Source organism: Nocardiopsis sp. FR4 (assembly GCF_009830945.1).
GTDB lineage: Bacteria > Actinomycetota > Actinomycetes > Streptosporangiales > Streptosporangiaceae > Nocardiopsis.
The window spans coordinates 1-57671 of record NZ_ML776454.1 but is presented as its reverse complement, the minus strand read 5'-3'; the positions used below and the strand labels follow the sequence as shown (position 1 = coordinate 57671).

At 73.9% G+C, this 57671-nt stretch carries 43 protein-coding genes and 1 tRNA gene; 25 read left to right on the top strand and 19 right to left on the bottom strand.

All coding sequences use genetic code 11. The annotated features are described in order from the left end of the window. The first annotated feature begins 110 nt into the window (after window positions 1-110). Window positions 111-4076 carry a type VII secretion protein EccCa gene (gene eccCa, locus FYW95_RS00220; RefSeq protein WP_159940996.1) on the top strand — a complete coding sequence of 1322 codons (3966 nt, stop codon included), beginning with the start codon at window positions 111-113 and terminating at the stop codon, window positions 4074-4076. Window positions 4077-4088: 12 nt separating this feature from the next. Here the strand turns inward: eccCa and FYW95_RS00215 are convergent, their stop codons facing one another. From FYW95_RS00215 to FYW95_RS00205, 3 genes are all read right to left on the bottom strand, one after another. Next, the gene (locus FYW95_RS00215) at window positions 4089-5390 is read right to left on the bottom strand and encodes a S8 family serine peptidase (RefSeq protein ID WP_236567631.1); all 1302 of its coding nucleotides are present in this window, start codon (window positions 5388-5390) and stop codon (window positions 4089-4091) included. 230 nt (window positions 5391-5620) lie between these two features. Further along, window positions 5621-6466 carry a toxin-antitoxin system YwqK family antitoxin gene (locus FYW95_RS27505; protein ID WP_236567630.1) on the bottom strand — a complete coding sequence of 282 codons (846 nt, stop codon included), beginning with the start codon at window positions 6464-6466 and terminating at the stop codon, window positions 5621-5623. 1 nt (window position 6467) lies between these two features. Beyond that, window positions 6468-19478, bottom strand: a complete 13011-nt coding sequence (locus FYW95_RS00205; protein WP_160049866.1) for a YwqJ-related putative deaminase — start codon at window positions 19476-19478, stop codon at window positions 6468-6470. Between the two features lie 434 nt (window positions 19479-19912). On the opposite strand from FYW95_RS00205, the gene FYW95_RS00200 reads away from it, so the two are divergent. From FYW95_RS00200 to FYW95_RS00140, 13 genes are all read left to right on the top strand, one after another. Continuing rightward, on the top strand, window positions 19913-20518 hold the full coding sequence (locus tag FYW95_RS00200) for a DeoR/GlpR family DNA-binding transcription regulator (RefSeq protein WP_236572027.1): 606 nt from the start codon (window positions 19913-19915) through the stop codon (window positions 20516-20518). A gap of 408 nt (window positions 20519-20926) precedes the next feature. Next, a complete protein-coding gene (locus FYW95_RS00195; RefSeq protein WP_160049865.1) occupies window positions 20927-21406 on the top strand; it encodes a hypothetical protein in 480 nt (159 codons plus the stop codon). Then, window positions 21400-22278 carry a hypothetical protein gene (locus tag FYW95_RS00190; RefSeq protein ID WP_160049864.1) on the top strand — a complete coding sequence of 293 codons (879 nt, stop codon included), beginning with the start codon at window positions 21400-21402 and terminating at the stop codon, window positions 22276-22278. The genes FYW95_RS00195 and FYW95_RS00190 overlap by 7 nt, the downstream gene beginning before the upstream one ends. Window positions 22279-22296: 18 nt before the next feature. Continuing rightward, window positions 22297-22962, top strand: coding sequence for an SAF domain-containing protein (locus tag FYW95_RS00185; RefSeq protein WP_159940988.1), 666 nt, complete (start codon window positions 22297-22299; stop codon window positions 22960-22962). Then, complete coding sequence (locus FYW95_RS00180) at window positions 22962-23723, top strand: CpaE/TadZ family protein (protein ID WP_160049863.1); 762 nt, start codon at window positions 22962-22964, stop codon at window positions 23721-23723. Before FYW95_RS00185 ends, FYW95_RS00180 begins: the two co-directional genes overlap by 1 nt. Beyond that, window positions 23720-25075, top strand: coding sequence for a TadA family conjugal transfer-associated ATPase (locus FYW95_RS00175; RefSeq protein ID WP_159940984.1), 1356 nt, complete (start codon window positions 23720-23722; stop codon window positions 25073-25075). The genes FYW95_RS00180 and FYW95_RS00175 overlap by 4 nt, the downstream gene beginning before the upstream one ends. After that, window positions 25072-25932 carry a type II secretion system F family protein gene (locus FYW95_RS00170; protein ID WP_370462353.1) on the top strand — a complete coding sequence of 287 codons (861 nt, stop codon included), beginning with the start codon at window positions 25072-25074 and terminating at the stop codon, window positions 25930-25932. Before FYW95_RS00175 ends, FYW95_RS00170 begins: the two co-directional genes overlap by 4 nt. Then, window positions 25929-26819 (top strand): type II secretion system F family protein, encoded by an 891-nt coding sequence (locus FYW95_RS00165; RefSeq protein WP_201294569.1) that lies wholly within the window; start codon window positions 25929-25931, stop codon window positions 26817-26819. The genes FYW95_RS00170 and FYW95_RS00165 overlap by 4 nt, the downstream gene beginning before the upstream one ends. Before the next feature lie 8 nt (window positions 26820-26827). After that, window positions 26828-27013: a hypothetical protein gene (locus FYW95_RS00160; protein ID WP_159940980.1), complete on the top strand. Its 186-nt coding sequence runs from the start codon at window positions 26828-26830 to the stop codon at window positions 27011-27013. A 3-nt stretch (window positions 27014-27016) separates the two neighbouring features. Beyond that, window positions 27017-27379, top strand: coding sequence for a TadE/TadG family type IV pilus assembly protein (locus FYW95_RS00155; protein ID WP_236567628.1), 363 nt, complete (start codon window positions 27017-27019; stop codon window positions 27377-27379). Beyond that, the gene (locus tag FYW95_RS00150) at window positions 27376-27786 is read left to right on the top strand and encodes a TadE/TadG family type IV pilus assembly protein (RefSeq protein ID WP_159940978.1); all 411 of its coding nucleotides are present in this window, start codon (window positions 27376-27378) and stop codon (window positions 27784-27786) included. The genes FYW95_RS00155 and FYW95_RS00150 overlap by 4 nt, the downstream gene beginning before the upstream one ends. Further along, on the top strand, window positions 27783-28178 hold the full coding sequence (locus tag FYW95_RS00145) for a TadE/TadG family type IV pilus assembly protein (protein WP_255459304.1): 396 nt from the start codon (window positions 27783-27785) through the stop codon (window positions 28176-28178). The genes FYW95_RS00150 and FYW95_RS00145 overlap by 4 nt, the downstream gene beginning before the upstream one ends. A 17-nt stretch (window positions 28179-28195) precedes the next feature. Continuing rightward, window positions 28196-30793 (top strand): OmpA family protein, encoded by a 2598-nt coding sequence (locus FYW95_RS00140; protein ID WP_159940976.1) that lies wholly within the window; start codon window positions 28196-28198, stop codon window positions 30791-30793. Window positions 30794-30867: 74 nt separating this feature from the next. Here the strand turns inward: FYW95_RS00140 and FYW95_RS00135 are convergent, their stop codons facing one another. The 4 genes from FYW95_RS00135 to FYW95_RS00120 form a co-directional block, all read right to left on the bottom strand. Further along, window positions 30868-31125: a hypothetical protein gene (locus FYW95_RS00135; protein WP_159940974.1), complete on the bottom strand. Its 258-nt coding sequence runs from the start codon at window positions 31123-31125 to the stop codon at window positions 30868-30870. 847 nt (window positions 31126-31972) lie between these two features. Continuing rightward, window positions 31973-32365 (bottom strand): DUF2267 domain-containing protein, encoded by a 393-nt coding sequence (locus FYW95_RS00130; protein WP_159940972.1) that lies wholly within the window; start codon window positions 32363-32365, stop codon window positions 31973-31975. Window positions 32366-32463: 98 nt separating this feature from the next. Beyond that, entirely contained in the window at window positions 32464-33711 is a 1248-nt protein-coding gene (locus FYW95_RS00125; RefSeq protein ID WP_201294567.1) for an MFS transporter, read from the bottom strand. A gap of 121 nt (window positions 33712-33832) precedes the next feature. After that, entirely contained in the window at window positions 33833-34429 is a 597-nt protein-coding gene (locus FYW95_RS00120; RefSeq protein ID WP_159940970.1) for a TetR/AcrR family transcriptional regulator, read from the bottom strand. Between the two features lie 209 nt (window positions 34430-34638). On the opposite strand from FYW95_RS00120, the gene FYW95_RS00115 reads away from it, so the two are divergent. From FYW95_RS00115 to FYW95_RS00085, 7 genes are all read left to right on the top strand, one after another. Beyond that, window positions 34639-35667 carry an aldo/keto reductase gene (locus FYW95_RS00115; RefSeq protein ID WP_159940968.1) on the top strand — a complete coding sequence of 343 codons (1029 nt, stop codon included), beginning with the start codon at window positions 34639-34641 and terminating at the stop codon, window positions 35665-35667. 76 nt (window positions 35668-35743) lie between these two features. After that, window positions 35744-36109 carry a VOC family protein gene (locus FYW95_RS00110; protein ID WP_159940966.1) on the top strand — a complete coding sequence of 122 codons (366 nt, stop codon included), beginning with the start codon at window positions 35744-35746 and terminating at the stop codon, window positions 36107-36109. 251 nt (window positions 36110-36360) lie between these two features. After that, window positions 36361-37008: a phosphoribosyltransferase gene (locus tag FYW95_RS00105; protein WP_236567627.1), complete on the top strand. Its 648-nt coding sequence runs from the start codon at window positions 36361-36363 to the stop codon at window positions 37006-37008. Between the two features lie 64 nt (window positions 37009-37072). Next, window positions 37073-37732: a dienelactone hydrolase family protein gene (locus FYW95_RS00100; protein ID WP_159940962.1), complete on the top strand. Its 660-nt coding sequence runs from the start codon at window positions 37073-37075 to the stop codon at window positions 37730-37732. A 38-nt stretch (window positions 37733-37770) separates the two neighbouring features. After that, window positions 37771-39075 (top strand): erythromycin esterase family protein, encoded by a 1305-nt coding sequence (locus FYW95_RS00095; RefSeq protein WP_159940960.1) that lies wholly within the window; start codon window positions 37771-37773, stop codon window positions 39073-39075. Between the two features lie 677 nt (window positions 39076-39752). Continuing rightward, window positions 39753-40742: a coiled-coil domain-containing protein gene (locus FYW95_RS00090; protein ID WP_236567626.1), complete on the top strand. Its 990-nt coding sequence runs from the start codon at window positions 39753-39755 to the stop codon at window positions 40740-40742. 94 nt (window positions 40743-40836) lie between these two features. Further along, a tRNA-Pro gene (locus FYW95_RS00085) sits at window positions 40837-40910 on the top strand. Window positions 40911-40989: 79 nt separating this feature from the next. On the opposite strand, the gene FYW95_RS28770 is transcribed toward FYW95_RS00085, so the two are convergent. Genes FYW95_RS28770 through FYW95_RS27900 form a run of 3 tightly spaced genes read right to left on the bottom strand, consistent with a single transcriptional unit; the run spans window position 40990 to window position 42060 of the window. Beyond that, entirely contained in the window at window positions 40990-41391 is a 402-nt protein-coding gene (locus tag FYW95_RS28770) for a DUF397 domain-containing protein (RefSeq protein WP_370462352.1), read from the bottom strand. Further along, window positions 41375-41737 carry a Scr1 family TA system antitoxin-like transcriptional regulator gene (locus tag FYW95_RS27905; RefSeq protein ID WP_236567625.1) on the bottom strand — a complete coding sequence of 121 codons (363 nt, stop codon included), beginning with the start codon at window positions 41735-41737 and terminating at the stop codon, window positions 41375-41377. Before FYW95_RS27905 ends, FYW95_RS28770 begins: the two co-directional genes overlap by 17 nt. Then, window positions 41734-42060 (bottom strand): helix-turn-helix domain-containing protein, encoded by a 327-nt coding sequence (locus tag FYW95_RS27900; protein WP_236567624.1) that lies wholly within the window; start codon window positions 42058-42060, stop codon window positions 41734-41736. Before FYW95_RS27900 ends, FYW95_RS27905 begins: the two co-directional genes overlap by 4 nt. 873 nt (window positions 42061-42933) lie before the next feature. Here FYW95_RS27900 and FYW95_RS00070 point away from each other — a divergent pair. Continuing rightward, window positions 42934-44739 carry a SpoIIE family protein phosphatase gene (locus tag FYW95_RS00070; protein WP_159940958.1) on the top strand — a complete coding sequence of 602 codons (1806 nt, stop codon included), beginning with the start codon at window positions 42934-42936 and terminating at the stop codon, window positions 44737-44739. A 22-nt stretch (window positions 44740-44761) separates the two neighbouring features. Here FYW95_RS00070 and FYW95_RS00065 read toward each other — a convergent pair whose 3' ends face one another. After that, complete coding sequence (locus FYW95_RS00065) at window positions 44762-45778, bottom strand: arabinan endo-1,5-alpha-L-arabinosidase (RefSeq protein WP_160049862.1); 1017 nt, start codon at window positions 45776-45778, stop codon at window positions 44762-44764. 359 nt (window positions 45779-46137) lie between these two features. On the opposite strand from FYW95_RS00065, the gene FYW95_RS00060 reads away from it, so the two are divergent. Then, window positions 46138-46770, top strand: coding sequence for an MBL fold metallo-hydrolase (locus tag FYW95_RS00060; RefSeq protein WP_159940954.1), 633 nt, complete (start codon window positions 46138-46140; stop codon window positions 46768-46770). A gap of 682 nt (window positions 46771-47452) precedes the next feature. On the opposite strand, the gene FYW95_RS00055 is transcribed toward FYW95_RS00060, so the two are convergent. The 7 genes from FYW95_RS00055 to FYW95_RS00025 are packed head-to-tail and all read right to left on the bottom strand — an operon-like array spanning window position 47453 to window position 54289. Further along, complete coding sequence (locus FYW95_RS00055) at window positions 47453-48211, bottom strand: SDR family oxidoreductase (RefSeq protein WP_160049861.1); 759 nt, start codon at window positions 48209-48211, stop codon at window positions 47453-47455. A gap of 56 nt (window positions 48212-48267) precedes the next feature. Continuing rightward, complete coding sequence (locus FYW95_RS00050) at window positions 48268-49203, bottom strand: fumarylacetoacetate hydrolase family protein (protein ID WP_159940950.1); 936 nt, start codon at window positions 49201-49203, stop codon at window positions 48268-48270. A gap of 12 nt (window positions 49204-49215) precedes the next feature. After that, window positions 49216-50154, bottom strand: a complete 939-nt coding sequence (locus tag FYW95_RS00045; RefSeq protein WP_159940948.1) for a VOC family protein — start codon at window positions 50152-50154, stop codon at window positions 49216-49218. A 5-nt stretch (window positions 50155-50159) separates the two neighbouring features. Beyond that, window positions 50160-51164: an amidohydrolase family protein gene (locus tag FYW95_RS00040; protein ID WP_160049860.1), complete on the bottom strand. Its 1005-nt coding sequence runs from the start codon at window positions 51162-51164 to the stop codon at window positions 50160-50162. Next, the gene (locus FYW95_RS00035) at window positions 51161-52288 is read right to left on the bottom strand and encodes an FAD-dependent monooxygenase (RefSeq protein WP_159940944.1); all 1128 of its coding nucleotides are present in this window, start codon (window positions 52286-52288) and stop codon (window positions 51161-51163) included. Before FYW95_RS00035 ends, FYW95_RS00040 begins: the two co-directional genes overlap by 4 nt. Before the next feature lie 10 nt (window positions 52289-52298). After that, entirely contained in the window at window positions 52299-53297 is a 999-nt protein-coding gene (locus tag FYW95_RS00030; protein WP_159940942.1) for a cyclase family protein, read from the bottom strand. Further along, window positions 53297-54289, bottom strand: a complete 993-nt coding sequence (locus tag FYW95_RS00025) for a fumarylacetoacetate hydrolase family protein (protein ID WP_236567623.1) — start codon at window positions 54287-54289, stop codon at window positions 53297-53299. The genes FYW95_RS00030 and FYW95_RS00025 overlap by 1 nt, the downstream gene beginning before the upstream one ends. A gap of 116 nt (window positions 54290-54405) precedes the next feature. Between FYW95_RS00025 and FYW95_RS00020 the strand changes: the two genes are divergently transcribed. Further along, window positions 54406-55323: a LysR family transcriptional regulator gene (locus FYW95_RS00020; protein WP_159940938.1), complete on the top strand. Its 918-nt coding sequence runs from the start codon at window positions 54406-54408 to the stop codon at window positions 55321-55323. Between the two features lie 496 nt (window positions 55324-55819). Here the strand turns inward: FYW95_RS00020 and FYW95_RS00015 are convergent, their stop codons facing one another. Continuing rightward, window positions 55820-56893, bottom strand: a complete 1074-nt coding sequence (locus FYW95_RS00015) for an alkene reductase (RefSeq protein ID WP_159940936.1) — start codon at window positions 56891-56893, stop codon at window positions 55820-55822. A 133-nt stretch (window positions 56894-57026) separates the two neighbouring features. On the opposite strand from FYW95_RS00015, the gene FYW95_RS00010 reads away from it, so the two are divergent. After that, window positions 57027-57404 (top strand): MerR family transcriptional regulator, encoded by a 378-nt coding sequence (locus FYW95_RS00010; RefSeq protein WP_159940934.1) that lies wholly within the window; start codon window positions 57027-57029, stop codon window positions 57402-57404. Window positions 57405-57671: the final 267 nt, after the last annotated feature.

Here is a 57671-nt window from a genome sequence, read left to right as displayed (position 1 = left end):
CACAGTAGTGTTTGGTGCATTCTGGACGTCACCCGTACGCAGTTTCGTCGTCTCCGTCGCCCGGTGTCCGCCGGTGCCGCCCGCGGCCTGACAAGGAGGCCCCCGCCCCCGTGAGCACGATCCTCGTCCGCCGCCCCCCGCGGCGACCCGGCCCCGACCTGCCCTCCGGCGAGGTCACCCTGCAGGAGCCGCCGGAGCTGTCCGAGCCGCAGTCGGGCATGTCCTCCCTGTTCATGTACCTGCCGATGGCCCTGACCTCGATGGCCATGGTGATGCTGTTCATCCGCCCGGGCGGCGGCGGGAGCACGATCATGCCCTACCTGGCCGGCGGCATGATGCTCGTGGGCGCCGTGGTGATGCTCGGCGGCCAGTACGTGCGCACCCTGCTCGAACGCCGCCAGAAGCTCAACGACGACCGCCGGGACTACCTGCGCTACCTCAAGCAGATGCGCTCGCGTCTGCGCGAGGTCGTCACCGAGCAGCGCGACGCCATGCTCTGGCGGGCGCCCCACCCCGACGCCCTGTGGTCGATCGTGCGCACCTCCCGCCTGTGGGAGCGCCGGGCCGACGACGAGGACTTCGCCGAGGTGCGCGTCGCCGTGGGCGAACAGGCCCTGGCCATGGCGATCTCCCCGGTCTCCTCCAAGCCGGTGGAGGACCTCGAACCCCTCAGCGCGCACGCCCTGCGCCGCTTCATCCGGGCCTACGGCACGGTCGAGGACCAGCCCGTCCAGGTGTACCTGCGCGGATACGCCCGGATCACCATGCGCGGCGACCTGTCCGCCTCCCGGGCACTGGCCCGGGCCCTGATCGGCCAGCTGGCCGTCTTCCACGCCCACGACGAACTGCGGATCGCCGTGTGCGCCTCCCCGGAGGCGCTCGCCCACTGGGCGTGGACCAAGTGGCTGCCGCACACCCAGCACACCGCCGCCCGGGACGGCGCGGGCCACGCCCGGCTGCTGTGCTCGGACGCGGTGGAACTGGAGCAGCTCATCGGCGCCGACCTCGCCGACCGGCCCCGCTTCGACCCCACGGCGGTGCCCAACCGGGAGGAGCCCTACACCGTCGTCGTCGTGGACGGCGGCCAGATCCCCCCGGGCTCGCGCCTGCTCGGCGGCGGCTACCGCAACGCCGTCGTCCTCGACGTCGCCGACCCCATGCCGCCCGAGGACGACCCCTACACCCTGGCCCTGCGCGTGGAACCCGGGCGCCTGGTCATGCTCTCCCGGGACAACACCGGGCGCGACACCGAGGACGACCTGGGCCGCCCCGACGCCCTCAGCCCGGGCCGCGCCGCCTCGCTGGCCCGCCTGCTGGCCCCCTACCGGATCAGCATGGCCGTCGAGGTCACCGAACCCCTCACCACCGACTTCGAGCTGACCACCCTGCTGGGCATCGCCGACCTGCACCGCCACGACGTCGAGCGGATGTGGAGCGAGCTGCACCCCAAGGACCGGCTGCGCGTGCCCATCGGCATGACCTCCGAGGGCGCGCCCCTGGAACTGGACCTGAAGGAGTCCGCGCTCGGCGGCATGGGCCCGCACGGGATGCTCATCGGCGCCACCGGCTCGGGCAAGAGCGAACTGCTGCGCACCCTGGTCCTGGGGCTGGCCCTGACCCACTCCTCCGAGACCCTCAACTTCGTGCTCGTCGACTTCAAGGGCGGCGCCACCTTCATCGGGCTCGACGGCCTTCAGCACACCTCGGCGCTGATCACCAACCTGGCCGACGAGGCCACGCTGGTCGAGCGCATGCAGGACGCCCTGCACGGCGAACTGGTCCGCCGCCAGGAGCAGCTGCGCGCGGCGGGCAACTTCAGCTCGGTCCACGAGTACGAGCGGGCCCGGGAGTCGGACCCCTCCATGGAACCGATGCCCACGCTGTTCGTGGTCGTCGACGAGTTCAGCGAGCTGCTCGCCGCCCACCGCGACTTCATGGACCTGTTCGTGATGATCGGCCGCCTGGGACGCAGCCTGGGCGTGCACCTGCTGCTGGCCTCCCAGCGCCTGGACGAGGGGCGCATGCACCAGCTGGAGGGGCACCTGTCCTACCGGATCGCGCTGCGCACCTTCTCCGCCATCGAGAGCCGCGGCGTGCTCGGCGTACCCGACGCCCACCAGCTGCCCTCCGCACCCGGCAACGGCTTCCTCAAGACCGACACCGAGACCCTCACCCGCTTCAAGGCCGCCTACGTCTCCGGTCCCTACCGGATCCGCCGCCGCTCCGCGCACCGCTCCGCCGCCGGGGGCGAGGTGGTGCTCTTCCCCGACGCCTTCGTGCCCGCGGCCGAGCCCGAGCCGGAGGAGCCCGCCGAGCCGGAGCAGGAGGAGGAGACCGCGAGCCTGCTGGCCACCGCCCTGTCCCGGCTGGGCGGGCTCGGCCCGGAGGCCCGCGAGGTCTGGCTGCCCCCGCTGGGCGTGCCGCCCCTGCTCGACGAGCTGTTCGCGATGACCGGCGTCCGGGTACCCGAGGGCGGTCTGGCCTGGCAGGACCAGGCCTCCCTGACCGTGCCGGTCGGCATGATCGACCGGCCCTTCGAGCACACGCGGCTTCCCATGGTGGCCGACCTGTCCGGGGCGGGAGGCCACGTCGGCATCGCGGGCGGTCCCCAGAGCGGCAAGAGCACCCTGATGGCCTCCCTGGTCCTGGGGCTGGCGCTGCGCAACACCCCCGCCCAGGTGCAGTTCTACGGGATCGACTGCGGCGGCGGCGTGCTCCACGCGCTCAGCGGCCTGCCGCACATGGGCAGCGTCGCCGCGCGCACCGACGAGCGTCGCATCGTCCGCACGGTCATGGAGATGCACGAACTGCTCACCCGCCGCGAGACCCTCTTCGCCGAGCACGGCGTCGACTCGATGACCACCTACCGCGCCCGCCGCGCGGCGGGGGAGTTCGCCGACGAGCCGTACGGCGACGTGTTCCTGCTCATCGACGGCTGGGGCACCATCCGCCAGGAGCAGATGGACCTGGTGGCCTCCATCGTCCAGCTGGTCCAGCGCGGCCTCAACTACGGTCTGCACGTCGTGGTCGCCTCACCCCGGTGGGCCGACTTCAACACCGGCATCCGCGACCTCATGGGCACCCGCTTCGAGCTGCGCCTGGGCGACCCCGTCGACTCGATGGTGCACATGCGCGCCGCACAGGGCGTGCCGCGCGTCCCCGGGCGCGGCATCACCGAGGACAAGTACCACTTCCTCACCGGCCTGCCCCGGGCGGACGGCGACCCGGACCCGGTGACCCTGTCCGCGGGCATGGCCGAGATCGTCGAGCGGGTCCGCGCCGCCTGGACGGGCCCCGCCGCCCCGCCGGTGCGCACCCTGCCCCCCACGCTGCGCGCCGCCGAGCTGCCCGACTCCGAGCTGACCGAGGCGGGCGGGCTCAGGGTGCCCCTGGGCCTGGAGAGCCGCCGCATGCAGCCCTTCTGGCACGACTTCGGCGCCACCCCGCACCTGCTCGTGGTCGGGGACACCGAGACCGGCAAGACCACACTGGTGCGCCACATCACCAACGCGGTCCGCGACCACTACGGACCCGCCGAGGCCCGGGTCGTGCTCGCCGACCAGCGCCGCCAGCTCTACGACGCCGTGCCCAAGGAGATGCAGCTGGGCTACGCGGTCTCGGCGGACAACGTCCGGGAGATGATGGCGGCCGCGGCCGAGGCGATGAAGGTGCGCATGCCCGGACCCGAGATCACCCCCGACCGCATCCGCAGGCGGGACTGGTGGAACGGGCCCGAGCTGTTCATCATCATCGACGACTTCGAGCTGGTCAGCGGCAGCGGGCCCAACCCGATGGCCCCGCTCATGCCGATGCTCGCCCAGGGCGCGGAGATCGGCATGCACGTGATCCTCGCGCACGCCGCGGGCGGGTTCGGCCGCGCCTCCTCCGACCCGGTCATCCGCTCGCTGATCGACTTCAACACCCCGAGCATCCTGCTGTCCGCCCCGCCCTCGGAGGGCATGCTGTTCGGCAACATCCGGGCCCGGCGGATGCCGCCGGGGCGTGCCCTGTGGATCTCCCGGCGCGACCCCGTGGAGGTGCAGCTGGCCATCGCCGAGGGCGCAGGGGAGGACTGAGCGGGCGGCCCGTCACCGGGCCGCCCGCACCGGGGGAACGCCCCGCCCGGGTACGGTCGCGTCGGCGGCGGGCCCGCCGAGGGGGGCCTCCCCGGGGGCGGCGGGGCGCCAGCCCCGGGCGCGCCCGTTGCGCACCACGGCGCCGCCCAGGCCGCACAGCACGATGAGCAGCACCGACACGGCCACCACGGCCGCCGTCGGGATCTCGCTCAGCGACCCCCGGGGTGAGGGGCCGGGCACGAACCCCTCGCCCCGCACGGTGGCGGCCGGGCCGGACCCGGTGGTGGCCATCGCCCCCAGCGGGTCGACCCGCCCGCCGCCGGTGTAGGGGTCGGCCGGTCCGAACGGGGAGGCGTAGGCGGTGTCCAGGAGGCGTTCGCGCACCCGCTCCGCCGACAGGCCGGGTTCGCGGGCCATGAGCAGCGCGGCCGAACCCGCCACGAAGGCCGCGGCCACGCCGTCGCCCCCGGCCGCGACGTGCCCGCCGCCCGGGCCCAGGCCCGGCACGCGCTCGCCGGGAGCCGTCAGGTCCACCCGGGCCAGCTCCCCGCTCGGCAGGAGCAGCAGCGACTCCGCGGTCGGCGCCCCCTCCACGTCGTGCGCCGCCACGCTCAGCACCGAGGGGTCCTGCGCCGGGTAGCCCGGCATGGCGCCGCGGGCCGTGTCCACCGTCGCCGGGGCCACGACCAGGGCGCCGGCCCCGGCCGCGGCGGCCACCGCGGCGTCCAGTTCCGAAGACCCCTCCCAGGCCGCGGTGCCCACCAGCACCACCCGGGCCCCCGCGTCCACCGCCGATCCGATACCCGCGGCGACCTGTCCGGCCGTGGTCGTCCCGGTGCCGGCGTCCCCCGTGGGCACGGCCACCACCGACGCCTCCGGGGCCACGCCCACCAGGCCGCTGCCGGGAACCGGCCGGGCCGCGACCACCCCCGCGAGGAAGGTCCCGAAGCCCAGGCAGTCCCCGGAACCGCCGCCCTCCACCGCGCCGCCGAGCCCGGGCGCGTCCGCGTCCGTCCCGGTGGCCAGCACGGCCACCCGCACCCCCTGGCCGGTGCTCAGCTCGTGCGCCTTCGACAACCCGAGGAAGTGGTGGGTCCAGGGGGCCTGCCCCACCACGTCGCCGCCGGTCGCCGCGCACGGGTCGGCGGCCCCCTTGAACGGGTGCACCTGCGCCAGGGCGGGCGGATCGGCCGGGTCGGCGGCGGCGGGGGCCGGTGCGAGGCAGGAGCCGAGGGCCAGCGCCAGCGCCGCCGCCGCGCGCAGGGGTGTGTGCCTTCGGGCCGGTGCCGTCTCCTGCCGGGGGTTCTCGGTCAACGCGGGTGCGCTCCTGCCTGTTCTGTGTCGGTCCCGTGTGCCCGCGTTCGGGCGGGAGGGGTGTAAGGGGAGGGGCCGGGATGTTGCTGTGGTCCGTGGCCGTGCTGTCGGGGGAGCGGTGCGGTCCCGTGGCCCCCTCCTGGAAGCGTCCGGGGATCGCGGCCGCCGAGCGGGCCGGCTGTTCGTCCGGGGCCGGGCCTCGGCTCGGGGCGGTTCCGCCTCCGGGGCGTTCAGAGCCAGGTGGCGGGGCGCTCCTGACCGGTGCGCGGGTCGCGCGCGAGCCGCGCGGGAGGTCTGCGCTCCTCGCGGACGATGTCGCCCGCCTCGTCGAGTTCGCGGACGATGATCCGGTTGCCCAGGGCGTCGTGCACGGTCTCGCGCAGCAGCCGTCCCCGCTCGTCCCACTGGTGCCAGGGGCCCACCGGTCCGTGGGGGTAGCGGGTGATGCCCTGGGTGACGAGTGCGCCGCCGGGAGACCAGGTCAGGGTGACCCCGTCCTCGACCCCCTCCACGAAGGTGTGCATCTCGGTCCGGCCCCACGGGTCCCGGGTGACGGCCTCTCCCGTGAAGGGCCGGCCGTGCAGGAGGACGAGGGGGCCGTCCGCCCCGGTCCGGCTGACCCGGAGGTCCTCGACACGGGGCACCGGTGCGGCGCCCCCGGGTTCGGGCGGGGCGGTTCCCGCCGCGACGCGGATCCTCCGCCACGGCCTGCTCCCGTGCTCCCCGGTCGGTTGGCCGGACCCGGCGGGGGACGCTGAGTAGCGCTCCTCGTGCACGAGGCGCCCGGAGGCGTCCCAGGAGCGTGAGAGCAGGGGGTCGCCCGAGAAGTCGTTGACGTGCTCGGAAACGAGGTGGCCCTCGCCGTCCCACTGGTGGGAGGGGCCGGCCATGATCCTTCCGAGGGAGAAGAACCCGACGTAGGTCACCTGGCCGCTGGGGTCCCAGAGTATTTCGGGCCCCCGCGCCACTCCGCCCACGAAGGCCTGGGCGGACCTCTCGGCCCCCTCGGTGACCGTCGCCCACCCGGTGAAGGGCTCCCCGTCAAGGCTGGCGAAGGCGTCGGTCTCGAATTCCAACCTAGTGTGGTCGACTGCTCTCATCGGTGTTCCCCGGCTCGTTCCTGGACGGGTCCTGCGCTTCTTCCCCGGGCTGGTCTTCCCCGCCCTTCCCCGGCTCGTTCCCGGGCGGGTCCTGCGGTCGTCCTCCGGGTCGGTCATCCCGGCCCTTTCCCGACTCGTCGTCGAACAGGTCCTCGTCGTCTGAGCTGTCCGGTTCGGACTCGGTGCTCTCGTATCCGTCGTCGCTGCTCAGATGGCCCTCGTCGACCGGGTAGCCCGGAGGGTGCCGGAGTTTGCCGGCCCGCCACGCGGGTGCGCCCTTGGTGATCCTGGTGCAGTTGCCGCAGCAGGGGCAGCGCAGGGCCAGGGCACCGTTCTTGAGCGTGAAGACGGTGTCGAGCTGGAAGTCCGTGATCTTCGCGCCCGCGCGTTCGCGGAGCAGCCGGTTGAGCGCCTTGATCTCGGCGTGCCGGGTGGGTGTGTCGGGGTGCGGGTAGTGGGAGGTCTGCTGTGTGGTGCCGCCCGGTACGAGGATCGGTTTCCCGCTCCGGTCGTAGAGCCTGTAGCCGTTCTCCTTGCGCATCCTCTCGATCCGCTCCCTGATCAGGGGGTGCAGTCTGTGCTCGGGGATGAGGGAGTGCCCCGCCCGCCCGTTGAGGCCCTCGGCCACGGTCCCGGTGACGCGGTCGATGACGACGGCGTTGACCGCTCCGTTCTCCTTGCCGAGGTCCGCCGGGCTGAGGGTGACGTCGAGGAACCGGCTCTGCTTCTTCTTGCTCGGGTACAGGTGGCTGTGGAAGGTGGAGCGTTCCACCCGGACCTTCTGCTTGTTCTCGAAGATCGTCCTGATCTCGGCGGCGCGCTTGGTGAGGAGTTCGTGAAGGAAGTCCTTGAGCCTGCGGCCGTCGACCGTGGCGATGCGGCCGTTCCCGTCGCGGGTGACGCGGCTCTCGTCGACGGTGCCCAGGATGCGCCCGTCGGTCAGGTCGTGCGGGAACCGGGGGTCTCCCTCGGAGGAGCCGGTCAGTCCCAGGGCCTCGATGACCGGCCGGGTGTCGGGCTCGGGAACGGCCTCGGCGGAGGAGCCGGAGCCGTCGCCGGTCGCGGTGGCGAGGGCCAGCGGGGCGGGCGTGTTCGGACCCGGGGCCGACGCGGGGGCCAGCTCGGTGAGGGGGTTGTTCCCGCGTTCCCACAGGGGCCGGGGCAGCGGCGCGTCGGAGGGTGGTGCGTCGGCCAGAGGCGTGTTGGACGGTGCCTCGGAGGGCGGCGCCTCGGCCGAGGCCGTGTTGGCCGGTGGCGCTTCGGAGGACGACGTGTCAGCCCGTGGTGCGCTGGAGACGGGCGTGTCGGCCGGAGGTGTGGTGGACCGCGGTGCGCCGGTCGGGGCCGCGTCGGGCAGCGCCGCGTCGGACGGAGGAACGTCGGAGGACGGACCGTCGGCCCGCTCCCCTGCCGGGATGCCGGGAGGGTCGTGCGGGGACACGCCGTCACCGGAGTCCGATGAGCCCTGCCCGGCCGACTGCTCGCCCCGGCTGGTGTTCGTGCCGCTCTGGTCGCCACCGCGGGCGGAGCGACCGCCGCCCCCGTTCTCCCGGGAGCCCGGGCGGCTCTCCCCGGAACCGCGCCCGTCGTCGGAGCCTCGGTGGACACCGGACCGGTCGCCGCCTTGCTCTCCGGAGCGGCCCGCGCCGAGCCCGTCGCCGCTGCCCGGGTCGTCCCTGTCCCGGTGCCCGTTCCCGTTCGCGGGGGCGTCCTCGGTACTCTCCTCCTCGGTGTCCTTCTCCTTGGCGTCCTCCGCCACGCTGTCCTTCTGCGACGCCTCCCCGTCCCCGGAGCGTTGCCGGGACGCCCCGGACCCCCCTTCGGGCCGTTCCCGGGACGGTGCGGACTCCTCGCGAGCCTTCTCGGGGGTGGCGGCCTCCGGTGCCCTGGCGGCGTCTCCCTCCGGGACGGGCTCGCTGTTCGGCCCCTCCCCGGATGCGGTACGCGGGATGTCCGACACGGGTGCCCGGGAAGGCCCGGGGGCACCATCCGCCTCCTCTGGTCGGGGGGCGGGCGATGCTGGCCGGAGGTCGGGCGCCTCCCCGTGGGAACCTCCGGTCCCGGAGGGCGCGTCCGCCCCGTAGAACCGCTGGATCCGCTGCCGGGCCTCGGGCGCGGCGCTCGACTCTCCCAGCCGTGCGTCTCCCGACAGCACCGCCCACATGCGGAACACCATGTCCGGATCATCGTCGTCGGACGGGTCCCGGCCCTCCCCGTCGTCCGTCGGGCCCGGGGTCTTCTCCTCTCTGAGCACTTCCTTGCCCTTGCCCTTGCCCTTGTCCGGGCCCGGCCCGGAACCCTCCACAAGTCCCGGTTCCTTGTCCGGGGAGGCTTCCGGTGCGCCGCCCGGGATGGTTTGGGGCTTCCTGTCCGGGGCGGGCCCCGGTTCCTCGGTGGGGACGGCGTGGGGTTTCTTCTCCGGGAGGGGGTCCGGCCTGTCGTCCGGAGCGGCTTCGGGCCTCGGCGCGGGGCCGGTTTCCGGCGCTGTGACCGGCTCGGGGTCCTTGACGGTCTCCGGTGCCACGGGTGCGGGAGCGCTCTCCCTGGGCTTCACGTTGAGTTCGGAGCGGAACTTCTCCACCAGGCTGGACACGTTGCCCCGAGGCGGTGCCCCGGACGTGTCGGCCGTGGCCGGCTGGCCGGACGCGGCCGCGTTCCGCTGGTCCAGTTCGACGGCGTCGGGGTCCGCGGCGGGGTCGCCGGTTCCCCGCTGGACCCGGGCGGTCCGGCTACCGGGGGCGTCGCGCGTTCCCGTGCCGTTCTCGCGGTTCGGGGCGGGGGTCCCGGCGGTCGTGTCGCTCTGCGTCCGCGGCCGGGCGGACCCGCGGGAGGCGTCCAGGCCGTCGCGCAGCGCCTTCGTCTTCTCCTCCCAGGCCGCGATCGCCTCGTCGAACTTCGAGAGAGCGGCCAGGTACTGGCTCTCCAGGTCGCGGTAGCGCTGGGCGGCGCCCTGGTCCTCCGGGGCGGCCCGCCAGGCGTCGGCCGCGGGGGCCAGGTCGTAGCGGGTCTTGAGGTAGTCCTTCTCCGCGTCCTTGAAGTTCTTGTGCGCCTTGGCGTAGTCGCTGGTCAGGGAGTTGAGCTCGGGGGTTCCGTCCGGCGGGACGATGCCCAGCCGCACCGCGTCCTCGTGGGTGATCCAGACGGTCGTCTTCTCGGAGGCCTCGCCCGCCTGCCACCGGCCCGGCGGGGTCGCCGGGGATGACGGGGCCGGGCCCGGCCGGCCGAAGGCGCCGCGGACCTTGCCGACGGCGGATCTCGTTCCCTGGGAGATCGTGTGGCCCGCGGACCTGGCCTTGCGCACGAACCAGTTGGGGTCCGGACGGGAGTGGGCGGCGATGACCCAGGTGGTGTCCATCTCCACCAGGTAGCCGGGCCCGGTGCGCACCCGCTCGGAGTGCGGCGGCTCCTTGGGCTTGCTGCCGCGCGCGGTGTCCCCGCCCGAGGTCGAGGAGCCCTGGCCGTTCACTCCGCCGTAGTGCGTGCCGGTGACGGGAGGACCCGTGCCGGTGCGGCCCGAGGGGCGCGCCTCCCCGCCCGTTCCCGTCGTGAACGACTGGTCGTGGCCGGGGGAGAAGGTTCGGCCCGACTCGGAGGAGTCGACCAGGCGGATGTTCGGGTTGTAGTCCAGGATCTTGGCCGTGGTCGGGTCCGGCACGGCCCGCACGGACCAGGTGGTCCGGCCCAGGTCCAGCAGCTCGGTGCCCTCGGGGGAGTCGGATTCGAGGAAGAGCGCCTTGAGCGCGAGGCCGTTGAGGTTCTGGTCCAGCGTGTTGTTGCGGGTGTTCAGCTTCAGCTTGCCCGTCACGTGGTCGCGTGCCGCGTTGACCGCTTCGGGGGTGTAGCGCCCGTCGCGGACCGAGCCGTCGGCGGGTGCCCAGCCCAGCGACTTGGCCAGGACGATGCCGGCGGTGTCGCGGACGCTCTGACCGCCGTTCTCCAGGGCCACGGGCATCATCACGGTGTCGCTGACGTCGACCCCCTGCGGCGGGGCGTGGTCCCGGCCCCAGGTGCGCATCAGGTCCTCCAGGGAGGCGAAGGAACCGGTGAGGGGCCGCTCGGGGGATTGGCTCGCGCCGTTCGGGCGGGGGCTGCCGGTGTCGGCGGGGTTGGGGTCGCGGGCCGTATCGCCGTCCGGGCTCGCGGTGTTGACCGGCCGGTTCCCCGGGCTCCCGGCCAGCGGGCCGGAGGCCTCCCCGGTGCTCTGCGTGGGGGCGGGGCCGCCCGGGTCCGGTGTGCCGCCTTCGGTCACCGTGGTGTCCGTGCCGGGGGCCTCGCCTCGCCCGAAGTCCAGGTAGGGGGTCGGGTAGAGCCCCTCCACCCGGCCCGAGTCTCCGGTGCCGCTGAAGTCCCGCCGCCCGTTCGAACCGGGGGTCTCGCCCAGGGCGGTGTTGGCGAAACCCTGGCTCTCCGAGATGTGCAGGTCGACGCGCAGGCGCGTGTCCATCGACACCTTGGCGTAGGGCGTCTCCAGGATGGTCAGCCCGACTGACCGCTTGTCGGTGTCCCTGACGCTGTCGCTCCGGTTGTCCGAGGCCGAGGCGGAGACGCCGCCCTGCATGTCCATCCGGTAGGGGCGGCTCGACGGGTCGGGGTTGCCCGCCTGGTCCCCGCCGGAACGGGGCAGCGGCTGGAGGATGCTTCCCTGGGCGTTGGAGGAGCTGGAGCTCTCGCGCCCCTCCTGGTTCCTGTCCGAGTCCTCCCAGCCCTGTTTCTGCCGGTACTCGGTGTTGCTCAGGTACTCGATCCGGGTGCCGCTCCGGTCCAGGTTCACGGTGACCGTCGCGTCCAGGGACAGCGGCGCCGACGTCGGGGCGTTCATGTGGCCGATCGAGTGGTCGATGGCCCGCACCTTCACCGGAATCGGCGTTCCCGTGTTGGGGGTGAGCCCCAGGTGGGTGGTGAGCGCGTGCAGGAGGCTCTCGCGGGAGTCGCGGGTCAGCTCCCACCCCTGCCCCGCCAGGTCGTTGGCCAGATCCCGCAGGGCCTGGTCGGGGTTGGCGGGCTGGAGGAGCTTGCCCGAGTCCTCGAACCCCGGCCGCAGCGTGACGTCGCTCGGGTCCTTGGGGTGGGGCTGGACGGATCCGGTCAGGTCGCCGTCCGCGTCGACCGTCACCCGGTCCTCGACCAGCCCCTTCTGGTGGACGTCGCGGATGTGGATCAGGCCGGAGACGAGGTCCTTGACGTAGGCCTCCAGGCCCTCGTAGCGCGGGCTGCGGGGGAAGGTCGGCCCGAGACTCCAGCTCCTGAGGCGCTCCACGGCCTGGGTGACGTAACCCGAGGCGGAGTAGAAGTAGGACATCTCGATCTTGGGATGGAATTCCAGCGCCTCGGTGAACCTGTTCGTGAGCTTGTTGTTCGTGAAGCGGTCGAAGAGGCTCCTGCCCACCGCGGGACCGGCCTGCAGGGTGGGACGGTTGGCCGAGTTGGGCGGTTGTCCCGGCCCGGGGTCGGTGCCGTCCGTCGGGGGCTGGACCGGGTTGGGGTTGCCGCGTCCCGCGCCCGAGAGGAGGAAGTCGAGGTTCTTCCGTCGGCCCGTCTTGGCGGACACGTCGGCGGACCTCTTGTCCTTCCAGACGATCGCTCCCTTGACCCGCTCGAAGTGGTCGACGGAGTCGAGCAGGAACCTGGTGGCCGTCGTCACCCGGTGGGTGAAGGGGGAGTACCACCCGCTGTCGGTCTCGATGCGCGCGCGTACGCCCCCGGAGGAGTTCAGGGCGGGGTTGCCCGCGAGGTTCTCGGGGGAGAGGAGGTTCGGGAAGAACTGGGCGCCGCCCTGGCCGCTGGTCAGGAACGTGCGCAGGCCGCGGCTGGAGCCGGGCTGGCCGGGTTCGGCCCCGCTCAGGGCGGAGTAGACGACCTCGGTCAGTGAGGATTCCCGGCCGTCGGGGCCGGTGGGGATCCGGGTGTTGACGTTCTCGACGGTCGTGGGCAGGTCGCGGATCACCTGGTCGCGGCGCCGCTGGATCGCCGACCCGGGGCGCTCGCCTCGGCGGTCGCCGTCCGTCCCGGTCACGGGGGCGTCGTTCCCCCCGGTCGGCGCCGGGTCGGAGCCGCCCCGTTCACCGGTGGGGGCGGGGGGCGACTGGTCGCCCTGCCGCTGGCCGCCCTCCGGAACCGGGCTCGTGTGCTCCCCGGTCCGACCGTCGGTGGTGTTCCGCTGACCGGGACCGGGCGGTGCGGTGCGCTGGCCGACCGGTGCGTTCGCGGGGGGCTGGTTGTCGCGGGTGCCCCGGTCTCCTGGGGAGTCCTGGTCGTTCCGGGTGTTCTGTTCGCCCCGAGGGCCCTGGGGGGCGTTCCCGTTGCCGGAGCGGCGGAACGGGGCGCCCGGGTCGCGGGTCCTGCGCACACTCTCCGGATCAGGCCTCGTGTGGGCCTCGATGATCTCCCGGGCCCGGTCGGGAGTGATCGCCCGGATCCCGGGGGCCGGGGCGGAGGGGGCTCCGTTCGGCCGTTGGCCGCCGTCCGGCACGGCCTTGGCGGTGTCCATGGTCGCCAGGGCCTGGATCGGCTCGTTCAGCAGGTCGGTCCCGCGCTCCCTGAGGGGCGTGTCGGACGAGGTCATGCCGAGGTCGTTGCTCTCGTCGTAGAACCTCGCCGAGATGCGGACGTCGGAGTTCCACACGCTGGAGCCCTCGGGGTACTGGACGACCTCCTCGCTCGCGGTCTTGACGCCGATGCCCCGTCCGTCTCCCTTGGAGCTGTTGTACTGCAGGGTGGCCGCCACCACGCCGCCGTCCTTGGGGGCGCCGCCCGAGTCGAGCGCGTCGCTGCGCCGTGCGTAGAGACCGCTGGTGAACCGGCCCGTCTTCCGGATCTGGGAACCGGAGCCGCTGGTGCGCTCGGCCGCGCCGGTGTACTCGCCGCCGGTGCCCCGCGCGGTGTCCCCGGCGTGCCGCAGGGCCCCGAAGTCGGCGTTGACCCGTACCGTCACGAACGGCGGGCGGATCGTGTCCCGCCCGCCCTTGAAGAGGGAGGACGGGCTGAACCTGTTCGACTCGACCAGGTGGATGGTCAGCCCCAGGTGGGCCATGTCGTCCACACCGCTCTTGAAGCCCGCGGCGGAGATCGCGTCCATGACCCGGTGCGTGTTGAAGACGGCGACGTCGTGGTCGCGCCGGAAGGGGCGGAACTCGCGCGGGGAGTGGCTGAAGAGGCCCTCGTTCGGCCGGCCCGGCCGCCGCGCGTAGTCCTCCCTGCTCCTGGCCAGCTCGGGCAGCACCATTCCCGGGCGCTTGTTGGCCAGTTCCCTCAGCACCCGGTAGGCGACCTCCTGGTAGACGTTGCGCTGGTGTTCGCCGAACTGCCGGTACTGGCTGCCGTCCGGCCAGGTGAACTCGCGCGGGGTGGCCCCGTGCAGGGAGACCGGGTGGTCTCCGGTCAGGTTGGGCCGGGGAGGGCGCAGGGCGGGGCCCCCGTTCTCGGCACGGGTGCCGTTGCCGTCCCGGGGGGCGGTACCGCTCTGGGCGCCGTCTCCGTCTCCGTCGCTGTTGCGGGTGCCGTCCCCGCCGTGGGAACCGTCGCTGTCGGGGGTTGCGCCCGTGGGCGGTGCGGGGTCCGGCGAGCCGGTGGGAGTGTTCCGGTCGCCGCTCGTCGTCGTGGGGTCCGGCTGGGGCGGCGGCGCCTCCTCGGGGATGGGGGCCAGCCGCGGCGGCGTCTTGTCGGACGGGCTCTCCCCCTTCATGACGCGCACCTCCTCGTCGTTGAGGATCTCCACGCTGCTGCCGTGGAAGCGGTAGGTACCGGGGTCCCCGTCGAAGTGGACGTAGTAGTTGCGCTCGACCTCGTACGCCGAGGCGGGGGCCTTGCCGTAGTTCATCCGGTTGACGGAACCGGAGGAGGACCTGGTGCTCTCGTTCGTGGACCGGCCGCGCACCCCGCCTTCGAGCGCCGCGGCGTCCACCCGGACCTTGTGCGTCCCGCCGGCCTGCCCGGTGTCGACGCTGACGCCCGCGCCCGCGGTGAAGCCCAGGAAGTCGCTGTGCCTGAGCGACGTCCCGCTCTCCCGCTCGGTCTTGTTGGCCTTGATGTACTTGCCGGGCGGGATGCCGTGGTCCTTGGGGGTGTAGGACACCGGCACCGAGGTGATGCTCACCATCCGGACGTCGCCCCCGGGGTCGGTGACGGTGAAGACCGCGGGTCCGTTGGTCATCTTCGGCAGGTTGTTGCGCAGGGACTTGTCCCCGAACTTCTCCGTGACCTGGTCGTTGAAGGATTCCACGCGTTTGCGGTGGCGCTCCTTGGAACCGGGGACGGCCGACTCCCGGAACGACCACCATGTGCGGTGTTTCTCGGCGGGCCAGAGGTACTCGCGGATCCAGTCCGGGAGGGTTTTGTCGGCGTGTGGGCCGTTCTGGTCGCTCGGAAGGACGGGGCTCACGGAGATGGGGTGGTTGTTGCCCGCGTGCGGGCTGGGCGGAACCCGGGTCGCACCCGTGTGGTCGGAGGCCGGAGAGCCGCCGGACCGTTCGCCCTCCGCCCGGCGGTTCCCGGTCTCCCCGTCCGTCTCCCGCGTGTCGCGTGAGGCCGTGCCGTCGGCGGACCGGTCCTGTTCCGGGGCGCGGTCCTGCCGACCGTTGCCCTCCCGGCCGTTCTGCTCCGGCCCGGCGGGGGCGAAGGGGTCGGTGACCTCGAACCGCCCCGGCACGCCGTGCCCGACGACCTTGCCCGGCAGGGTCAGCACTAGGCCGTCGCCGGAGAACGCCTGTCCGCGTACGTGGTCGCCGCCGCGGACTCCCTCCGGGGCGGCGACCGGTCTCATGTCGAAGTCCAGGACCAGGTCGGAGGCGTACAGCTCCGGCTTGCCCTTGATCTCGTAACTGGTGTAACCGTCGGACAGGGTCGAGGTCGTCTGTCCGGTCGCCCGCTGGCGGGTTCCGCCGAAGCCCCTGAGGAAGAAGCGCGGTCCCACGTCGCCCGCGCCCGTGGTGCCCAGCAGCAGCGGTGAGACCTGGAAGCCGAAACCGACGTACTTGTTGCCGCCGTAGCCCCTGCTGCCCTCGGCGGGGTTGCTCTCCCCGGCCTCGTCGACCAGCTTCGTCTCCGGTGCGGCCGGGCCCCCGGCCCTGTCCGAGGGAACGTGGCGGAAGTCGTTCAGGAGGGGGCGCATCCGCAGGGTGGCCTGCCAGGTGGACCCGTCCGGGCGCGTCACCGTGGTCCGGAAGCCCTCCGGCGTGAAGAAGCCGCTCATGTCCCGGCGCGCCTGGGCCGCGATGTCCGCGTGCACCGCGTCGACCGTCTCCGCCTCGACGTTGTGCGCGTTGAGCGTGTCGTTCACGAACGGGTGCATGTGCTCGGCGTGGACCATCGACGAGGTGAGCAGGCTCGACGTCAGGAGGTAGCTCAGGTCGTAGGAGGGGCTGTCGGGGTCCGCCCGGAACGATCCCTGATAGGGGTGGGGGACAGGGGAGCCGGGGGGCGGGGCGGGCAGCGGGGGCCGGTTGTCCTGACTGCTCTCCTGGCCGTCCCGTCTGTCCGCCCCCTCCCCCGGGCCGTCTCCGTTCGGGGTCTCGCCCCGTCCGCCCTCGTCCTGGTTCCCGGCGGGCGGACGGACACCGCCGTTCTCGTCCCCGCTGCCGGTGCCGGCGCCCGTGTCTCCTTCGGTGCCGCTCCCGTCCCCGGTCCGCTGGCCCCCGGGCGGGGGCGGTGGGGACTGGTCGGACGGGGGAGGCGGTGGCGGCGGGCCGTCGTCCCCGAGAGGGGCGCTCCCCTCCTCGGAGCCGGTGCGGGTGCCGCGCTCGGCACCGCTCCCCGAGCCGTCGGAGCCCTGGTCGTCCGTCTGGTCGTCGGTGCCCTGGGAGTCGTCGCCCCGGTCGTCGGCGGACTCCTTCTGGGGCGGGTCCTCCGGAACGCGGGGGGCGTGCGTGCTCCCCGCCGGATCACCGCCCTCGTCGGACCGGGACACGTCCCCCGAGCTCTCCGTGGAGGTCCTCGGTACGTTCGGACCGTTCTCCACGCCGGCGGAGGCCGGTCCGCCGCCCGTGGCCGCGTCGTCGCCCGGAAGCGTGCCCCGGACGTCCGTGGCCGTGGACACCTCGTTCCGCGCGGGGGCGGGAGCGGGTTCGGACACCGGGGACGGGGAGCCGTCCGAGCTGGTGGAGGGGGCTGGCGCCTCCTCGCCCGGCGTGCCCGGAGCGCGCCGCTCCCCGTCGCGAGGGGGCGAGGGCTCCCGAGTGGGCCTTGCCCTGGGCTGCCCGTCGCCGGACGCCGGGTTGTCGGCGGGCGGGTGCGCCGGGGCCGCGACCGGGGGCACCGCGGTCGCGGGGGACACCACAGTCGCGGGGGGTACCGCGGGCGCGCTCGGCTGTTCCCTGTGCTCGACCGCCGGGTCCTCGGCCCGCTCCGTGACCGGGCTCGGGGCGGCCGTGCCCTCCTCCGCCTTCGTGTCGCGGTGCCCGTCGCCGGGCGGCCCCTGCCGCTCTCCCGTGTGCCCACCCGACGGTGCGTCGGTGAGGGGGGTCTCGTCCGGGGAGGGGTTCGGGTCCGCGGCGACGGGCTCGGTTCCGGGGGCGGGGGGTCCGGTCCGCTCCTCCTGGGCGGGGGTGCCGGTGAGGGGACCGCCGGGTTGGGCGTCCCCGCCGACGGTCCGCACGGGCGGCCCGGTGTACGGCGGGGGGAGGTCGTCCCCGCTCCGCTCGTCCCCTCCCGACCGGGTCGTGGTTCCCGTCGTGGGGTCCTCCCCCCGGTCGGGGGAGTCTCCCGCCTGGTCGGAAGAGCCCCCCGGCTGGCCGGGGGAGCCCCCGTTTCCGGAGGCCCCCCGGTCCGCCAGGGCCTCGGTGACGGCGGCCTGTGCGGCGGCCGGGTCGTCGAGCACGATCTCGTTGACGCTGAAGACCTGCGGGGCGGTGATCCAGTCCGGAACCGGGACGGGGGCGGCGGTGAAGGGGAAACCGCCCTTGACCCCGGGGAGCGGGAGCCCGCTCTTGCCGTCGCCCAGGCCCAGCGCGTCGAGCAGCCCGTAGGCGGAGTAGGCGGGCGGCGGGGCGTCGGCGGCGTAGGGCGGTGGTCCTGCGTCCGCGCCGGTGGGTGTGTTGAGGATGTTCCCCGACGACCAGGCGCGGTCGGCGGCCGAGCCCTCGTCCTGCTGGCCGGCGGAGCCCGGGGCGGTGCCGCCGGGGGGCGCGTCGCGGCTCGTTGCGGGCGCGGTGGTGGAGGCCGGGGCGGTGTCGGCGTTCGCCCGCGGCTCGTCGTCGCCCTCGGTGCCGTTCCGGGTGGGGTCCTGGCCGTCGCGCGGGTCCGGGGTCGCGCCGCCGACGGCGGTGGTGCTGTCGGCGCCGGTACCGGGATCGGTGCCGGGCTCGCGCCGGTCGGAGTCCCCGTCGCCCCGCGGGTCACGGTCCGCTCCGCCACCGCCGCGCGGGCCGCCGCCGTCTCCCCCGGACGGGGTGTCTCCGCCGCGGGGGTCCTGGTCGGCTTCCCGGCCCGGCGCGTTCGTCGGGACCGTGCCGTCGGAGGGGGAGGGGGGAGCGGTCTCGGTCCTGGGGAGCGGCTCCTCGGCCTCGGGCAGGACCGGCGGGTTCCTGAGCGCGTCCATGCCGCGCAGCGTCACGTCCGTGGTCACGCTCTGGGTCGTGGCCTGGCTGGCCCCGGCGGTGGCCGACCACACCGAGGCCTTCCACCCCTCACCCAGGGCCGCGTTGCCCGCGCCCTCGCCGAGGTAGCCCTCCAGCGCGCCGCTGCCCGCGCCCGCTCCCAGGCGCTGCGCGTACACGCCGCCCCTGGCGTTGTGCGAGTGCAGGGCGGAGCGCAGCCCGGCGGGCGTGTCGGCGAGGTGGTTGCGCACGTGCGCGGGCAGCGAGTCGCCCAGGGCCTTGGACAGGCTCTTCGGCAGGTCGGGGCCGCTCCAGTTCCGGATGAGGGCCTCGGCGTAGTCGTCGCCCAGCCTGCGGGCGGCCGCCGGGCCGACCAGGTGCCCGAAGTGCTTCTCGAAGAGGTCGGAGACGTCGTTGCGTAGCCCCGCCGCGCTGGCCGAGTTGCCCCAGGCCTTCGCACCGGGCGGGCTGTTGCCGCCGAAGGGGAAGAGCATCTCGTCGTTGTGGCGGCCGAACAGCTCGGCGAGGTCCTTGTTGAGGGAGGGGGCGCCGTCCCCGTCGCGTTGGCCGGGCACGTTCACGGGGTCCGGCTCGGGGGCCGCCTTGGGCGGGGGCACCGGGCCGGGGTCCGGCTTCGGGGGCGGTACCGGATCGGGCAGGGGGTCGGCCCTCGGGTCGGGACCGGCCCCGACCTTGGGGGCCGGAACCGGATCCGGGCGGGGGTCGGGGACGGCCCGCAGGTTGTCCAGATGCGTCTTGAAGACGTTCTTGAGCTGGTTGTCGAAGAGACCGCTCACACCCGCCGAGAGCCCCGCCGAGACCAGCCCCTCGAAGACCGCGCCCACGTGCGCGCCCTTGGTGAGGTCGTGGTCCCACGTGTCGCGCGTGCCGTTGGCGATCTGCATGCGCTGGATGATGCTGTCGAGGCTGGCGAAGAGCTGGCTGACGATCTGGTGTCCGGGCACGGTCAGCAGGAACCACGCCAGGATGCGGCGCATCGCCAGGCTCCGGATCGCCTTGAAGACCGGGATGAGCTTCAGGGAGGCGCCGAAGGTGAACTTGGCCGTGGCGATGGCCCAGGCGATCTCGACCAGCAGCTGGACGAGCTGGCCGATCACCATCGCGGCCATGTACTCGGCGTTGGCCGCGCCCCGACGCATCTCCCTGACCAGGGTGTAGGCCGTCTCCGCCGCGCCGCCGAGGTAGTCGTTCTCACCCTTGGTGAACTGGTCCAGGGAGCGGTCGTAGAACTCGGCGGCGCGACCGCCGAAGTTGGACCGCACCCGCTTGCGGGTCAGTTCCATGAGCTCGGTGAGCTCGCCGCGCAGGCGGTTGCCGACGACCTCGTAGATCTCGGCCGTCGCACGCATCGCCAGCGGGTCGGCGGTGGGCACCTCGATCCCGGTGAGGACCTGGATGGCCTTGCGCGACGACTCCGGCATGTTGTGGTTCAACGGCATGCGTGATGCCACCTCCCGGACCGCCGCTGAGCGCGAGCACGAACGTAGCACCGGAGCGACCGGATGTGGAAGTGGTCGCTTTCCAGTCTTTGTTTGCGCCCGTGTCTGTGCTATCAGTTGTGTGTCGGAGTCATGACTCCGCGTAGACGGGCGCCCGTCCGGTCCCGTTCCTGGTCGGAGGGGGGTTCATCCGCTGGACACAGCCCGTCCGTGCCGGTGGGCGCGCGGATCGCCTCCGTGGGCCCGGTTTCGGTCCCGGTGGCAGTTCCGCCACGCTTCTTCCGGTACTGGTTCCGCATTCAGCCGCCGTTCCCCTGCGGCCGAAAAGTTCTTCCCGCCGTGCGGAGCGGTCGTGCGGCCGGATCCGCCCTCCGGGGCGGTCCGAGCCGAGTCCCCAACGGCATTCGTGGATATCGAGGATCAGGAGGCCCCCGGTGGTCCTTTCCAGGGGTGGTTCCGTCAGTGTCGGGTACGGCGAGGCGGAGGCGCTCCGTCCGCCACCGCCGCGCCTGGCCGAGGCCCGGGAGCGCATCGCCCGGGCCGCCGCCGCGGAGGTGCCCCGCGACGGGGTGATCCTGTTGGACTCCGGGCCCGAGGCGGAGATGCTGGCGTCGCTGCTGCCCGCCGCGCCGGGGCTGACCGTGGTCACCAACTCCGTCACCGCGGCCCTGCGCCTGTCCCCGCGCGCCGACCTGGGCGTGCACCTGCTCGGCGGGCGCGTGCGCGGGCTTCCCGCCACGGTGGCCCACGTGCACCTGTTGGAGCAGCTGCACGTGGACGTGGCCTTCCTGACCACCGGGGGCGTCTCGCTCGACCGGGGGCTGACCTGCCAGGACCCGGCCGAGGTCATGGCCCGCCGGGCGATGGTGCGCGCCTCGCGCCGGGTCGTGCTGCTCGCCGACCGGGCCAGGATCGGCGACGACCAGCTCGCCCGGTTCGCGGTGGTCTCCGAGGTCGACCACCTCATCACCGAGGCCGGTCCCGACACCCGCGAGCTGAACCGGCTCCGCGGGCGCGGCCCCAGCGTCCTCGAGGTCTGAGCCGAGCCCCGTCGAGCGGGTCCGGCCCAAAGGCCGGGCCCGCTCTCCGAGGCGGTCGCGCCCCGTGCGGCCGCTGGTCCGCGCCGCCTGTTCAAATGTTGTTTCTTGTGCGTTTGCCTGTGTGGTGCGCGGGTGACGCCTTTTCTTCCGGATGGCCGAAAGTCGCCTTCATCACAAGCCTTTTGGGGTCCTGTGGGGGTTGTTGAGCGACATGCTTCTTCTTTAAGCTCACATAAAGACAACTCGAAACACACCTAAATCAACATTCAGGGGTGTGTAGTCCTCTCGAAGACGAGGTGCGTCCCCGTGTTCCCCGCTTCCTCCTCCGTCCGTGCAGGAGACCGAAGACCGACACCCGGGAGCTGGACCGACACACCCCGCCGGACCGCCGCCCTCGGCGGAGCGGGGGTGCTCCTGGCCCTGGCGGTCGGGTGCGCCGCATCCTCCGCGCCCGCCGGAACCGCGTCGGGCGCGGACCCCTCGGCCGAGCCGTCCGCCTTCGCGCCGCAGAGCGAGGAGGAGGCCGTGCTCACCGCCTACACCGGCATGTGGGACGCGGTGGTGGCCGCGTCCCACGAGGGAGCGGCCAGCTCCGACGACCTGGAACGGCACGCCGTCGGCGCGGCCCTGGTCCTCATGAACACCGCCCTGGAACAGGCCCGCACCCAGGGCGTGCTGGCCACCGGCGAACCCGTCCTGGCCCCCGAGGCGCACATCGAGGACTCCGACCGGGCCACCATCACCGACTGCCTCGACGACTCCGGCTGGAGCCTGGGCGTCGGCGCCCCCGGCCAGGCCGGCACGCGCCGCGTCGAGGCCACGCTCACCCACGACGGACTCGCCTGGCGCGTGTCCGACCTGCGCATCTGGGAGACAGGATCATGTTGAGAACCACGCCCCCCGCCGCTGCCGCGGTCGCCGTGGCGGCCCTGCTGGCGGTGGGCACCGCCGCTCCCGCCTCCGCCGACGGGGGCTCCTTCCTGGGCAGCGTCGAGTGCGGGAGCAACGGCGGCCCCGGGTGCCGGATCCTCCTGACCTGGCTGCTCAGGAACGGCGGTCTGCCCGGATCCGGCGGCGGCACCGGTACCGGCGGCGGCACCGGCGCGGACGGCTCCGCCGGGGCCCCCGCGGACGGGGGCACCGACTGGAGCCAGGTCGACTGGGACGCGGTCGACTGGGACGCGGTCGACTGGAGCCAGGTCGACTGGGACGCGGTCGACTGGGACGCCGTCTTCGGCGGTGAGGGTGCCGAGGGGACCGCGGGCACCGACCCCCTCACCGCCCTCCAGGAGTCCCTGGCCTCCTTCGAGCTGCCCCCGCCCACCATCGTCACCTCCCCGGGCGCCGACTCCCTGGTCCTGGTCAACACCCCCGTCTGGCTGTGGGTCGACACCCAGGAGTGGGGGGCCGAGAGCGCCTCCGCCGAGATCGCCGACCTGTCCCTGACGGTCACCGCGACCCCGGTCGCCACCGCCTGGACCCTGGGTGACGGCACCCGGATCGAGTGCGAGGGCCCGGGCACCCCCTACGACCCGGCCGTGCACGCCCCCGACGCGCCCTCCCCCGACTGCGGCCACGTCTACACCCGCCCCTCGCCGGCCGGCGGCGCCCACACTGTCACCGTCGAGGTCGCCTGGGACACCGGCTGGCGGTTCTCCGACGGAACGGCGGGCACCCTCAACCAGCTCGTCACGACCTCCCAGGTGGAGCTCACCGTGGTCGAGTCCCAGGGGCTCGTCACCGGCGCGGGCCCCCGCTAGCAGCGAAAGAGACATCACGTGGTGGACACGAAGACCGCACCCCCGCCCGCGGCGCCCCCGACCGTCCAGGGCGCACCGCAGGTACGGCTCACCGGCGGCGGCCGCCGCCGGTGGCGCTGGCTGGTGCTGGCGCTGGGTCTGACGACCGCGGGCGCCCTGAGCGGGGTCCTGGCCCTGGAACAGCTGGACGAGCGCAGCGGCGTCCTCGTCGCCGACACCGACCTGCCCGCGGGCCACGTGGTGACCGCCGAGGACCTCAGGATCGTCGAGGTCGCCGTCACCGAGGGCGTCTCCGCCGTCTCCGCGGACCGCCTGGAGGAGGCGGTCGGCAGCACCCTCACCATCCCGGTGGCCCGGGGCAGCCTGCTGCCGGAGACCGTCCTGGGAGCCGAGGCCGCCTTCCCCGAACAGGATCGCGCCCTGGTCGGCGCCACCCTGGGCCCCGGACGCTTCCCCGCCTCCCTGCGCCCGGGGGCCGCGGTGTCCGTCGTGGTCACCGGGGACGAGGCCGGGGGCGTGCGGGCCTACCGCGCCCTGGTCCAGAGCCTGGACACCGCCACCGCCGACGACGGTTCGGCCACGCTCGAACTGGTCGTGGACTCCGCCGACGCCGCCGACATCGCCTCGGCCGCCGCCGGCGAACAGGTCAGCGTCGTCCAGGTCAACCCCAGGGGAGGCGTCTGATGCCGCGCACCGTGGCACTGTTCTCCCTGGGCGGCGCCCCCGGCGTCACCAGCGCCGCCACCGCCCTGGCCGCGGTCTGGCCGGGGGAGCCGGGCGCGGTCCTGGTCGAGGCCGACGCCTCGGGCGGGGACCTCGCCGCCTGGCGGCGGCTGCACCCCGAACCCGGGCTGACCGGCCTGGCCGCGGCCTCACGCCACGGCGGCGTCCCCGAGCCGGGGGCGCACACCCAGACCCTTCCCGGCGGCCTGGCGGTGTGCCCCGCGCCCGTCACCGCGGGCACGGCCGAGGGCGCCGTGCGGCTGCTCTCCCGCAATCCGGCCGTCCTGGCGTGGGACCAGGTGCCCGCCGTCGTCCTGGACCTGGGCCGCCTCACCCCCGGCTCGGCGGCCACGGCCCTGGCCGCGCACGCCGACGCCGTGTTCCTGGTCGTTCCCGACGCCCTGGCCCAGCTGCGCCGGGCCAGGGAGGCCGCCCCCGACCTGGCCGCCGCCCTCCCCGGGCTGCGGGTCCTGGTCGCCGGGGGCAGGGGCGGGGTCGGCGAGATCGCCGACGCCCTGGGCCTGCCCGTGTGGGGCCGTCTGCCCGAGGACCGGCGCTCGGCGGCCTTCCTGCGCGGCGAGACCCACCTGGGGCGCCCGTACCGGCGCCCCCTGTTCCGGGCCGTCGCCCGCCTGGCCGGCGACCTCGCCGCCCCCGTCGCGGCGGCCCCGGCCCCGGCGGTGCCCGCCCCGGCGCACCAACCGACGGGAGCCCCCGCATGAGCAGCGGATACGAGGCCGGCGCCATCACCGACAACCGCTTCCTGGACGCCGACCGCGCCCGGGCCGAGGCCGACTGGGTGGCGTGGACCGCCGCCGAGACCGCGCGCAGGCTGAGCGAGGAGACCCGCGGCGGCACCGAGGACACCCCCGAGCAGTACCGCACCCGCGCCGAACGCGTCATCGCCCAGATCCTCGACGAGGAGGCGGGCCGCGCCCTGGCCCAGGGCCGGGCGGTGCTCGACCCCGCCACCGAGGCGGCCGTGGCCGCGGGCGCCCTGGCCCAGGTGTGCGGGATGGGCCCCCTCCAGCCGCTCCTGGACGACTCCGACATCGAGAACATCAACATCAACGGCGTCGACGTGTGGGTGCGCCGCGCCGACGGCAGCCGCGAACGGCACGCCTCCCTGTTCGCCGACCCCGACGAGGTCGTCGCCCTGGTGCGGCGCCTGGCCGCCGAGTCCGCCAGCGGGGAGCGGCGCTTCGACCCCGGCGCGCCCATCCTGGACATGCAGCTGCCCGGCGGAGAGCGCCTCAACGCCGTCATGGAGGTCTCCCGGCAGCCCTCCGTGTCCATCCGCCGCCACCGGTACGCGCAGACCACCCTCGAACGCCTGCGCGACCTGGGCACCCTGGACCCCGTCCTGGTCGCGCTGCTGCGGGCCGCGGTGCGCTCGCGCCGCAACATGGTCATCACCGGCGGAACCGGCGCGGGCAAGACCACCCTGCTGCGCGCGCTGGCCGCCGAGATCCCCGCCACGGAGCGCCTCGTCACCATCGAGGACGTCTTCGAGCTCGGCCTGGACCGCGACCGCGCCGCGCACCCCGACTGCGTCGCCCTGCAGGCCCGGCCCGCCAACATCGAGGGCGTCGGCGAGATCACCATCGCCGACCTCGTGCGCACCGCGCTGCGCATGTCGCCCGACCGCGTCATCGTCGGCGAGACCCGCGGCCAGGAGACCGTCCCCCTGCTCAACGCCATGAGCCAGGGCAACGACGGCAGCCTCACCACCCTGCACGCGGCCGACTCCGCGGGCGCCTTCACCAAGCTGGGCGCCTACGCCGCCCAGTCCGCCGAACGGCTGCCCCTGGAGGCCACCGCCTCCCTGGTGTCCGCCGCCGTGCACCTGGTCGTGCACGTGTCCGCCCTGCCCGCCGGCGGGCGCCGTGTCACCAGCGTCCGCGAGGTCGTGGGCGCGGAGGGGCAGAAGGTGGTCTCCAACGAGGTCTACCGGTACGGCCGCGGCGGTCCGCTCCCGGCCGCCCCGCCCAGCCCCGACACCCTCGACGCCCTGGCCGAGGCCGGGTTCGACCCCGCCCTGCTGCGCGTGGACACCGCGGGGTGGGCCCCATGAGCCCCGTCGTCCTCCTCGCCTCCCTCGGCGCGCTCACCGGCGCCGGGCTGACCCTGGTCCTGGCCTGGCTGTCCTCCGCCGCCGGGGCCGCCGTCCGTCCCCGGCGCACGGTGCCGCGCCTCGGACGGCGCCGGCTCCTCGTCCTGGGCGCGTCCGTGGCCGCCGGTGCCCTCGTCTGGGCGCTCACCGGCTGGCCGGTGGCCGGGGTGCTCGTCGCCGCCGGGTGCTGGTGGGGCCCCGCCCTGCTGGGGCCCGACCGCGGCCACCGCGAACAGGTGGCGGGGGTGGAGGCCGTGGCCGCCTGGACCGAGATGCTGCGCGACCTCATGGCCGGGGCCTCCGGCCTGCACCAGGCCATCGCCGCCACCGTGCCCACCGCGCCCGAGCCGCTGCGGGAGCCGGTCGCCCGCCTGGCCGACCGGCTGCGCTCCGGCGGTCCCGCCCAGGACGCGCTGCGGGCCTTCGCCGACGAGGTCGACAACCCCATCGCCGACCTGGTGGCCTCCGCCCTGAGCACCGCCGCCACCCGGCACGCCACCGACCTGGGCGTGCTCCTGGGCGCCCTCGCCGAGGCCGCCCGGGAACAGGCGGCGATGCTCGTGAGGGTGGCCGCCAACCGGGCGCGCCTGCGCACCTCCACCCGGATCATCGTCTCGACCACCCTGGGCATGGCCGTGTTCCTCATGCTGTTCAACCCCGACTACCTGGAGCCCTTCGACGGCGCCGTCGGCCAGCTGGCCATGGCGGGCATCGGAGCGCTGTGGGCGGTCGCACTGGTCTGGCTGGTGCGCATGTCCCGGTTCAGCCTCGGCCCCCGCGTGCTCGCCCCCGCCCCGGCCCAGGAGGTCGTGCGATGACCGCCCTGCTGCCCGCGGCCGCCGCCGGAGCCGCCGTCGGCCTCGCCCTGTGGGTTCTGCTGGCGATGCGCTGGTCCCGGCCCCCGCTCGCCGAGCGCCTGGCCGGACCGCCGCCGCCCCGGCCCGTGGTCGTTCCCCACGAGGGAGCCGGGGCCCTGACCCGCCTGGGTACGGTCGGCGTCCCGGTGCTCTCCTCCCTGGGCCTGCCCGGGGAGCGGGCCCTCCGCGACCTGTCCGTGTGCGAGCGCGAGCCCGGCGGCTACCTGGCCGAGAAGTTCTCCGGCCTCCTGCTGGGACTGCTCTTCCCGCCGCTGATCGGTGCCCTGCTCGCCCTGACGGGGTTCCTTCCCGGACCGGTCCTCTCCCTCGGCGGATGGGCGGTCTTCGCCCTGGCCACCTGGTTCGCCCCCGACCTGTCCCTGCACGACGAGGCGGACAAGCGCCGCGAGCAGATGCGGCACACCCTGGCCGGGTTCGCCGACCTGGTCGTGGTCTCCCTGGCCGGGGGAGCGGGCGTCAACGGCGCCCTGACCGACGCCTCGGCCTCGGGCGGCGGATGGGCCATGGCCAGGATCCGGGAGAGCCTGCGCGAGGCCGCGCTGCTGCGCCAACCGCCGTGGGTGGCGCTGCGCGACCTCTCCGAGCGCTTCGACACCCCCGAGTTCGCCGAGCTGGCGGCCAGCCTCCAGCTCGCCGGAGCCGACGGGGCCCGCGTGCGCAGCTCCCTGGCGGCCAAGGCCAAGACGCTGCGCACCCAGTTCCTCTCCGAGATGGACGCCCAGGCCCAGGCCGCCACCGAGCGGATGAGCCTGCCCGTCGTCCTCCTGTTCGCCGGGTTCCTGGTCCTGCTGGGCTACCCGGCGATGCATCTCATCATGTTCGCCTGAAATCCCCGATGGAGCTCCCCGTGAAGAACCTCACCGACCGCGTCTGCGCCTGGCTGGTCAGCCGGGACGACAACGGATACTCGACCGAGACGGTCGTTATCACCGCGCTGCTGGCCCTCGCCGCTGTCGCCCTGGGCGGTGCCATCAGAGCGGCCGTGAACGGCTGGATCGAGCAGATTCCCGCAGGCGGCTGACACGTGACCTCTCCCCGTGACGACCGCGGCAGCGCCGAGATGGCCGTGGCCGCCCCGGCGCTGCTGCTCCTGGTGATGCTGGTCATCCAGGCCGCCCTGTGGATGCACGGCGACCACCTCGTCGCCAACATCGCCCGAAGGACGGCCGAGCAGTCGCGCACCGCCGACGGGGGCCCGGCCGTGGCCGACGCCCTCGGCGGCGCCATGCTCACCGACCTCGACGTCTCCGTCGACCGGGGCGCGACGGAGGTGAACGTCACCGTCCAGGCCCGGGTACCCAGCCTCATCCCGGGCCTGACCTGGCCGGTGCGCCACGACTCCTCCGCCCCGGTGGAGCGGTTCGTCCCGCAGGAGGGCGCCCCGTGAGCGGTTCCGACCGCGGCTCGGCCTCGGCCGAGCTGGCCCTGCTCACCCCGGCCCTGCTGGCCCTGGCCATGCTCATGGTCCTGGCCGGAAGGGTCGTGGACGCGGGCACCACCGCCGACGAGGCGGCCCACGCCGCGGCGCGGGCCGCCTCGATGGAGCGCACCGTCGGCGCCGCCCAGACGGCGGCCGCCTCGGTGTCGTCCCAGACCCTCGCCGAACACGGCCGGGGCTGCTCCGACCACAGCGTCGCGCTGGACCACGGCGGCCTGGCCCCCGGCGGGGCGGTCACCGCCGTCGTGGAGTGCCGGGTCAGCCTGGCCGACCTGACCGGCCTGGGCGTTCCGGGGGGCTACACCGTCCGGGGCGAGTCGACCGCCGTCGTGGACACCTACCGGGGGCAACCGTGAGAGACGACCGCGGACAGACCACGGCCTTCGTCGCCGTCCTGGCGTCGGCCTTCCTGATGTGCCTGGGTCTGGTGTACGACGGCGGGGGCCTGCTGCGCAGCCGCAACGAGGCCGCGGTGCTCGCCCAGGAGGCCGCCCGGGCGGGCGCCCAGCAGATCGACTGGGCGGCCTACCGGGCGGGTTCGGACACCGTCGGCCTCGACTCCGGCGCCGCCGCCGCTGCGGCCCGGGCCTTCCTCTCCTCCTCCGGCGCCACCGGAACCGTCTCGGTCTCCGGGGACACGGTGACCGTGACCTCCTCGGTCGACTACTCCTTCGTCCTGCTGCCGATGGCCTCGACCACCGTCGGGGCCACGGCGACCGCCCGTCCCTACACACAGCCGACCCCCTAGCTCCCCGTGAGGCGGCCATGTCCTCCATCCGAAAGCTGAGCGCGGTCCTGCTCGCCGTGGCGGTGCTGACCGGCATCCCCTACCTGCTCCTGTGGCACCTGCCGTGGCCCGAACTCCCGCAGTCCTGGGAGGTGGCCGCCGCCCACCTGCGCGGCCGCAGGCTCCCGCCCGGGGTGGCCACCGCCCTGCTCATCGTCGCACTGTGGACACTGTGGGGCCTGTACGCCGCCGGACTGGCGGTGGAGGTCCGAGCGCGCCTGCGCGGCCTGCCCCGGGTACTGCGGCCCCTCGGTCCGCTCCAGGCGGTCGCCGCCACCGCGGTGGCGGCCGTGGCCGCCAACCCCGCCGCGGCCCTGGCCGACACCGTCGCCGCCCCGGACACCCAGGAGGAGGACTCCCGACGGGAGGGGGAGCCGCCGCCCGCGCCCGAGGCGGCCGACCCCGGCCAGCCCTCCGAGCGCGTGCGCACGGTCTCCGGCTTCGGGGTCGGCTCCGCCGAGCTGACCGAGCAGATGCGCGAGGACCTGGCCCCGGTGGCGGAGATGATCGCCGACTACGGTGACCCGGACTCCACCGTCCGCGTCACCGGTCACACCGACCCCAGCGGCAGCGCCTCGGCCAACCTGGAACTGTCCGAGCGGCGGGCCCAGGCGGTCGCCGACCACCTCGCCGGGCTGCTGGGGGAGGGCGCCCCCGGGTTCGAGGTGCGCGGGGCGGGCTCCGGCGAACCCCGGGACGGCGGCCCCGAAAGCCAGCGCAGGGCGGAGGTCGCCTACACCGTCGTTCCCCGGGTGCAGGCGGACACGGAGGCCGACGAGGCCGCCGCCCCCATGCCCGGCACCGAGACGCGCCGGATGGCGGCCACGGGCTCCGACGCCGCCTACGATCCCGAGGCCGACCCCGACCGGCAGGTCGTGGTGGTGGAGATCCCCGACGGGGCCGTCACCGGCGCCGTCGCCTTCGCCGGGCTGGCCGGGGGCTACCTGATCGGCAAGCGCGGCGGGCGCCTGCCGCGGATCAGCCTGAGCCTGCCCCGGCTGACCGCCTCCCCGCGTCCCCGGCGGCTGGCCCTGCCCGCTCCGCCGCCACGGCCCGTGCCGGGGGAGGAGATCGACGAGCGGGTCACCGTGGAACTCGACCACGTGCCCGGCCTGGGCATCACCGGCCCGGGCTCGGCGGGGGCCGCCCGCCGCCTGATCGTCAACGCCCTGGACCGGCTGGACGAGAACGCCGTGCGCGTGCTGATCACCGACGCCGACGCGGTACGGCTGCTGGGGGAGCGGGGGCGCGACCTGCTGCGCTCGCACCCCTGCGCACCCGTGACGATGGTCGGCACCATGGAGGCGGCCCTGGCCGCCCTCCAGCGCGAGCTGCACCGGGACTCCGACGAGCCGCGTCCGCCCCTGGCCCTGGTGACCTCGCCCAGCCCCCGGCACGAGACCGCGCTCTCCGGGCTGCTCCTGCACGGTCAGCGCCAGGGCGTCACGGCGGTGGTCCTGGGCCGCTGGCCGCTCGGCGGCAGCTGCGACATCGCCGAGGACGGGCTCATCACCGAGACCAGCCCGCCGCTCAACCTCCTCTTCCACTGCTCATGGCCCGCCGCCACCGCCGACGAGGTGATGCGCGCGATCCGCGCCTACCGGCACTCCTCACCCGCAGCCGAGCGGAGCGTGTCCGCGTCCCGCGACTCCGCGCCCGCCGGGCGGCGCCCCCGGCCGCTGGCCGACCCGGAGCGGGCCGAGGCGGTGCCGGAGGCGTCCGCCTTCGCTGAGGCCCTCGTACCCGTGGCGCCGGAGGAGCGTCAGGAGGCCGCGGCCGAGCAGGGCCGTGCGGAGGGAACGCCGGGGGAATACGCCCGGCCCTCCGGGCGGCCCGCGGTTCCGGTCGCGGAACCGGAGACCGAGGCCGCCGGGTCTGCGTGGTCCGAGCCGGTTCCCGTCGGGCCCCCAGGGTCCGAACCCGCTCCCGCCGAGGTCGCGGCGGATGCGGCGGCCGGTGCCTCCGAGGCGGCGGAACGGCCTGTTCTGCCGCCCGGTCGCGGTCCACGCCCGCGCCCCGCGACCGAGGAGACCCGGCGCGCGTCCCAGCCGGAGCCCCGTCGGGAGGAGGGCGCGGAGCCGCGTTCCGAACCGCCGCTCAAGGCCGGGAAGGCGCGCCGCGCCGCCCCCCGGCCGCAGGTGCGGGAGGAGGAGCCCGCGCGGCCGCGTCCCGGAACCCCGGCGGGGGCCGCTCGGGCACAACGCCCGGAAAACCGTCCGGAGCCCCGCGCCGAGGTCCCCGGAGAGTCCGGTCCCGGTCCCTGGAAGGAGCCCGTCTCCGGGAATCCGCCCGAGGAGGGGAGGGAGCGCCGTCCCTGGCCGCGCCCCCGGCCCGAGCCCGGCGGCCAGCCGGCCGAGAAGACCGCACGGCCCGCCCTGACGGCGCGGATGGAGCGGCTGGAGACGGTGGAGAGGTCGCTGCGCCGCAACGCCGCCAGGAACGGGGCGGCGCGTCAGCAGGCGGCGGAGGTGGAGGAGGGCGGTGACACGGACGGGGCGCAGGCCTCCCGGCCCGTGCCCCGCAAGCCCAAGAAGGCGGGCCGGGGGAGGACGTGGCGTCCCCGGGAGGGTGCCTGAGGCCCCGCCGGTCATCGGCCGGTCCGACACGCGGACCCGCCCGCCGACGGGGCCTCCGTCGGCGGGCGTTGCCGTCAGTACCCCGTGGGTACCCGTCGCGCCGACCGGTGTACGTCGATCGCGGTGAACACTTCCGTCTCCTCGCCGTCCTCGGCGACCGTGCGGCCGGTGGGGGCGAAGTCGTACGAGGAGTCCGCTGCCCGGAACCGGTAACTGTTCCTGGGGGCGGCCACTTGGGTGAAGGTTCCGTCGAGGTCACGGATCGCGGCGAACTCGGGGGTGTCGGGGACGACCAGCTTGATGCGCTTCATCCTCGGTCGCAGGATCGCCAAGACACTGCTCCCCTTTCCTTCGTCGGGCGGACGTCCGGCCGGGCCGGTTGCCGTCCTTGGTGACTACAGTGATTCCCCATTACGAAAAGATAAATCTCGGCGTTGTGACTGGCGTTGGCGGCAAAGGCCCTACCCGGATCCGGTCATGAGCCGTTGGTGCTGGTCGTGCCCGGTGGCGCGGACGTGGCCGGCCGGTGAACTTCTCTGCAGAACCGGGTGTTTCGCCCTTGCGGGGCGGGCCGTTCGGTCGACCCCGCAACGGTTCGCGGACCGTACGGACCGGGCCGCGCCCGCCGGGATCGCCGTCCCCGGGGCCCGTGCGTCGGCGGGTGGTCGAACGGTCATGGTCCCCCGTCGTCGGTCGTGCGGTGGGCCGGGGGAGAGCGTATCCGTGGTGTCGGGGGTGAAGGCGGCGCGACACGGGCGCCCGCCCGTGCGGGCACCCGTTTCCCCGTCCCGCGGGACGGTTCGACCGGGGCGGCCGACGGTGCCGGACGGGTGGGAGCACGCACCCCGCGCCGCCCCCTCTCGGGGCCGGCGCGGGTCCTCACCGTTCCGGCGGGAGACCGGGAGTGTGCGGCGGGGCGGATCCGGTGACCGGCGCGGCCTGCGCCCCCGTCCGGGAGGGCGGGGGCGGCTGGCGGCGGGTGAGGTGCGGTGCGGGTGCGTCCGGGGGCTTGTGTCGGCGGGGACTCCGGCGGTTATGACCGCGGTCCCCGTGCGAGCGGGCGGAGTCCGGGCCGCCAGTCCGGAACCCCCGGTGGGGGCGCGGCCGGTCGTCCGCGTCCCGCGGGGGTCCTGCGCGGAGGACCGCCCCGCCGACCGGGTCGGCGGGGCGTGTGACCGGTCAGTCGCTCAGTTCCGGCTTGCCGAACAGGGCGGCGTAGCCGGAGGGCAGCTGGCTCAGGATGTGGTTGAGCTGGCCGCCGGTGATCCGGTGGGCCACCGTGGTGAGCACCGCGCTGGCGTCCCACTCGGCCGTCTTGGGCCGGGCGCCGGTGGCCGCCGCCACCCGGTTGAGGAACTCCTCCACCCCGAAGGACTCCGCCTCGAGCAGCTCACCCTGGCGGATCGCGTCGCCCAGCGGCTCGGGCAGCTGCGCCACCAGGTGTTCGGCCCCGTTGGCCTGGAGCCGCGGCGCCAGCACGCCCAGGACCGCGTGGCTCACCTGCTCAGCCTCCTCGCGGGTCTCGTACTCGCCCAGCTCGCGGACCTCTTTCAGGAACTCGTCGTAGTGCATCTCGACCTCCTCGCCGCGTGACGGCCGGTCCCTTCGTCCACGTCCCCTGCCCGTTCGCCGGGCGGGGCAATCCCACGGAACCGCCGCCTCCGGACAGGTCAGGGCGTCACCCTCTCCGCCGCGGGTCCCCCTGCGCCGGGCCGCCCGGCTCCGTCCTCCGGCCGGTCGGACGAGGGCGGGACGAAGGCGTCGGCGGCCTCGTGGCCCGCCTCGCGGGCGGCCAGGGCGGCGGGCACCATGGCCGCCAGCGCCAGCACGGCCAGGGCCGCCCCCACCCACAGGGGTGCGCGCAGCCCGAAGGCGTCGATGCCCGCGCCGCCGGCCCAGGACCCGATCACCACACCCAGGGTGATGAACGAGGCGTGCGCGGTGTTGACCAGGGCTCGGGCGTTCCCGGCGCGCTGGACCCGGGTGACCATCGCCGGATTCAGGGTGATACCGACCAGGCCGATGCCCGCCATCGCAGCCAGCGCCGGGACCGGCAGGTCGGCGAACAGCGCGAAGACGGTCAGGAAGACCGTGTTCAGGGCCAGCCCGGTGACGATGACGGTGATGGTGTGGGACACGGCCAGGCGGCTGACCACGAGGTTGCCGACCACCGTCGCCCCTCCGTAGCCGAGGAGCAGCAGCGGCACGGCGTCGCGGGAGAACCCGGTCACCTCGGTCAGGATCGGCGTGAAGTAGGAGAAGGCCGCGAAGGTGGCGCCGATGATGAGCGTGGAGGTGGCCATGGCGGCCCACAGGCGCGGACGGCGGAACACCGCCGTCTCGGCGCGCAGGGCCCCGGCCTCCCCGGACCGCTCCAGCCGGGGCAGGGCCAGCGCGGTGGCCACGGCCGCGACCACGGTCAGCGCGCCGACGGCGGCGAAGGCCGCGCGCCAGCCGAACTGGCCTCCGATGAGCGTGGACAGCGGCAGCCCGAGCAGGGTGCCCACCATGAGGCCTTGGAGGGCCACGCCGGTCGCGCGCCCGCGCAGGTGAGGAGCGGTGACCTGGGCGACGGCGGACAGGGCGACACCGAAGAAGGCTCCGGAGGCGGCCCCGGTGACGACGCGGGCCACGAGCATGGGCCAGTACGAGCCGGAGAGCGCGGCCAGGGTGTTGCCGACGAAGAAGAGGGCGAACAGCGCCAGCAGCGCGTGGTGGGTGCGCAGACGCAGCACGGCGAGGGTCGCCAGCGGGCCGCCGAGCGCCATGGCCAGTGCGAACGCGGTGATGAGGTAGCCGATCCGCGTGACGCTGACCCCCAGGTCCTCCGCCATCTGCGGCATGAGTCCGCCGACGAGCAGTTCGCTGGTGACCATGGTGAAGATGCCGAGCGCCATGAGGTACACGGACTTGGGCATGGGGGTGTCCTTCTCTTTTTTGGATTGATCAGATCAAAACAAAGGCGCGCGAAGCGCCTCAGGGGAGGTATGGGCTGATGGCGGGGGATCCGGGGTCCGCCGCCCGGCGGCGGGCCCCGGATCAGGGGGTGAGCGCCCCGATCCCGGTCGAGGCGATGGCCGTCAGTGTCGCGCGTCCGGCGCCCGACTGGGCCGCGACCCGCATTCCGGAGATGAGGGAGACCAGGTACCAGGCCAGCTCCCCCGGATCCCGCCCGCCGGCCACGGAGCCGTCGAGTTGGCCGTCGATGAGGGTCAGCCGCAGGGAGGACAGGCGCTTGTGCAGATCGGCCTCCACCATCTGGGCGATGCCCGGATTGCGTGCGGCGATCGCGGTGATGGTGTTGACGGTGAAGCAGCCGGGCCCCAGGCCGCTGTCCCGGTTCGCCATCTCGTCGTCCACGATCACGGCGAGCAGGGTGCGGATCCGGTCCAGTCCGCTGCCCTCCCCGGAGTCCAGGACGGTGTTCTGGCGTGCGGTCCTGGTGGTGACGTAGTGGGACAGCGCCCGGCGGAACAGGTGCTCCTTGGAGTGGAAGGTGTTGTAGAGGCTGCTGCGGGTCAGTCCCGTGGCCTCGCACAGGTCGGCCGTGGAGGTCCCGTCGAAACCCTTGGCCCAGAACTCGCGGCAGGCCGCCTGGACCGCCGTCTCCTCGTCGAACTGGCGTGGTCGTCCCATGGGGCAGACAGTACCATTTTATGGATGGATCGTTCCATAAAAATCGGGAAATGACCGCGGCGTGCCCGGGTGTACCCCGCCGGGCGGGGCGGCCCGCGGGGTTTCGGCCTCCGGGCGGGGGCCTTCCCGGTAGGCGCCCGGGGTGGTAGGCAGGTCCCGGCGGGCGGCGCGGGCCGGACCGGCAGACCTCCTCGGGAAGGGACGGCGTCATGACGCACCACGGCGGCGGAGGGACAGGCCGCGGGCGCCCGCCCTTCGACCTCGGCCCTCTGGGCCTGGGCACCGCACCGATCGGCAACGGCGTGAACCGGGTCATGGACGAGGAAGCGGCCCTGGCCACCGTCCACGCCGCCTGGGAGGCGGGCGTGCGCTACTTCGACACCGCGCCGCACTACGGCCTCGGCCTGGCCGAGCGCCGTCTGGGCCGTGCCCTGGCCGGCCTGCCCCGGGACCGGTACGTGGTCTCGACCAAGGTCGGCCGGCTCCTGGAACCCACCCCGCACCGGGCCGGACAGCCCGACGACGAGGGCTTCGCCGTCCCCGCCGACTACGCGCGACGGTGGGACTTCAGCGCCGACGGGGTGCGGCGCTCCCTGGAGCAGAGCCTGGAGCGGCTGGGACTGGACCGCGTCGACGCCGTGCTCCTGCACGACCCCGACCACCACTGGCGGCAGGCCGTGGGCGAGGCCTACCCGGCCCTGCACGAACTGCGCGCGCAGGGCGTGGTCGGCGCGATCGGCGCGGGCATGAACCAGGCCGCCATGCTCGAGCGCTTCGCCTTGGAGACCGACATCGACATCGTGCTGCTCGCGGGCCGCTACACCCTGCTCGACCAGACGGCGGCGGCCACCATGCTGCCCGCGTGCCTGCGCCGGGGGGTGGCGGTCGTCGCGGCCGGGGTCTTCAACAGCGGCATCCTGGCCGTGGACGAGCCCGCCGCCGACGCCACCTACGACTACGCTCCGGCGCCCGGACCGCTGCGCGGGCGCGCACGGCGCCTCGCGGCGGCGGCCCGCCGCCGCGGCGTGTCCCTGCCCCGGGCCGCGATGGCCTTCGCCGCCCGCCACCCCGCCGTTTCCTCGGTGCTGGTGGGAGCCGGATCCGCCGACGAGATCCGGCGCGACGCCGCCCTCCTGGCCGACCCCGTGCCCGAGGCGCTGTGGTCGGACCTGGAGGCCGAGGGGCTCCCCGCCCCCGGGACCGCCTTCCCGGACGGTGCTCCGGGCCGGAAGGGGTAGGGGCCGGGGACGGGGGAGCGGATCGCCCCGCGACCGGCGGGCCCGGGCCCGCGGAACGAACACCCGAGGAGGACCCGTGCGCCTGGTCTGCGTACTCGACACCAACGACCCGCGGGCGGCGGCCGACTTCTGGTCGGCGGCGCTCGGCTTCGAACCGGTGGAGGACGGCCACCCCGTCTACCGCGCTCTGAGGGACCCGGGCGGGCGCTGGCCCGACCTCCTGTTGCAGAAGGTGCCCGAGCCCCGGCCGGGCAAGAACCGGATGCACCTGGACCTGGTCGTGTACGACCTGGCGGCCGAGGTCGACCGGGTGTGCGCGCTGGGCGCCCGGGTCCTGCGCCCGGCCTACGAGGAGGACGGCCACCTGCTGGCGGTCATGGCCGACCCCGAGGGCAACGAGTTCTGCGTGGTGCAGCGGCTCGACGGCACCCTGGGGGACTGACCGGGACCCCGTCCGCGCATGTGTGCGTCCGGGGTCCCCGGGTAACGCTCACCACAGGGCCCGCACGCACCGGTGACCTGCATCCGAAACACGGGAAACCCACCCGGTCCAGGGAGCGCACGGCCGCCGCGGAGCGGGCACGGCACGCCGTCCGCGGCCGCCTCCGGGCCCGCCGCGGACCCCGCGAGAACGCGACTGGGGTGAGGAACGTGTTCCGAGACCGGCGAGACGCGGGCGAACGGCTATCCCGCGTGGTACAGGGGCAGGACCGGCCGCGTCCGCTCGTGCTGGCGCTGCCGCGCGGCGGCGTCCCCGTGGCCGAGCGCGTGGCCGACGCACTCGACGTGCCGCTGGACGTGGTGGTCGTACGCAAGATCCCGGCCCCCGGCAACCCCGAACTGGCCATCGGGGCGACCACGGCCGAGGGCCCGCCCCTGTTCGACTCCCGGGCACTCGGCCTCCTGGGCATCCCCCGGGAGCGCCTGGCGTCGATGGTGGAGGTCGCGCAGTCCGAGGCGCGCCGCCGGGTCCGGGCCTACCGCGGTGACGACCCCGCGCCGCCGGTGCACGGCCGCGACGTCTTCCTGGTCGACGACGGGCTGGCCACCGGTATGAGCGCGCGGGCCGCGCTGACCGCGCTGGGCGAGCGGGCTCCCGCCTCGCTGACCCTGGCCGTCCCGGTGGGCGCCCCCTCGGCCGTACACGCGCTCTCCGAGGCGTGCGACCAGGTCATCTGCCTGGAGACGCCGTCGGACTTCGGCGCGGTCAGCCTGTGGTACGAGGAGTTCTCCCAGGTCAGCGACGAGGAGGTGCTGGCCCTCCTGAAGAGCCGTCCCCGCCGGGCCCCGGACGGGAGCCCCTCCGGCCGCGACCGCCCCGGGGACCCGGGGCCGCCGTGACCCGCAGGACGCAACGGCGCCCGTGCGCCGCACGGGCGCACCGCCCCGACGAAGGGAGAGCACCATGACCGCCCGCGACGTGACGGTACGTACCCCGGACGCGGAACTGGAGGGCCAGCTGACCGTGTTCCCGGGAGCGACCGCGGTCGTGGCCTTCGCGCACGGCAGCGGGAGCTCACGGCACAGTCCGCGCAACCAGGCGGTGGCCCGCGGACTCCAGCGTTCCGGGATCGCCACGCTGCTCCTCGACCTGTTGACCTTCGACGAGGAGCGGGTCGACAACGTGACCGGGCAGCAGCGCTTCGACATCGACCTGCTCACGCGCAGGCTCACGGGGGCCGTGGACTGGCTGACCGCCCAGGACGAGACCGCGGGCGTGCCCGTCGCCCTGTTCGGCGCCAGCACCGGGGCCGCCGCCGCGCTGCGCACCGCCGCCGAGCGCCCGGACACGGTCCAGGCGGTCGTCTCCCGGGGCGGCCGCCCCGACCTGGCGGGCACGGCGGCGCTGCAGGTGGTGCGCGCGCCCACCCTGCTCATCGTCGGCGGCGCCGACACCGACGTGCTCAAGCTCAACGAGGAGGCGGCCGACTGGATCGGCGGGCCGAGCCGGATCCACGTCGTCCCGCGCGCCACGCACCTGTTCGAGGAGGAGGGGGCGCTGGAGGAGGTCACCGACGCCGCCTCCGACTGGTTCACCACCATCCTGGGCGAGGCGGAACGGTGAGTACGCATCCCCTGCATCCACGAACCGGGAGGACCGAGATGAGCACGGACGGCACGGACGGCCGGGAGGCGGTGCGGCCGCTGACCGGGCCGCGGGCCCTGGACCCGCTCATGGAGCGGATCGGCGACGCGCGGTACGTACTGCTGGGCGAGGCCTCGCACGGCACGGCCGAGTTCTACGGCTGGCGCGCGATGCTGACCCGGCGGCTGATCGAGGAGGCGGGGTTCTCCTTCGTCGCGGTGGAGGGCGACTGGCCGGACTGCCAGGACCTGCACTGCTCCGTCGTGGGCGCTCCCGGGGCCGCGGCGGACCCGCGCGCGGCCCTGGAGGGCTTCGGCCGGTGGCCGCGCTGGATGTGGGCCAACACCGAGGTGCTGGACTTCGCCCGGTGGCTGCGGGAGCACAACCTGGCGCTGCCTCGGGAACGGCGCGCGGGGTTCTTCGGCCTGGACGTGTACTCCCTGTGGGAGTCGCTGCACGCGGTCCTGGACTGGCTGCACGAGAACCTGCCCGAGCAGGTCGAACCCGCGCTGCGGGCCTACCGGTGCTTCGAGCCCTACCGGGAGGACCCCCGGTCCTACGCCCGCGCCAGCCGGCTGGTGCCCGAGAGCTGCGAGGCCGAGGTGGTCGGCCTGCTGTCCGGGCTGCGCGGCCGGGAGCGGAGGTCGGTGGACGGGGGCCTGGCCGACCTGGCCGTGCGCCAGAACGCCGAGGTGGTCGCGGGGGCCGAGCAGTACTACCGGGCGGTGGTGCGCGGCGGGCCGGAGTCGTGGAACGTGCGCGACCGCCACATGGCCGACACCCTCGACCGCCTGATGGAGCACCACGGCCCGGAGGCCAAGGCCGTGGTGTGGGAGCACAACACCCACATCGGCGACGCGCGGGCCACCGACATGGCCGACGCGGGCATGGTCAACGTGGGGCAGTTGGTGCGCGAGCGGCACGGGGACGAGGGAGTGGTCCTCGTGGGCTTCGGCACCTACGAGGGCCGGGTGGTCGCGGCCCGGTCCTGGGGCGGGGACCCGGAGCCGATGCCGGTGCCCGCGGCGCCCGAGGGGAGCGTGGAGGCGATCCTGCACCGGGAGACCGGCGGCGACGCCGGCCTGGTGCTCCTGTTCGACGGCGCGGGCGACCTCCCCTTCGCGCGGGGGGAGGTACTGCCGCACCGCGCCGTCGGCGTGGTCTACCACCCCGGGCGCGACCAGTGGGGGAACTACGTGCCGACCGTCATGGACGAGCGCTACGACGCCTTCGTGTTCGTCGACCGCACCCACGCGCTCACGCCGCTGCACCCGTTCGAGTCCGACTCGGGTGAGAAGGAGAGCTGGCCCAGCGGCCACTGACCCCGGCCGGGATCCGCTGTGAGGTTGCCGCCGGTGCGGACGGTGCGGCGGTAGGAGGCGGCCCGGGCGGCATCCACCTGGCCGCACGGAGACGCGCGGCGTCGTCGCCCCGGCGGACGCGGTGCTCCTCTCCCAGGAGCGGAACCCCCGTCACGGGCGAGGAGTGGCTGGGTGCGGCCGTCGCGCCCTTCGGGGTGTCGGTCTCCTGGGGCCCGGCGCACCGGATCCGGGCGCGCGGTATGCGGCGGACCGAGATGCTCGCGGTCCCCGGAGCGGTCGTCCTCCACGCGGACGACGACTACGCGGGCTCCCCGCTGGAGGGGCTGGTGCCCTGGGCCGCACCGCTCCCGGGCCGGGGCGGGTGGCGCGGGAGGGTACGGCCTCCGGCCGCGGCGCCCACGGCGCGGAGTCGGGTCCGGGCGCGTGGCGGGTGCTCACCGGCCGGGTCTGAACGCGGGTGCGCCGGGGCTCGGGAGCGGTAGATCACCTACCGGATAAGTCCTGACTGAAACGACATGCGGTATATGACGGTAAGGTCTCGTATTGTCTCCTGAGCCCCAACGGCACCGCTGCGCCGTTGCCGTGAGGAGTGCGACCCGGCGCTGGGCCTTCCCCCGCTCCGCCTCTCCAGCTCCCTCGCCTCCCGGGCTCGCCCTCGGTAGACCCATGGAGCCCCTATGAAGCGCACCCCTGTTCCCTTCCGTGCCGACGCCCCGCGCCGCAGGGAGGGGCGCTCGGGCGCCGCGATCCTCGCGACGGTGCTGGCCGCCGTCCTCGTCGTCCCCTCGGCCGCGCACGCGGACCCGGACGAGGTGGACATCGACGAGCTCAACCAGCGCGCGGAGGAGCTGGAGGAGAGCTACCAGGGCGAACTGCTCCAGTACAACGAGATCAAGGAACGCGCGGAACAGGCCGAGGAGGACCTGGCCGAGATCGAGGAGCGGCTGGAGGGCTCGCGCGACAGCGTCGTGGCCATCGCGGTCAGCCAGTACAAGGGTTCGGGGATGGACCCCGCCCTGGAGGTGTTCTTCAACGCCTCTCCCGAGCAGATGTTCCAGGACACCGCCACCGTGGAACAGCTGGGCCGCCAGCAGGCCGGGAGGATCTCCGAGCTGGTCGACCTCCAGGCCGAGTACGAGGAGACCGCGGAGGAGTCCGCCGCGGAGCTCGCCGAGGCCGAGGAGCTGATCGAGTCCCTGGAGGAGGAGCGCGAGGAGGTCGAGGAGGCCATCGAGCGCTACGAGGCCGAGCAGGTCCCCGAGGAGCCGGCCGCCGGCGTGGCCTCGGGTTCCATCCCCGCGAGCGTCAGGGGCTGGGGCTTCGACGGCGCGACGCCGCGCATGGCCGCGATCCGGGACGAGGTCATCCTGAACGTCGGCGTCCCCTACGAGGTGGGTTGCGCGCGCAACAGCGCCGACGACCACGGCACCGGGCAGGCCTGCGACTTCATGGTGGCGGTGATCGGCACGCACCCCAGCGGGGGCAACCGGGCCACCGGGAACGCGATCGCCCAGTACGCCATCGACAACGTGGACCGGCTCGGCGTCAAGTACGTGATCTGGGAGCAGCGGATCTGGCACGCCACCAACCGCCAGTGGGTGGCCATGAACGACCGCGGCAGCGTGACCGAGAACCACTACGACCACGTGCACATCTCGTCGTACTGACCCGCCCGGGCCCCTCCGGGGCGGTTCGAGCGCCCCGCCGGATGCGCTACAGTTTTACCTGTTGGCGACGCCCCGGGGGCGCTCGCCCAGCGACCGGGACGTAGCGCAGTTTGGCAGCGCACTTGACTGGGGGTCAAGGGGTCGTGGGTTCAAATCCCGCCGTCCCGACAGAGAAGTAGCAGTTCGGAGAGGGGTCCACCATCGGGTGGGCCCCTCTCCGCGTTCCGGGTGGGGCTCGGGTGGGCCGTCAGCCCGCGTCGTGGAGTACGGGGCCCATGGTTTTGGCGGTTGACCGGCGTACCGGCCGCGATGGTCGGCGGTCCCGTCGTGGCCGACCCGGGGTGAGATCGCCTCGGTGCTCACGCCACCGGTGACGGTGCGGCGTGGTTGTGCGTCTCTCTCTGGCCGCACCCTTGACGGCGGAGAGGAGCGCTCCCCACTCCAGCCGGGATGTCTCTACCTGGCCCAGGGCACGGTTCTGAGTGTCCCGGAGGGCGGCCCACTCGGCGGAGGGGGCTTCCAGAAGTGCCAGCTCACGGTTCTGGGTGTCTCGGACAGCGGCTCCGGAAGACGTGCGCCTGGCCTCCACACACTGCCCGCCATTGCCGTGGGAGTAGGTTGACGTCCCCCGCTCAGTCTTGAGACTCATCTTCGTGCTTCCTTCGATGGAGGTTGAGGAGCTTGAGGGATTCCTCCGGCGACAGAGCGACTGCCAGGAGATCGCTGAAAATCCTATCCATCCTGCTGGCCTCTGGCTCTTCGTTCACCCTCCTGCCAGTCACTCCGTCCTCCACGTACAGGGCGTCGGCCTCACCGGTGAAGCTGAGAAGCGTGAAACTCATAGTGAAGGGTGGCCGCCTGGTTTTCATGGAAATGGTGTGAACTCTGATGAGATCGATTTCCACCATTTCCATCAGATGGATGAGTTGAGCTGACATTACGTGAGGTCCACCGGTGCAGTACATCAACACCGCTTCGTTGAGGATGAGGATCATCCTGGGGGAGCCTCGCGGTTCCAGACCTCCTGCCGAGCCATCCGGCCGGATACCAGTTCGTCGACGTCCCTGGCGGAACCCAGTGAGTTGTTGGCCTTGACCAGATCCGATGCCCAGTCGGGATAGGACCTCTTGGAGTTGAGCCTGTCCCAGAGGGTGACCAGGGACGTTCCCCTTGGGAGGACCTTGGCCAGCTTGGCCGCCATGTCGCGGCCCGGCCAGTGCGTTCCCTGCTCGGACCCGCAGATCAGCGTGTCCGAGCACCGCACGGCCGCGGCGACGGACTTCTGCGTCCTGTTGGCCTTGGTCCGGAGAACCTCCAACTCGGTTCCCCACTCCTTTTCGTTCGGCCTGAGCTTGCGCTTCGCCATGACGCCACTGAATTCCACGAAGCATCAACAACGGCCAACCGGACTTATCCGATGTTCTCGCCTGTCCAGGCGCCCTAGGTTGCCTTTCCTTCCTCTCGGAAGATCTTCCTGTAGCCCCTCGGAGTTCGGTCCGTTGAACGAGGGAATTAGATATCTTTTCGGGAGATAAGGGGCATGCGTGAAATCAGGGAGGCCGCGAAGCGTCTGTGCCGCTGGGCGGATGAGAACGGCCCGAAGGCGCTGCCTCGCCCCGGCCAGGTGGTCGAGCTGAGGAAGGGGAAGCAGAGTCAGCACGTCCGCCTGGCCCGGGCGGAGGGCGGTTGGTTCTGGTTATGGCTCTGGGAGCCGTTCCGTGGGGTTTTCCCTGTGGGCACTTACCGTTCTGGCCCTTATGGGCGTCTAGGGGGTGTGTCGACTGCGTTCTTTCCCGAAGGACCGCTCAAGCGTCTCCGTCTCGGACCCGGCCGGTCGTGGTAGCGGCTGGCTGAGGCGCTGTGCGGGGCCCCGGGTAGGGCCACGATCACCGGGAGGAGGTCCGTCGGTGGAACCAGGGCACAGGGAACGGTCACGGCCCACCACCGCCCGGGGGACGCCCGTCCCCTGCGCGCCCGCGGACGGCACGCCCCCGGCCGCGCTGGTGTACGGAAGCCGCTGACACGCGGGGCCCCGGGCCGCGTTTCCGGCGGGGGCGCGGCGGGCAGGTGTTGGGCACCGTTCACCGCATGATCATGCCACGAGAGGTGCTCTGCCGGAACCGGGAAGGTGGGTCAGACTGGACGGCACTGGTCATGGTCGTCTCAGGAGGACTGTGGGTGTGGAGACCGCATGAATGCCCGATCCCCGGAGGCCGAATTGCTGCGCGCGGTGTTCGACAGCGTGGGCGCGGGGATGTTCGTCATCGACACGGAGGGCTGCCTCAGCGCCGTCAACCCCTGGGCGGAGCGGATCGTCGGCCGCCCCGCGGAGCGGATGCTGGGGCGCGACCTGCACGACCTCCTGCACCGCGGCCCGGACGGCGCCGAGGTCCCCCGGGAGAAGTGCCGCGTCCTGACCGTCCTCGACAGAGGCCAGCCGACCGAGGGCAGCAGTGAGTTCTACCTGCGGGGTGACGGCGGTTTGGTGCCCATCATCTGGGCGGCCACCCCGCTCCAGTGCGAGGGGCGCATGGAGGGCGCGGTCGTCGTCTTCCACAACTTCAAGAAGCACCGCGACGCCGCCGAGCAGACCGCGGCGCACCTGGCGGCCCTGGAGGAGCTCACCGCCCGGCTGAGCATGGTGGCGGAGGTCTCCGTACTGCTCACCTCCACCGTGGACATGCCCGAGATGCTCGGCAGGCTGGTCCGACTGCTGGTGCCGGAACTGGGCGACTGGGCGGTGATCGACCTGGTCGCCGACGACCGGGCGCGGGAGGTGCGGCGCGTCGCCGCGCACGCCGTCCACGACCCCGGGGCGGACGCGTCCCTGACGGGACCGCTGCCGCCGCTGCCCGAGGACTCACGCGCGGCGCTGGTCCGCGCCCTGCACGGTGCCCGGCCGGTGCCGCTCGACGCGCGGGACCCGGACGAGCCGCTCGTCCGGGCGCAGCGGCCGCTGTTCGACCGCCTGGGCGGGGACTCCGCGGTGGTGGTGCCGTTGCATACCCGAAGGCAGCTCTTCGGCGCGCTGACCGTGGCCCGGGGCGGGGAGCGGTCCGCCTACAGAGACGCCGAGGTCCTCGTGCTGGGCGACATCGCCCGCCGCGCCGGACTGGTGATGGAGAGCCTCCAGCTCTTCGAGCGGCAGCGCCACGTCGCCGAGACCCTGCAACGCCAGCTCCTGACCCCGCTGCCGCGGGTCGACCACATCCGGCTGGCCGCCCGCTACCGGCCCGCGCAGCAGGCGGCCGAGGTCGGCGGGGACTGGTACGACGCCTTCCTCCTGGGCGACGGGGTCATGGCCATGGTCATCGGGGACGTCGTCGGCCACGACCTCCAGGCCGCCGCGCACATGGCCGAGGTCCGCAACATGCTGCGCGCCCTGGCCTGGGACCGCCAGGAACCGCCCAGCCTCATCATGCGGAGGCTCGACGAGGCCGTGACCCACACCAGCGACGCACCCATGGCCACCGCCGTCTTCGCCCGGCTGGAGGGACCCGAGGGCGGCCCCTGGCACCTGCACTGGGTCAACGCCGGGCACCCGCCGCCGCTGCTCGTCACCTCCGACGGCCAGGCCCGTTACCTCGAAGACGGCCACGGCCCCCTGCTGGGGCTGAGCGGCACCCTGGGGGCGGAGCTGGACTGGCCCGACGTCCGGGAGGAGATACCCGCGGAGTCCACGCTGCTGATGTACACCGACGGCCTGGTCGAGAGCCGCGACCACTCCCTCGACGCGGGCCTGGCCAACCTGCGCCGCCACGCCGCGGCCCTGGCCGACCGCGACGTGGAGGGCTTCCTCGACGGGCTCCTCGCGCGCATCGGCCCCGCCGGTGACGACGTCGCCCTGCTGGCCCTGCGCCTCCCCCGGGCGGGCACGGGCGCGGAGGACGGCCCCCCGCCGCCGGGGCGGGCGCACAACCCGGCCGCCGCCGGCCGGGGGGCGCCCGGTTCGCGGGTGGAGGGCACGCCGGTCGAGGACGCCTCCGAACCGGGGTAGCGGCCCCGACCGGCGCGCGTTCCTAGTGCACGTAGGGCCAGCCGGCGGAGTCCCAGCCCAGCCAGTTGACGCCCAGCAGCGCCGTGCCGTTGTTGTCGTAGTAGTGGTAGGCCAGGATGTCGTTGTCGCTGTCGGCGAAGACGTCCTGGTGGCCGGGGCCGTGGACGCTTCCGTGCCCGGCCAGGATCTCGGTGCCGCCGCCCGAGGTCATCAGGGTTCCGGCCCGGTCGCGGTAGGGGCCGGTGATGCTGGTGGAGCGGCCGACCATGATGCGGTAGGTGCTGTCCGCGCCGCGGCAGCACAGGTCGAAGGACACGAACAGGTAGTACCAGTTGCCGCGCTGGAAGAGGGTGGGGGCCTCGATGGCGCCGCCGCCGCGGCCCGCGAGCGAGTGCACGGCGCCGTCGTAGCGCTTGCCGGTGGCGGGGTCGATGCGCACCATCTTGATCCCCGACCAGAACGAGCCGAACGCCAGCCACCAGCGGCCCTGGCCGTCCACCTGCAGGTGGGGGTCGATGGCGTTGTAGTCGTTGGAGGGGAAGGACTCGATGACCAGGCCCTCGTTGTTCCAGGTGCCGGAGTTTCCGCTGGTGCTGGTGGCCAGGAAGATGGCCGAGCGGTTGGAGCCGAAGGTCGAGGCGGAGTAGTACAGGTAGTACCGGCCTTTGTGGTGGGACAGGTGCGGGGCCCACAGGTTGCGCGCGCCGCCGGTGTAGGGGCTGGTCCACGGGGCGCCGCCGGGGAAGGCCACGCCCGCGTTGCGGAAGGTGGTCCGGTCGGTCGAGGTCTTCAGGCCCACCTCGTTCGCGGTGTGGGCGACCAGGTAGCCGCCCTCGGGCCGCTTGACGAAGGACGGGTCGTGCAGCCGGATGTCCCCGGTCACGTGGCCGGGGCCGGGGTAGGCGGCGGCCGCGGCCACGCGCGGGGCTGCCGCGTCGGCGGCGGTCGCGGTGGCGGCCAGCGCCCCGGTGGCCAGGGCGGCGCCCAGCCACGTGCGGCGGGACAGGCGCGGGGCGGGGGTGTGGTGGTGTTCGGTCATGGGGAGCCTCCTCGGGCTCGGGGGGTGGGAGGAGGGGCGGAGTTCCCGGCCCGAGAGATTGTTAGCGTTAACATTCCGGGCCGGAAGGGGGTGGCTCCGCAACGGGTGTGGAGCCCTGCCGGCAGGGTGGTGTGCGTGTCGCCGCCCGATCCCGTCCGTCCCGGCCCGGTGGTTCGCCGGGGGTGCGGGCGGGCACGGGGGTCGTGTGCCGTGGGATGGGCGTGACGCCAGGGGTTGTCGTTCACCGCGACGAAAGCGTCCCGTCACGGTGCATGCATCGTAGGATCGCGGTTGCACAGCGTCAACCCTCCCTCGCGCCCCGTCCGCTCGACCGTCCGACCGACCCAGGAGAGAGCCCGATGAAGCTGACCAAGAACACCCACTCCTGCGTGCGCCTGGAGAGGGACGGCCGCTCCCTGGTACTGGACCCCGGGGCGTTCGGCGATCCGGCCGAACTCGCCGGCGCCGAGGCCGTCCTCATCACCCACGAGCACCCCGACCACTTCGACGAGGCCCGGCTCCGGGAGGCGCTGGAGGTCGACCCCGCCCTCCAGGTGTGGACGCTCCGGGCGGTCGCCGAGCGGATCTCGGCCGCCTTCCCGGGCCGTGTGCACGTCGTGGGGCACGGCGACGCCTTCACCGCGGCCGGGTTCGAGGTGCGGGTCCACGGCGAGCACCACGCCGTCATCCACCCCGACCTGCCGCGGGTCGGCAACATCGGCTTCCTGGTCGAAGGGTCCCTGTTCCACCCCGGCGACGCCCTGACCGTGCCCGACGCGCCGGTGGACACCCTGCTGCTGCCGCTGGTGGCGCCCTGGAGCAAGACCCGGGAGGTCGTGGACTACGTCCGCGAGGTCAACCCCCGGCGGACCATCGACGTGCACGACGCCCTGCTCAGCCCGGTCGGCACCACGATCTTCGACAGGATGGTCACCAACCTGACCGAGCCGGAGAACACCCGCCTGGAGGTCGGGGACTCCACCGACGCCTGACCTGCGCACGCCCGCCGTAGGGCGGGGCCTCGGGCCGCCTCGCCCTACCGGGCGGGTCAGGTCCCGAAACGGCTGGTCGGGTTCCGGCGCGAGACGGAGCACGTCGGGGAAGCGTCCGTACCGGTCGAACCGGACGGGAAAGCCGGGATGCGAGCCGATCGCCGGGCCGAGTCCCGTGACGACCGCCGTGGCGCACGGCGTCCGTGAGGGGCGCGGTCACCGTCACGCGCGCGGGCATTCCGAGTGCGGCGGAGGCGCCGAACCGCGTCCGCCACCGCCCCACCACGGGCTCGGTCTCGCTGATTTCCGCGACCAGGGCGGTCTGTCCGGCCCCGGGGCCGACCGAAGCCTCTCCCGCCATGGTCGGACCCTGACGAGGACGGTGCGGACGCTCCACCGCGTTGACGCCGGGATCGAATCCGACGGCTCTTCTGGAATTCCACCGGAAGCCGCTTCGCGCTTCCGATTCCGTGGTATGCGTTCGAGGCCGGGTTTCCTCCGAGCCGCGGAAATTACAGGAATTCGCTGGGAAAATCAGGGGCGGGCCGAGGAAACACATGGCTTCACCTGCTCTGTTTGGCTTGCACGTTACCGCGAGGGGGTCTGGCGGTTCTGTGGTGCCTCGTTCCCTGGGGCATGGCGTTTCCGGGAGCGCTGTGGCGTCTGGGACCGCCGGCACGGGTCAGAGGGCGGCCCCGCGCAGCGCGTCGGACACCGCTTTGGCCCCGCCGTGGCCGCTGTAACCGCCGTCCACCGCGATCTCCGCCCCCGTGACGAAGGAGGACTCGTCGGAGAGGAGGAACGCGACCGCGGCGGCGATGTCCGCCCCGGTTCCGGTCCGTCCCAACGGGGTCTGCGCGAGGCTGGCCCGCCGCATGGTCTCGGGTGCGGAGGCCGTCATCGGGGTCTCGACGAACCCCGGGTGCACGGTGTTGACCCGGATCCCGCGTGGGCCGAGCTCCAGGCTGGCCGCCGCCGACAGTCCGCGCAGCGCCCACTTGCTCGCCGTGTAGGCCACCGGGTAGTGGCCGGTCACCGCGGCCACGGAGCCGATGTTGACGATGGAGGCCCCCTCGCCCATCAGCGGCAGCAGGCTCTGCGTGCCCAGGAGCGGCCCGGTGACGTTGACCGCGTACACGCGCGCGAAGCCGACCGGATCCACCTCGGGCAGACGGTCGCGCAGGGTGGTGCCCGCGTTGTTGACCAGCCCGTCCACCCGGCCGTGCGCCCGGCGCAGCCACGCGGCCAGCGCCGCCCAGCCCGCCGCGTCGGTGACGTCCAGGCGGCGGTGGACCAGTCCCGCGCGCGGCGGCTGTCCGGGTTCCGACACGTCGAGGCCCACCACCCGGGCACCCCGCGCCGCCAGGGCGGCGGCGATGGCCGCGCCCTGGCCGCGCGCGGCACCGGTGACCACGACGACCTTGTCTCGCAGGGATTCCACGGGATTCCTTCCGGGAGGCCCCGGGCGAAGGTTGCCCGGGGCCCGGTGAGAGGGGGTCAGGGCCGGGTGCGCGGGCGCCTGCGGGCCCCGGGCAGCGGGAGGGGGTCGGTGCCGGGCACGACGGTGTTGGCGACGGTGCCGATGCCCTCCACGGTCAGGGCCACCGTGTCGCCCGGCCGGAGCGGGGGCGGGTCCTGGCGCCCGCGCCGCCCCCACAGCTCGGCCAGGCAGCCGCCGTTGCCGCAGGTACCCGAACCCAGCACGTCGCCCGGCCGCAGCACCGTTCCCCGCGAGGCGTGGGCGAGCATCTCCTCGAAGGTCCAGCTCATGTTGGACAGCAGGTCGCTGCCCACCACCTCGCCGTTGACCTCGGCGGTCAGCGCCAGTCGCAGGAACCCCTCGTCGTCGCGGTGGGGCTCCAGCTCGTCGGCGGTGACCAGCCAGGGCCCCAGGGTGGCGGCCGCGTCCTTGCCCTTGCAGGGGCCCAGTCCGACCCGCATCTCCCGTGACTGGAGGTCGCGCGCGGACCAGTCGTTGAACACCGTGTACCCGAAGACGTGGTCGCGCGCCCGCTCGGGGGACAGGTCGCGGCCCGGGCGGCCGACCACCGCGGCCACCTCCAACTCGAAGTCCAGGGCCGTGCAGCCGGGCGGGACCGGGACGTCGTCGTGCGCCCCCACCAGGGACGCCGGGTTGGTGAAGTAGAAGGTGGGAGCGTCGTACCAGGCCTCCGGCACCCCCTCGGCGCCGCTGACGCTGCGCCGCACCCCCTCCACGTGCTCCTCGAAGGTGACGAAGTCGCGGACCGAGGGCGGTTCCAGCGGCGGGAGCAGCCGCACCTCGGCCAGGGGCACGGGCGTCCCCGCGGCCGGGACGGGGGCGCCGCGCACGAGGTCGAGCAGGTCGGTGCCCTCGGGGAGGGGGCGGACCTCCCCGCCCTCCACGATGCCGCACCGGCGCCGTCCGCCGTGTTCGTAGGTGGCGAGTCGCATGGGTGCCCCCGCCTACATCGGAGGGGCGACGAAGCAGCCGCGGTCGGGGTCGTTGAAGGACTCCCTGGCCACGAACTCGTCCATCGGGTTGGCGGTACCCCACTGGTCGGTGACCTCGGGGTCGGAGAAGTCGTACATGTGCGGGTGCCAGGTGTCCTCGTCGAGCATCTCCAGCTCGGTGGTGTACTCCAGCGTGTTGCCGTGCGGGTCCAGGAAGTAGGAGAAGGTGTTGTTGCCCGCCATGTGGCGGCCCGGGCCCCAGATCTTGCGCACGCCCGCGCGCAGCAGGCGGCCGGTGCCGCGCATGTACTCGTCCAGGCCGCGCATCTCGAAGGAGACGTGGTGCAGCGAGGTGTGCGGCCCCTTGGCCAGCGCGATGCTGTGGTGGGCGGGGTTGCACCGCATGAAGTGCATGACCTCGCCCATCCTGGGGTGCGTGAGGGTGTCGGAGAGCGCGAAGTCCAGGTGCCTCTCGTACCAGGCGCGGGTGCGGTCCAGGTCCGGGGTGTTGAGCACCACGTGGGACAGGCGGACCGGGACCGACTCCTTCTCCTCCACCCTGCGGTGCGCGCGCACGGCCACGTCGGCGGAGACCTCGATGGTGCGCCCGTCCACGTCGAAGAAGCGCACGCCGTAGCCGCCGCCGGGGGTGTCCATCGCCCGGGGCTCGCTGATCATCCGCACACCCGCGCGGATCAGCCGGTCGGCCAGGGCGTCGACGTCGGCGGGCGAGGCGGCGCCGAAGGCCACCAGGTCGATCCGCTTCTCCTCGGCCCGGCGCAGCCGGACCACGTAGTTCTCCGGGGAGCCCTCCGCCGCCAGGAAGGACACCCCCGAGTCGGTCTCGGCCTCGGTCAGCTTCCACATGTCGGTGAAGAACTTCTGCTGCTTGTCGAAGTCGGGCACCGCCAGGGCGATGTGCCGGACGTGGGTGATGAGGCGTTCGGGCATCGGTGTCACTCCTTGGAAGCGTGGTTGGTCAGGTCGAACAGGGCCGCGGCGTTCCCGCCGCCGATCGCGGCCAGGGCGTCCGGGGCCAGCCCGGCGGCGCGCAGGGCGTCCACCGGGTCCTCCGAGCCCATGTCGAAGGGGTGGTCCGAACCCAGCAGGACGCGGTCGGCGCCCACCGCCCCGACAAGGTGGCGCAGGACGGCGGGGTCGTGGACGAGGGAGTCGAACCACAGGCGCCGCAGGTAGGAGCTGGGCGGTTCGGCGCAGCCCCGGGCCTCGGGGCGCACCCGCCAGCCGTGGTCGGCGCGGCCCAGGTGGGTGGGCAGGTAGCCGCCGCCGTGGGCCGCCACGACCCGCAGGCCCGGGTGGCGGTCCAGGACTCCGGAGAAGACCAGGTGGGACAGGGCCACGGCGTTCTCCGTCGGCTGCCCGACGATGTTGGACAGGTACCAGCGGTCCAGCCGCTCGTCGAGGGTGCAGCCGAAGGGGTGCAGGAACAGCACGGCGCCGGTGGCGGCGGCCCGCTCCCACAGCGGTTCGTAGGCGGGGTCGGACAGCTCGCGCCCCGGGGCGTGGGAGGAGATCTCCGCCCCGAGCAGGCCCAGGGACAGGGCGTGGTCGAGCAGCTCCACGGCCAGCTCCGGGTGCTGGAGCGGGACCAGGCCCAGGCCCCGCAGCCGGTCGGGGGCGCGCGAGCAGTGCGCGGCCACCCCCTCGTTGGCCAGCCGGTGCGCGTAGGCGGCCAGCCCGGGCCCGGCCCAGTAGTGGTAGTGCGACGGTGAGGGGCTCACGACCTGTACGTCGACCCCCGCCGCGTCCATGTCGGCCAGCCGCGCCCCGACCTCGGTCAGGCGGTCCAGCCGTTCGGCGACCATGCGCCCGCTGACCCGCAGGGACTCCTCGCCGTTGCGCCTGGCGTCCAGGGCCCGGTGCCCGGCGTGCCCGGGCTGCCCGGAGACCGCCTGCTCCACCTCGGGCAGCAGGACGTGCGTGTGGACGTCGATGATCACGGCAGCTCCGAGACCAGCGCGGAGACCGTGCGCATCATGCCGGGGACGTCGGCGTCGCGGACCCCGTCCAGCTGCCACCGGGCCAGGGTCATCGAGGACTCCACCACGGTGCGGGCCCGGTCGAAGCGCCGGTCCATGAAGGCGTCGAACAGGTCCTGGTCGGGGGAGTCGGCCCTCAGCAGCAGCTCGGCCAGTACCAGGGCGTCCTCCAGCCCCTGCGCCGCGCCCTGGGCGAGGGTGGGCGGGCAGGCGTGCGCGGCGTCGCCGATGAGGACCACCCGGCCCCGGTTCCAGGGCCGCTCCACGAGCAGGGACTCGAACCAGGTGTAGTTGACCCGGTCGGAGGCGGCGATGTCGGGGCGGATCTCGTCCCAGACCCCGCCGTAGCCCCGGGACAGCCCGGTCATGTGCGCGGCCCGGTCGCGTCCGGTGAGGCCGTCGTGGACCCGGGCCCGCTCCACCAGGTAGGCGTACATGGTGTCGGGGCCGGTGGGGCAGTAGCCCGCGATGAAGCACGGTCCCCCGTAGACCAGGTCGGTGCGCTCCACGCTGGCCGGACGGCGGGTGTGGATGCGCCAGATGCCCATGCCGGTGGGCTCCGGGTCGGCGTCGATCCCGATCATGCGGCGCGTCGCCGAGCGGATGCCGTCGGCGCCCACCACCGCGTCGTAGGTGCCGGACCCGCCGTCCGAGAACAGCACCTCCACGCTCCGCGGGTGCTGGGTCAGGGAGCGCACGGTCAGCCCGGTGCGGATCCGGGCCCCGGCCGACCGGGCGGCCCCGAGCAGGATCGCGGTCAGCTCGGGGCGGTTCATGCCGACCGTCGCGGGAAGGTCCGCGCCGCCGGTGCGCACGTCGGGGATCTCCGCGAGCAGGGTTCCGTCGGGTGCGCGCACGCCGAGGCTGTCGAAGGCGTAGCCCGACGCCCGGACCTGGGGCCACACGCCGAGTTCGCGCAGGACCCGCAGCGCGTTGCCCTGGACGGTGATGCCCGACCCGAGCGCGTCGGCGTCGTCCTTGATCTCGGCCACCTCCACCCGCACGCCCGCGCGGGCGAGCAGGACGGCCAGGGCCAGACCGGATGTTCCGGCTCCGACGATGAGGGCGTTGTCTACGGCTGCCATGGGGGGTACCTCACTTGACGGCGACGGGGTTGACGGGTGCGCCGACGGCTCCGGTGAAGGGGATCGGTGCGGCGGTCAGGAAGAACTCGTGGACGCCGTCGGCCGCGCAGTGCGCCGCCAGGGCGTCCAGGTCCCACATCTCGCCGATGAGCAGGCCGATGTGGGGGATGGCCACCTGGTGCAGGGGCTGGAAGGCGTCGTCGAATTCGTTGGGGCGCACCTCGAAGCCCCACGTGTCGGTGGCGATCGCCGCGATCCCGGTCCCGTGCAGCCACCCGGCGGTGGTGAAGGACAGGCCCGGCGCGGGCCCGCCCGCGTAGTCGCCCCACCCCTCCCGGAGGGCCCGGGTCAGCTGGCCGGTGCGCACGCACACGATGTCCCCGCGACCCACCGCGACGCCGTGCGCCTCCGCGGTCGCGTTCAGGTGCTCGGCGGTGACGGCGAAGCCGTCGGGGAGCTCGCCGTCCTCGCCGAGTACGCGCCCCACGTCCAGCAGCACACCGCGTCCGGTCACGGGCGCGGCCATGTGCTCGATCCCGGTGACCAGGTCACCGGCGGAGGTGACCACCTCGGCGGCGTCGCGGCCGTTCCAGGCCCGGCCGTGGTCGAAGATGTGGCCGAGGCCGTCCCACTGGGTGGAGCACTGCAACGGCATGGACACCACGTCGTCGGCGCCGCCGATGCCGTGCGGAAAGCCCTGGTTGCCCCGGGCCGCGTCGGTGCCGGTGTCGAGCATGGTGTGCACGGGGTTGGTCCGGCGCCGCCAGCCCCTCTGCGGGCCGTTCATGTCGAAGCTCTGGGCCAGCGAGAAGCTCACCCCGAGCCGGACCAGACCGGCCGCCTCGCGGCGCTTGGCCGCGTCGATGAGGTTGACGGTCCCGAGCACGTCGTCCTCGCCCCAGCGGCCCCAGTTGGAGTACCTGCGCGCGGCCTCGGCGACGGCGCCCTCGGGGTCGGTGCGGTCGAGGGCTGGGCGAGCGGGGTCCTTGGCGCTGGCGGGTTCGGTCATCACGCCTCCTCCGCCACGCACGTGGTGCGCTGGGCGCCCAGGCCGGTGATCGTGCCCTCCATGACGTCGCCGGGGCGCAGCAGCCGTCCCCAGTGCATCCCGTTCCCGGCGGGGCTGCCGGTCAGGACGAGGTCGCCGGGCAGCAGCTCCACGGTCCGGGAGGCGTGGGAGACCAGGCGCGCGACGTCGAAGAGCATGTCCTTGGTGGACTCGTCCTGCATGACCTCGCCGTTGAGCCGCAGGGTCACCTGGAGGTCGCCGGGGTCGGACACGAACTCCGCGGGCACCAGGTAGGGGCCGAGCGGGGTGAAGGTGGGGGCGTTCTTGGCGCGTAGCCAGTCGGTGCCGATCTCCGGCATGTCCCGGCGGAAGACCAGTTCGCGCGCGGTGACGTCGTTGGCGATGGTGTAGGCGGCCACGTGCTCCAGGGCCCGCTGCGGTGTGACGCGGAAGGCGGGTTCGCCGATCACCGCGGCCAGCTCCAGCTCCCAGTCCGGCTTGACACACCAGGACGGGATCACCACGTCGTCGTAGGGGCCGCTCACCGAGGAGGGCAGGCCGATGAACACGTACGGCTGGTCCTCGGCGGCCCGGCGGTCCATCATCGCGGCGGTCTCGGCGCGCACCCGTTCGGCCGACCGCCCGCCCTCGGGCTCGTGGGCCACGGCCAGGTCGAGGACGTGGGTCCGGTAGTTGGCGCCGGACTGGAGGATCTGGCGGGGGCGGACGGGGGCGTGGACCCGCAGGTCGGCCAGGGCGTGCCGCCCGCCCTCCCCGGAGGCGGCCAGGCGGTGCAGCACCGGCAGCGCCTCGGCCCACCGTTCCAGCAGGTCCAGGGTGGTCAGGCCGCTGCCGGGCGGAACGCGCAGTTCGGGGGCGGTGCGCAGGTCCAGGACGCTCTCCCCGGAGACCAGGCCCGGGAAGGGGGACCCGTTGCCCACGGAGAAGGTGCCGAGGGCGAAGGGGCCGGCGAGTGGCGAGAGGGTTTCCACGGTGTCTCCTCCAGGTGTGATGCCACTAACATTGGGCCGCCAGGAGGGATTTGTGAAATAGATCTCCCATATGAGTGGCATCCAGGCGGTGGATAACCGCTGGAAGGGCGGGGCGTGTGAACATCGCGAACCTGGACCTGAACCTGCTCGTGGCCCTGCGCGCCCTGCTGGAGGAGCGCAACGTCACCCGAGCGGGCGAGCGCATCGGGCTGAGCCAGCCCGCGACCAGCGCCGCCCTGGCCCGCCTGCGGCGGCACTTCTCCGACGAACTCCTGGTGCGCCGGGGCAACCACTACGAGCTCACCCCGCTGGGCCACGCCCTGCGGGTGCCCGCGGCCAACGCCTGCTCCGTGATGGAGCGGCTCTTCAGCAGCCGCGCCCACTTCCACCCCGAGACCGAGGAACGGGTCTTCACCCTCCTGGCCTCGGACTACGCCGTCGCGGTCTTCGGCGCGCGGCTGGCCCGCGTCCTGCACGCCGAGGCGCCGGGCATCCGGCTGCACTTCCATCAGATGCCGGCCACGATCGTGTCGGCCACCGAGAGCGTGCTCGGCGGCGTGGACGGGGCCCTGATGCTGCACGGGGTGATCAGCGGCTACCCGACCGTGGAGCTGTACCGGGACGAGTGGGTGTGCCTGGTCGACGGGGAGAACGACACCGTGGGGGAGACGGTCACCATGGACGACCTGGGGCGGCTGCCGTGGGTGGTCTACCAGCGCCCCTACGACGCCCCCGTCACCCACCAGCTGGGGATGCTCGGCCTGGACCCGCGCGTGGAGGTCTCCGTGCAGAACTTCGGGCTCCTGCCCGACCTGGTCCGGGGCACGCGGCGGGTGGCGCTGGCGCAGCGTCGTCTGGTGGCGCCGCGGGCGGGGCGCACCGGCCTGCGGGTGCTGCCCTGCCCGTTCCCCGCCGCCCCGATCCAGGAGGCGCTGTGGTGGCACCCCGTCCACCGGCACGACGCCGCGCACATCTGGCTGCGCGAGACCGCCGCCCGGGTGGCCGCCGAGCTGGATCCCGCACCGGAGGGGTGAGGGACCCGGTCGCGTGGGTGCCCGGTGGAAGGAACGCCCGACCGAAAGGGCGGTGCCGTGAAGCAGGGCCTGACGCGAAACCCCGTCCCCTCGCCCGGTGTTCGGACGACGTTCGCCCCACGCCCCGACCGCTCCCGCGCCGGGCCCGCTCGTCACCCCGGTCCGCCCCCGTGTGCGGCCACCCCGCCCGCGCCGGACCCGGAGGCCTCCCCGGCCGGATGGCCACCGCGCCGGGTTCTCCCGTGAGCACACCCGTGCCGCCGCGGTCCGGGCCCACCCGTCGCCCGCCCCTGGGCGGGCCGGTCGCCGGGCGCGCCCCGACGCTCGCCACCGGCGACGGAATCGGTGTCCGGGCTCATGTTCCCGCTACGGCCCGAGGACTCCGGCCGTCGGTCCCGAGTCCGGTGCGGCCCTTCCGGGGAGCCCTTCCGGAAGGGCCGTCGTTCGTTTCCAGGGCTTTCCCCTCCGCTTCGGCGAGGAGGGGACGGCCCCGGGCTTACGCGCTGTGCTGGTACGCCGGGTAGGTCAGATAACCCCGGTCGCCGCCCTGGTAGTAGGTGGCCTCGTCCACCGGGGAGATCGGTAGTCCGGTGCGGAGCCGCTCGACCAGGTCGGGGTTGGAGATGAAGGAGCGGCCGAAACTGATGAGGTCGGCGCCCTGTCCGAGCCAGTGGTCGGCGTCCTCCCTGTTGGTCTGCTTCGTGCCCATGGGGACCGTCGGGTTCACGATGAGGGTGCCCGGCCAGACGCGGCGCAGCTCCAGCAGCAGTTCCTCGTCGGTGGTGGCTTCGAGGTGGAGGTAGGCCAGTCCGAGCCGGGCCAGTTCGGCCAGCAGCGCGGTGTAGAGCTCGCGGACCTCCGTTTCCTCGGTCCCCCAGAACCGCCCGCCGGGGGAGAGGCGGATACCGGTCCGGTCCCCGCCGACGGCGTCGGCGGTGGCGGCCGCGGCCTCGACGGCGAACCGGATCCGGTTGGTCACCGAGCCCCCGTAGGAGTCCGTGCGCAGGTTGGCGTTGGAGGAGAGGAACTGGGAGATCAGGTAGCCGTTGGCACCGTGCAGCTCCACCCCGTCGAACCCGGCGGCGACGGCGTGGCGGGCGGCCCCGGCGTAGGACTCGGCGTGCTCGGGAACCTCGGCCTCCTCCAGCGCGCGCGGCATCGGTGCGGGCCGGGGCCCGGTCGGGGTGAACACGTCCCCGACGGCGGGAACGGCCGAGGGGCCGACCGGGCGCACACCGGTGGTGCTGGGGTGTGAGACGCGGCCGCCGTGCATGATCTGGGCGAAGATCCGTCCGCCGTTGGCGTGCACCGCGGCTGTCACCGGTTTCCAGGAGGCGACCTGCTCGTCGGTGTACAGCCCCGGTGTGCCCGGGTTGGACTGTCCCACCAGACTCGGCTGCACCCCCTCGGACACGATCAGGCCGGCGGTCGCGCGCTGGGCGTAGTACGTTGCCATGGACGGTGTCGCCAGCCCGCCCGCGGCGGCGCGGACGCGCGTCATCGGCGCCATCACCACCCGGTTGGGCAGAGTCAGGTCTCCGAGCTGGTAACGCTCGAACAAACTGGTCACGTCGGGTCTCCTTCGTGGACGATGCGCCCTTCCCGGGCACGTCGGCTACGCTAAAACCTGACATTGATGTGAGAGGCAAGTGCTGTGTCACAGGTCATAGCCAGGGCTGTGGCCGTAGCCGGAAGGGGAAGCCGTGCGCATCGGAGAACTCGCGGCACGGACGGGAGTGAGTGTCCGGTCCCTGCGCTACTACGAGGAGCAGGGTTTGCTCACCAGCACCCGCAGCGCCAGTGGGCAGCGGCACTACACCGACGACAGCGTCGAGCGCGTCGCCTTCATCCAGCAGTTGTACGCCGCCGGGCTGTCCAGCCGCGCCATCGCTGAGCTGCTGCCCTGCGTCGACGAGCCCAGCGAGGGGAACTCCGAGGCGGCGATGGAACGCATGGAACAGGAACGCGATCGGCTCACCGGGCACATCGCCGAACTGATGCGCACGCGTGACGCGCTCGACGGCCTGATGGCCAAGGGCCGGGCCTACCAGGAGAGCCTGCGTTCCGGCGCTTCCGTCTGATCGCGTCCGTGCGTGCCCGTGCGCTGACCGCAGTGGTGCGACCACCCCGGAAACGCCTGGCGCCGCTCGGCCCCACACCGCCTGCGGCGATCAACTCCCGGCCGCACGCCTCCACGCCAGCGTCATGACCGACCGCCGTCAGCGGCCAGCACAGCCGAGAGGCCCTCGCGCAGGTCCTCGACGAAGTACTCGGGAACCTCCAGCGAGGGGAAGTGCCCCCCGGTCTCGGGCGACCTCCACCGGACGATCTGCCGGTACCGCTCCCGC

What these genes read in the sequence shown, in the direction of transcription:
- FYW95_RS00070 (WP_159940958.1), top strand. Translation starts at nt 42,934, where the DNA reads ATGAATGCCCGATCCCCGGAGGCCGAATTGCTGCGCGCGGTGTTCGAC.
- FYW95_RS00165 (WP_201294569.1), top strand. Translation starts at nt 25,929, where the DNA reads ATGACCGCCCTGCTGCCCGCGGCCGCCGCCGGAGCCGCCGTCGGCCTC.
- FYW95_RS27905 (WP_236567625.1), bottom strand. Translation starts at nt 41,737, where the DNA reads ATGATCCTCATCCTCAACGAAGCGGTGTTGATGTACTGCACCGGTGGA.
- FYW95_RS00115 (WP_159940968.1), top strand. Translation starts at nt 34,639, where the DNA reads ATGACGCACCACGGCGGCGGAGGGACAGGCCGCGGGCGCCCGCCCTTC.
- FYW95_RS00130 (WP_159940972.1), bottom strand. Translation starts at nt 32,365, where the DNA reads ATGCACTACGACGAGTTCCTGAAAGAGGTCCGCGAGCTGGGCGAGTAC.
- FYW95_RS00205 (WP_160049866.1), bottom strand. Translation starts at nt 19,478, where the DNA reads ATGCCGTTGAACCACAACATGCCGGAGTCGTCGCGCAAGGCCATCCAG.
- FYW95_RS00045 (WP_159940948.1), bottom strand. Translation starts at nt 50,154, where the DNA reads ATGCCCGAACGCCTCATCACCCACGTCCGGCACATCGCCCTGGCGGTG.
- FYW95_RS00125 (WP_201294567.1), bottom strand. Translation starts at nt 33,711, where the DNA reads ATGCCCAAGTCCGTGTACCTCATGGCGCTCGGCATCTTCACCATGGTC.
- FYW95_RS00060 (WP_159940954.1), top strand. Translation starts at nt 46,138, where the DNA reads ATGAAGCTGACCAAGAACACCCACTCCTGCGTGCGCCTGGAGAGGGAC.
- FYW95_RS00050 (WP_159940950.1), bottom strand. Translation starts at nt 49,203, where the DNA reads ATGCGACTCGCCACCTACGAACACGGCGGACGGCGCCGGTGCGGCATC.
- FYW95_RS00170 (WP_370462353.1), top strand. Translation starts at nt 25,072, where the DNA reads ATGAGCCCCGTCGTCCTCCTCGCCTCCCTCGGCGCGCTCACCGGCGCC.
- FYW95_RS00140 (WP_159940976.1), top strand. Translation starts at nt 28,196, where the DNA reads ATGTCCTCCATCCGAAAGCTGAGCGCGGTCCTGCTCGCCGTGGCGGTG.
- FYW95_RS00065 (WP_160049862.1), bottom strand. Translation starts at nt 45,778, where the DNA reads ATGACCGAACACCACCACACCCCCGCCCCGCGCCTGTCCCGCCGCACG.
- FYW95_RS28770 (WP_370462352.1), bottom strand. Translation starts at nt 41,391, where the DNA reads ATGAGTCTCAAGACTGAGCGGGGGACGTCAACCTACTCCCACGGCAAT.
- FYW95_RS00095 (WP_159940960.1), top strand. Translation starts at nt 37,771, where the DNA reads ATGAGCACGGACGGCACGGACGGCCGGGAGGCGGTGCGGCCGCTGACC.
- FYW95_RS00175 (WP_159940984.1), top strand. Translation starts at nt 23,720, where the DNA reads ATGAGCAGCGGATACGAGGCCGGCGCCATCACCGACAACCGCTTCCTG.
- FYW95_RS00035 (WP_159940944.1), bottom strand. Translation starts at nt 52,288, where the DNA reads ATGGCAGCCGTAGACAACGCCCTCATCGTCGGAGCCGGAACATCCGGT.
- FYW95_RS00090 (WP_236567626.1), top strand. Translation starts at nt 39,753, where the DNA reads ATGAAGCGCACCCCTGTTCCCTTCCGTGCCGACGCCCCGCGCCGCAGG.
- FYW95_RS00030 (WP_159940942.1), bottom strand. Translation starts at nt 53,297, where the DNA reads ATGACCGAACCCGCCAGCGCCAAGGACCCCGCTCGCCCAGCCCTCGAC.
- FYW95_RS00180 (WP_160049863.1), top strand. Translation starts at nt 22,962, where the DNA reads ATGCCGCGCACCGTGGCACTGTTCTCCCTGGGCGGCGCCCCCGGCGTC.
- FYW95_RS00160 (WP_159940980.1), top strand. Translation starts at nt 26,828, where the DNA reads ATGGAGCTCCCCGTGAAGAACCTCACCGACCGCGTCTGCGCCTGGCTG.
- FYW95_RS00100 (WP_159940962.1), top strand. Translation starts at nt 37,073, where the DNA reads ATGACCGCCCGCGACGTGACGGTACGTACCCCGGACGCGGAACTGGAG.
- FYW95_RS00190 (WP_160049864.1), top strand. Translation starts at nt 21,400, where the DNA reads ATGTTGAGAACCACGCCCCCCGCCGCTGCCGCGGTCGCCGTGGCGGCC.
- FYW95_RS00120 (WP_159940970.1), bottom strand. Translation starts at nt 34,429, where the DNA reads ATGGGACGACCACGCCAGTTCGACGAGGAGACGGCGGTCCAGGCGGCC.